Origin of the sequence: Actinomadura citrea, assembly GCF_013409045.1 — a bacterium.
GTDB lineage: Bacteria > Actinomycetota > Actinomycetes > Streptosporangiales > Streptosporangiaceae > Spirillospora > Spirillospora citrea.
In genome coordinates this window covers 6037921-6093963 of record NZ_JACCBT010000001.1, presented here as the reverse complement: position 1 = coordinate 6093963, position 56043 = coordinate 6037921, and the positions used below count along the sequence as shown (strand labels likewise).

Below are 56043 nucleotides of genomic sequence, written 5' to 3'. Positions count from 1 at the left end.
TTGGGCGCCCACGGCGACGGCGGGGGCTTCGGCGCGGCGACGGGCGCCGGAGCCGGCGGTGCGACGGCGGGCAGGGAAGGCGCCTGCGCGGTCGGTGCCGGCGCGGGCACCGGCGGAGCGGAGGTGTCGGGGAACGTGAGGCGCGGGCCGGCGTCGGGCGCCGCCAGCGCGCCGCGGCTGCTGTGCGCGACGTCCGTCACCGGCAGCCCCAGCTCGGCCTGCACGCGCTGGAGCGCCTGCGCGAACTCCACGGCGCTCGCGAACCGCTCGCCGGGCGTCTTGGCCATCGAGCGCACGATGACGTCGGTGACCTGCCGCGGGACGTCGGGGCGCGGGATCGGCGGCGGCGGGTCGTTCAGGATCCGCAGCATCAGCGGCGCGATGCCCTCGCGGGGCGGACCCTTGAACGCGGGCCGCCCGGACAGCAGCTGGTAGAGCGTCGAGCCGAGCGAGTAGAGGTCGGACCCGATGCCCGGCGGCCTGCCCTCCAGCACCTCGGGGGCGGCGTGGTGCGGGGTGAAGGCCTGCGTGTGGGTGGCGTCGAAGCTGTCGACCAGGCGGGCGATGCCGAAGTCGGCGAGCGCGGGCTCCCCGTACCGCGACAGCAGCACGTTCTGCGGCTTGACGTCCCGGTGCAGGACGTCGGTCTCATGCGTGGCGGCGAGCGCGCCCGCCATCTTCACCCCGATCCGCAGCACCTCGGCGAACGCCAGAGGCCCCTCCCGCGCGAGCCGGTCGGTGAGCGCGCCGTGCTCGAAGTACTCCATCACGATGTAGGGGCGCCCGGACCGGGTGGTGCCGGTGTCCAGCACGGTCACGATGTTCGGGTGTCCGGAGAGCCGCCCGGTGATCTTGCACTCGCGCTGGAACCGCCGCATCGCCGCGTCGTCGACCGCGCTGATCGACAGGACCTTCAGCGCGACCATCCGGTCCAGGCGCTCCTGGTGGGCGCGGTAGACGACGCTGAAGCCGCCCTCGCCGACCTGCTCCAGCACCCGGTAGCCCGGAACGTCCTCGGTCATGGGTCGGGGGTTCCCTCTCGGTCGCTCGTCTCGTCCGGGGCGCGGCGGGGCGCGGTCATTCGATGCGGCGCGGCCCGGGGCGGTTCCCCGAGGGCAACAGCGTAGTACGGGGAGGAAACGGGCGTGGCTGCTCTCGCCGGGAAGGCCCGGCCCGACCGCCCCCGGCGTCTCGTATGGAAATGAGATGACATTTCCCTACGGCCGGTTAATCGTTGTGCCAATTGCGCTCCGGTGCCGCCCCTCTCCGTCCTAACCTCGGTGTTCGCGACGAAGGAACTGCCCCAGAGGGAGTGGCCCGCCGTGACGGACGATGTCATGACGAATCCGTACAAGGAAACACCGCCGGCAGAATCGGCTTATGGCGACCTTGTGCGGATGGCGTATTTCGTTCTACCGGGACGGGGAAAGCGCGTCTACCGGCTGGCGATCGCCCGCCGGATCGTGGACTCCACCGCGCGCGGCGCCCGCGACCGCTCCGCCGCCGGGCACGCCCGGCGCCGCACCCGCGTGCTGCGCCGGTCGCTGCGCCCGTCCCGCCGCCTGCAGATCGGCCTCGGCCCGTGGCTGCGCGCGCTCCCCGCCCGGCTGCCCGACCCGGCGCTGACCGCGGCGCTGTCCAGGCTCGACCCCCACGTCCGCGTCGCCTACGTCCTGCGGAACGTGGAGGGGATGCCCCGCTACGCCGTCCGCGACCAGCTGATCGAGCTGCGGGTGCGCGACCCCTGGCCGGTGATCCGCGCCGCCGAGGCCGTCGAGGTGCCCGTGCCCCGCCGCGCCGACCGGTTCGAGCCGGAGCTGCTGCGCCCCGTCCGCACCCGCTCGATGCTGCCGCTCGCGGCCGCGGCCTTCCTCACCGCCGCGCTGGTCGGCGCGCTCCTGGTGACCGAACGGGAGGGCCCGCGCGAGGCGTCCGCCCGCGGTCTCGGCCTCGTCGCGGCGGCGCCGGACGCCTGGACGCGCGGCGCCCGCTCCCTCGACGTCTGGCCCGCCCGCGGCGACCTCGCCGGCGACCGGGCGTTCGGCCGGCGCGCCGCCGCCGCGTGGGCGGCCGCCCCCGGCGGCCGCCGCCCCGACAGCGGCGTCGCGCAGCTCCTGTACGCCGGCCGGGTGGACGGCGCGCCGCTCGCCGTGATGCGCAGCGGCGCACGCCTGGCCCGCTACGTCTCCGGCCGCGTGGACGTCGCCGCGATCGGCGCCGACCCGTCCGCGCCGATCGCCCTCGGCGGCGGCCGCTACCTCCTCGCGCCCTGGGACGCCCGGCCGGAGACCCTCGCCGGGGGGCGGCTCGCCACGTACGGCGGCGTGACGGCGCCCGTCCGCCCCGGCACCGACTGCGGCCGCGGCCCGCTCTTCCACCTCGGCCCGCGGACGGTCGGCGACCTCGGCGGCTCGCGGGCCGCCGTCCTCGGCTACCGCGCCCCGGACCGCAGGCCGGGCGGCCCCGACCGTCCGGCCGCGCTCGGCCGCACCGCCCGGTCGTTCTGGAAGAGGCTGGCCTGCGCCATCCCCGCGCCCTCGCGGCCCGTCTCCGCGGCGATGGCGTTCGACTTCTGGTCGGGGACGCTGCCGCACGGCGGGAAGAGCGCCGACTGGACCTGCACCCGGCTGGCGTACGCCGACGGCGGCGCCGCCGCCTTCGCGACCCTGCTCGGGGCGGAGAACCGCGCCACGGGCGCCTGCGACGTCCGGCGCCCGGTCAGCGGGACGTGGTGGCGCGCCCCGTCGGACCGCTGGTACTACCTGGCCGCGGCGGGACGCGGTCTCGTCCCGCACGCCGAGGGGGTTCAGGACCCGGCGACGCGCGACCGCCTCCTCACCGCCAGGGGCGCCCCCGGAACGCCTGTGATCCTCACCGCCCGTTAGGGCGGGTCTGGTCAGCACCCGCTTACCTCGATCGGGCACACTGGAGGGGGAACCGAACGAGATTCAGGGAGTCGCAGATGGGCAACGGGCCGCTCTCCGGAGTACGGGTGATCGAGCTGGCCGGAATCGGGCCGGGGCCGTTCGCGGCGATGCTGCTGGCCGACCTCGGCGCCGACGTGATCCGCGTCGACCGCGCCTCCGCCGTCCGCGACGGCGAGACCGCCGGCGGCACCGACTTCACCAACCGCGGCAAGCGGTCGATCGCCATCGACCTCAAGAGCGAGCGCGGGAAGGAGGTCGTCCTCCGCCTGGTGGAGAAGTCCGACGTCCTGCTCGAAGGTTTCCGCCCCGGCGTCACCGAGCGCCTCGGCATCGGCCCCGACGACTGCCTGGCCCGCAACCCCCGCCTGGTCTACGGGCGGATGACCGGCTGGGGGCAGCAGGGGCCACTGGCGCAGACCGCGGGCCACGACGTCGGGTACATCGCGATCACCGGCGCCCTGCACGCCATCGGCCGCGCGGGCGGGCCGCCCCAGGTCCCGATGAACCTGCTCGGCGACTTCGCGGGCGGCAGCATGTACCTCGTCACCGGCGTCCTCGCGGCGCTGCTCGAAACGCGGGCGAACGGGCGGGGCCAGGTCGTCGACGCCGCCATCGTGGACGGCACCGCCCACCTGTCCACCTTCATCCACGGCTTCCTCGCGGGCGGCATCTGGGAGGACCGCCGCGGCGTCAACATGCTCGACACCGGCGCCCCCTGGTACGACGTCTACGAGACCTCCGACGGCCGCCACATGGCCGTCGGCGCCATCGAGCCGCAGTTCTACGCCGAGTTCCTCCGCCGTCTCGGCCTCGACGGGGAGGACCTCCCCGCCCAGTACGACCGCGACCGGTGGCCGGCCATGCGCGAGCGCTTCGCCGCCGCCTTCCGCACGAGGACCCGCGACGAGTGGACGGAGGTCTTCGTCCCCAGCGACGCCTGCGTGGCCCCCGTCCTGTCGATGACCGAGGCCGCCGAGCATCCCTTCAACACATCCCGCGAGGTCTTCCCCGACCTCGCCGGCCACCGCCAGCCCGCCCCGGCCCCCCGCTTCTCCCGGACCCCGGCCGAGACCGACGGCGTCCCCGTCCTTCCCGGCGGCCAGACCAGGGCCGTCCTGGAGGACCTGGGCTTCGACGACGCCGAGACCCTCCTCAAGGAAGGCGCCGTGGCCCAGGCCTGACCGGGACGGGTGGCCGTGCCCGCCGCGGGCACGGCCACCGGAGCGCCTCAGACGGCGCGCTTCTCATGGCGGGTGCCGCGGCGGAGGGTGACGGACATGATGTCGCTCGGGGCGTCCAGTTCCAGCCGGTGCCAGCGGCCTCGGGGGACGACGACGGCGGTACCGGCGGGCAGCGGCACCATCTCCTCCTCGCCGCCGGGCTCCTCGGCACGGAAGTAGATCCGCAGAGCGCCGGACAGGCAGCACACCGCCTCCTCCGCGGCCGGGTGCGCCTCCCAGTGGTCGGCGTGGACGTCCTCGTCGGTCTCGACGTGGAACGCCGCGATCTGCCAGCCGCCGTCATCGCTGGTCATGCGGCGCTCGGCCGCGCGGACCGCGCCGTCCGGGTGGAAGGTGAGGGCGGAGGCGAACATGTCGATCGGGTTCATGAGGGTGTTCCTTCCAGTCGGTTTTCCCTGGGTGCGGGGGAGGGCGCTGCGGCCGTCCCGCGGCGGGGGAGGGCCACCGCGACCGCGGCCGCGATGAGGAAGAGGGCGGCGGAGACGGCGAGGCTCAAGGCGTAGCCGTCGTTCAGCGCGGGCCCGGTCGCGGCGCCGCCGGTGCGGTGGGCGGCGACGGTCGCCAGGGCCGCCAGGCCGATGCAGCCGCCGAGCTGGCGGGAGCTGTTGAGCAGGCCCGAGGCCGTGCCCGCCTCGCGGGGGGCGACGCCGGTGGTGGCGGCGACCGCGACCGGGGCGAGGACGAGGCCGGTGCCGACGCTGCAGAGCAGGGACGGTCCGAGGACGTCGGTGAGGAAGCCCCCGCCGGGGCTGATGAGGGCGAACCAGCCGAGCCCCGCGGCGGCGAGCAGGCCGCCCGGGATGAGCGCCGCGCGCGGCGAGCGGGCCGAGGTGATCCGGGTGGCGGCCACGGTCCCGGCCACCAGCCCCGCGGAGAACGGCAGGAACGCGGCGCCCGTCTCGGCCGCCCCCATGTGCAGGACCTGCTGCATGTAGAGGGACACGAAGTAGAAGGCGGAGAACTGGCCCGCGGCGGCGAAGAACACGATCAGGTTCGCCCCGGCCACCCAGCGTCCGCGCAGCAGGCCGAGCCGGATGAGCGGGGCCGGCGACCTGGACTCGGCGAACGCGAACGCCGCGAGGAGGACCGCCGCCGATGCCAGGGTGGCGAGGGTCGCCGTGGAGGTCCAGCCGCGGGTGTCGGTGCGGACGACGCCGAACACCAGGAGCCCGATGCCGCCGGTGGCGAGCACCGCGCCGAGCACGTCCGCCCGCTCCCGCAGGGCGGCCCGCGCCGCGGGGACCCCCGCCGGGACGAGGGCCAGGGCGGCCGCGACGATCGGCAGGTTGACCAGCATCACCCAGCGCCAGCCCGCGTACTCGGTCAGGAGGCCGCCGGCGAGGACGCCGAGCGCGCCGCCCGCGGCGTTCACCGCGCTCCACACGCCGAGCGCCCGGACGCGGGCACGGCCCTCGAACGTGGTCGTCAGCAGCGCGAGCGCCGCCGGGGCGACGGCCGCGGCGCCGACGCCCTGCCCGGCCCGGGCGGCGACGAGCTGCCAGGGCGCCTGGGCCAGGCCGCCGCCGAGCGAGCAGAGGCCGAAGACCGCGAGCCCGAGGACGAACAGCCGGCGCCGGCCGTACAGGTCGCCGGCCCGGCCGCCGAGCAGCAGGAAGCCGCCGAAGGTGAGCGCGTAGACGTGCACGACCCAGGCCAGGTCGACCGGGGCGAAGCCGAGGGACGTGCGGATCGCGGGCAGCGCGACGTTGACCACCGCCATGTCCAGGGCGACGACGAACTGGGCGACGCACGCGGCCGCCAGCACCACCCCTGGTCTGGATTTTCTGTACATGTATAAAAACCTACTCGGAGTCGCGTCCGCCTGTCCAGCCGGGGGTGCGCGCATGCGCGATGATGGGGGGATGGCGTCCCCAGAGCGGCGGGGCGGCGGCAGGCCGCCCCGCATCTCCCGCGCGGAGATCATCGAGACCGCCCGCCGGATCGTGGACGAGGAGGGGGCCGGGAGGCTGACCATGCGGCGGCTGGCCAAGGAGGTCGGAAGCACGCCGATGGCGCTCTACCATCACGTGCGCGACAAGGAGGAACTCCTGCTCCTGCTGCTGGAGGACTTCGCCGCCCGGACGCTGCGCAGGCCCGAACTGCCCCGCGATCCCCGCGAGCGCGTCGTCGTGCTGGCCGCGACCCTCCGCGAGACGCTGGCCGCCTGCCCGTGGATCGTGGAGGTGCTCACCGCCGACGACCTGATGGCGGAGGAGGCGCTCTGGTACAACGAGCGGATCGTGGACGCCCTGATGGAATGCGGCCTCACCATCGAGCAGGCCGTCCACGGCTACCGGGCGGTCTGGTACTACACGGCGGGGGAGATGCTCGTGCGGGCCGCGTCCGCCCGCAGGCGCGCCGACGACGACCGGCCCACCTACCGCGACCGGGTCTTCGCCGACCTCGACCCGGCGGAGCTGCCGCGGCTGGCGTCCCTGTCGGGCCGCTGGGCGACGCTGACCGCGCAGGACACCTACCTCGACGGCCTGCGCGCGCTCGTCGACGGACTCACCCGCGCATGAGGCCGCAGGCCACGCGCCCGCGCGCCGGGCCGATTGTGAATCGGCTGACAATTCGTTCGCGGTAACCGGCGGTCATTCCACAAGACTGCGCCGGAAAGCGGTCGTACCTTGTGGGCACTCCACCCCGATCAACACGACGACCAGAAAGGCCGGACACCGGCCCTGTTCGGCGTGCCCGCATTAGGGAGATGCCCATGCGTTCCAAACGACTCCGCTCCTGGGCGGTCATCGCCGCGGCGGTCCCCGTCGCTCTCGGCCTGGCCGGGACGGTCGCGCCCGCCGCGCACGCCGAGACGAGCCCGGATGGGGCGAACGACTGGAACTGCAAGCCCTCGTTCTTCCACCCCCGCCCCGTGGTCCTCGTGCACGGGACGTTCGAGAACATGGCGTTCAACTGGCAGAAGCTCTCCCCGGCGCTGAAGAAGGCCGGGTACTGCGTCTACGCCCTCAACTACGGCGGACCGAAGGACGGCCCCATTCAGGGGATCAACGACATTCCCACGTCGGCCGGTGAGCTGTCGGCCTTCGTCGACAAGGTCACGGCCTCCACCGGGGCGTCCAAGGTCGACATCGTCGGGCACTCGCAGGGCGGCATGATGCCCCGGTACTACATGAAGTTCCTCGGCGGGGCCGCGAAGGTCAACAAGCTGGTCGGCATCGTGCCGTCCAACCACGGCACCAACATGTCCGGGCTGGTGGAGTTGGGCAGCCTGCTCGGCATCACGCAGGCGGTCGTGAAGGCCGCGCCGTCGGCGGGCCAGCAGATCGTCGGCTCGGACTTCCTGAAGAAGCTGAACGAGGGCGGCGACACCGTGCCCGGCCCGACCTACATCGTGCTGTCCACCAAGTACGACGAGGTCGTCACGCCCTACACCTCGGAGTTCCTCAACGGCTCCAACGCGCAGAACGTCCTGCTGCAGGACAAGTGCGCGAACGACGCCAACGCGCACGTCGGCATCGCCTTCGACCCGGTGATGATCAAGTTCGTGCTGAACTCGCTCGACGTCTGGGGCCCGTACTGGCCCATCGACTGCGCGAAGCCCCTCGGCTGACCCGGAGACGGCGGCGCCCGGCGGCCTCCCCTTTCACCGCCGGGCGCCGCCGCGTGGCGGCCGGTCTCACAGCCCGAGTCGCTTGGCGGCGATCTCGTTCATGATCTCGTTGGTGCCGCCGCCGATGCCGAGGATGCGGGCGTCGCGGTAGTGGCGCTCCACCTCCGACTCGCGCATGTAGCCCATCCCGCCGTGCAGCTGGACGGCCTCGTGCACGACGTGCTCGCAGGCGAGGACGGCGGTGTTCTTGGCGTAGGCGGTCTCGGTGAGGACGTCCTCCCCGGCGGCGTGCCGTTCGGCGACCGCGCGGGTGTAGGTGCGGGCGACGTCGGTCCGCCGCGCCATCTCGGCGATCTTGTGCCGGACGAGCTGCCGGGAGGCCAGCGGGCGCCCGAACGTCTCCCGGTCCCGGACCCAGGCCAGGGTGAGGTCCAGGCAGCGCTGCGCCGTCGCGTAGGCCTGGACGGCCAGGGAGAGCCGCTCGGTCACGAAGTTCTGGACGATCTGCAGGAACCCGCTGTTCTCCGCGCCGACCAGGTTCTGCGCGGGGACGCGGACGCCGTCGAACGACAGCTCGGCGGTGTCGGAGCAGAGCCAGCCCATCTTGCGCAGCGGCTTCGAGACGGTGAACCCGGGGGCGCCCTTCTCCACGACCAGCAGGGAGATGCCGTCGAAGCCGGGTCCGCCCGTCCGCACCGCCGTGGTGACGAAGTCGGCCCGCACGCCCGAGGTGACGAACATCTTGGCGCCGTCGACGACGTAGTGCCCGCCGTCGCGGACGGCGGTCGTGCGGAGGCCCGCGACGTCCGACCCGGTGCCGGGCTCGGTGACGCCGAGCGCGCCGATCAGCTCCCCGGCGAGCGCCGGCCGCGCGAACCGGTCGATCAGCGCCTCGTCCCCGGAGGCGATGATGTGGGGGAGCGCGATCCCGTGCGTGAACAGGGAGGCGACCACGCCGCCCGACCCGCCGGACTGAATGATCTCCTCGGCGACGATCAGCGCGTCGAACAGCTCCCCGCCGGACCCGCCCGCCTCCTCCGGGAACCCGGCCCCGAGCAGTCCCGCCTCGGCGGCCCGGGCGTGCAGGGAGCGGGGCAGCTCGCCCGCGTCCTCCCAGCCGGCGAGGAACGGCACGATCTCCCGCGCGGTGAAGTCGCGGACCAGGGCGCGCAGCGCCGCGCGCTCCGGGGTCTGCCAGGGGTTCACCGCGCCTCCTCGTACAGAACGAGGTTCGGAATCTAGCAGGCCGCGCGTCACCCCCCGGCGCGCGGGTCCTCCAGGCCGGGCGGTGCGGGCAGGTCGCCCGCGGGTACGCCGGACAGTTCGCTGACGTGCCGGCGCAGCACGGCCCGCAGCCCGGCCGGGTCGGTGCCTTCGGGCTGCAGGACGGCGTGCGAGGACAGGCCGTCCACCAGCGCGTGCACCCGCGCGGCCTCCACCTCGACGTCCAGATCGGGGCGCAGGGCGCCGGCAAGGCGGGCCGCCCGCAGGACCCGCGCCGCGATGGAGCGCAGGTCGTCGTGCATCTCCCGGGCCAGCGGACGCAGCTCGGGCCGGGTGCGGGCGCCGACCACGAAGGCCAGCCACACCTCGGCCTCCTCGCGCCGCTCGGCGTCCAGCGGCAGCAGTTCGGCGAACAGCGACTCCATGGCCGCCGCATGCTCGGCGGGCGGTGCGGCGGGGTCGGGGACCGCGAGCCGGCCCGCGCGCTGCCGCAGCCGCTCGCCGGCCCGCTCGGCGAACGTGCGCATCGCGAAGATCATGATGTCGGCCTGACCGCCGAAGTAGTGCCGGACCGATCCGATCGCCAGGCCCGCCTCGGCGGCGACGGAGCGCAGCGACGCCTGCTCCAGGCCGTCCCGGTGCACGACGCGGAACACGGCCTCGGCCACCTCGCGGCGGCGGGCCTCGGGATCGACGATCTTCGGCACCGTCCTTTTATAGCACGCTCGTGCTACAGTCTTTTTTGGCACGACCGTGCTAAAGAAACCCGACGGAGGGGAAGGTCGACATGGACGAGGTGATGAACATCCTGCTGATCCGCTTCGCGATCATCGTCGCCGGGATCGCGCTGCTGGTCGTCGCGGTGTTCAGCGTGGCGATCATGCTCAGGCGCCACGGCCGGCTCGGCCGGGCCCGCGGCCTGGTCGAGCCGGCCCTGCGCGCCTGGGCCGACCGGCCGGCGGCCGGACCGGGGGCGGGCCGCGGCGGCCTCGGCGCGCGGCGGGGCGGCGGCCGGTCCGAACTCGGCCGGCTCGCCGCCCGCGGCGCACTGCACTACCTCGACCAGGCCGAGACCCGCGGGACCGGAGGGGACCGGTGACCCTCGCCGCCGACGACGGCGATGTGGTCATCGACCTGCTGGTGGACCGGCTGATCAAGGGCGGGATCGTCCTGGCGGCCCTGGTCGTGGTCGTGGTCGCCCTCACGATCGTCTACCGCAGGACCGGCCCGAAGGACCCGCGCTGAGGCGCGGGCCCTAGCCGAGGGCGTCGGCGACGGCGTCCGCCCACAGGGCGAGCCCGTCGTCGATCTGCTCCCCGGTGACGATCAGCGGCGGGATCATCCGGACGACGTTGCCGTACGCGCCGCAGGTCAGCAGGAGGAGCCCGCGCTCGGCGGCGGCCCCGTGCGCCCGCGCCGCCGCGGCGGCGTCGGGTTCGCCGTCCGGCGTGGTGAACTCGCTGGCCTGCATCAGCCCGAGCCCGCGCACGTCGCCGATCGCCGGATGGTCGGCGGCGACCTTGCGGAGCCCGTCGTTCAGCCGCGCGCCCTGCACGGCGGCGTTGCCGACCAGGTCCTCGTCGGCGATGACCTGCAGGGTGGCGAGCGCGGCGGCGCACGCGACCGCGTTGCCCCCGTACGTGCCGCCCTGCGACCCCGGGCGGGCCTTCTCCATCAGCGCCGCCGGCGCCGCGATGGCCGACAGCGGGAACCCGCTCGCCAGGCCCTTGGCCGTGATCAGGACGTCGGGGCGCGCGGCCGCGTGCTCGTGGCCCCAGAACCGGCCGGTCCGCCCGAACCCGGTCTGCACCTCGTCCACGATCAGCAGGATGCCGTGCCGGTCGGCGCGCTCGCGCAGTCCCTCCAGGAAGGCGGGCGGCGCGGGGATGTAGCCGCCCTCGCCGAGAACGGGCTCGACCACGAACGCGGCCGTGTCGGACGCGGGGCTCGCGGTGACGAGCAGGTAGTCGAGTTCGCGCAGCGCGAACCGCGTCGCCTCCTCCTCCGACCACCCGTACCGGTAGGCCTGCGGGAACGGCGCGATCGCGGCCCCCGGCATCAGCGGGCCGATCCCGGCGCGGAACTTCGTGCCCGCCGTGGTGAGCGCGGCGGCGCCCATCGTCCGGCCGTGGAAGGAGCCGTGGAAGACGACGATGTTCTGCCGGCCGGTGGCGTGCCGGGCCAGCCGGATGGACGCCTCGACCGCCTCGCTGCCGCTGTTGAGGAAGAACAGCGAGTCCAGGCCCTCCGGCAGCACCTCGCCGAGCGCCTCGGTCAGCCGCAGCAGCGGCCGGTGCATGACGGTCGTGTACTGGCCGTGGATGAGCGTGCCCACCTGCCGCTGCGCGGCCTCGACCACGCGCGGGTGGCAGTGGCCGGTGTTGGTGACGCCGATGCCCGCGGTGAAGTCCAGGTGCCGGCGGCCCTCGGCGTCGTAGAGGTAGACGCCCTCGCCGCGCTCGGCGAGGACGGGGGTGGCCTGCTTGAGCAGGGGAGACAGCGTCGCCATGGACGTCCCTCCGGTAGATTGTCGACAATCTGCAATCTAGGTGACCCCGGGTCCGTTGTCCAGGGCCGGTGCCCCTGTGTGGCGGGGGCGGAAGCTAGGACTCGCGGAGCCGGTGGATGGAGTCGGTCATGTGCTCCTCGATGAGGGTGAGCAGGTGCTCCTCCTCCCCGTCGCCGATCGCGTCGACGAGCCTCCGGTGCTCCTCGACGAGGTCGGCGGGCTCGGGATAGGTGTCCTGCAGCGCGTTCAGGCACATGCGCGTCTCCACCAGGAGCGTGTGCGCCATCCGCTCCAGCCGCGGGCTGCCCGACGAGCTGACCAGCACCTCGTGGAACGCCTGGTCGGCGTCGCTCATCGCGACCCGGTCGCGCTCGCGGGCGGCGGCCACGAGCGCCTCCAGGGCCTCGGTGAGCCGGACCACCGCCTCGCCCCGGTTCCGGTCCATGATCAGCCGGCAGGCCTCGCGTTCGATCGCGAGCCGGGCGAGGTAGACGTCCTCGACGTCCCCCTCGTCCAGCGTGATCACGAAAAGCCCGCGGTGCGGCTCGCTGACCAGCAGCCCCTCCTGGACGAGGCGCTGCATGGCCTCGCGCAGCGGTCCGCGGCTGATGCCGAGGCGCGCGGCGAGCTCGGCCTCGCCGAGCTGCGCGCCGGGCTCCAGCGACCCGTACATGATCGCCGAACGCAGCTCGTCCGAGACGATCTCCACCGTCGACCTGCGGGGAACAGGCTCCAGCTCACCCAGTCGGCCCATGCGCGGTTCCCTTTCGGCTTCTCATATCTGCCAGGTATCTCGCCCCTGCAGGGGCACGGCGGCGGGGACGGCGAACAGCCGGCCCAGCCCGGTGCGCGGCGGGAGCCCCTCGGGGCCGGACGCGAGCCGCAGCCCCTCCCAGACGCTCACCTGGTTGGCGGTCAGCACGGGCTTGCCGACCCGCGCCTCCAGCTCGTCGAGCCAGGACACGGTGTGCAGCGCGGTGTCGGGCACCAGCACCGCCTCGGCGTCCGGATGGTCGTTGGCCGCGACGAACTCCAGCACCTCGTCGCGGCCGAGGGTGCCGACCTCGGCGGCGGTGACGATGCCCCGGCAGGACAGCGCCACCACCTCGATGCCGGCGTGGGCGAGGAACGCGACGAACCGCTCGGCGACGTCGGCCGGATAGGTCGCGGCGACCGCGACCCGGGTCACGCCGAGGGCCCGCGCCGCGTGCACGAACGCGAACGACGTGCTGGAGGCGGGCACGCCCGCCGCCTCGCGGACGCCCGCGACCTGCTGCGCGGCGCCGTCCCAGCCGAACACGAAGCTCCCGCTGGTGCAGGCCCACACGGCGGCCTTCACGCCGAGGTCGCGCAGCGTGCGGGCGCCCTCGCCGAGCACGTCGGCGCCGCCGATGTCCAGCAGTGCGTCGACGCGGTGGGCGTCCTCGCGCATCAGGGTGTGCACGACCGGGAGGCTGACCTCTCCCAGGGCGCGCTCGATGGCGGGGTAGTCGTCCTCGGCGCTGTAGCCGGGGTAGAGGAACCCCGCGCGCAACCCGTTCTGTCGCATGTGGTCGACAATCCTACCTTTGGTGATCATGGCGGCTAGGCCGCCGTGAAGGGAGCGAGACTGACCAGGGACTGCCCGGGACCGGACGCCGCTCGGCCCATGGCGCGCAGGGCCGAGCACATCGTCACCTGGTTGGCGGTCAGCACCGGCTTTCCGATCATCTGCTCCAGCGGGGCGATGATGTCGTAGGTCGGGACGTTCGTGCAGCTGATGAAGACGGCCTCGGCCTCGGGGCAGTCCACCGCCGACACCGCCGACACGATCTCGCCGTAGCCGACCTTCCAGATGTGGCTGAGCAGCCCCAGCCCGACCGAGGTGACCACCTCGATGCCGTGCTCGCCGAGGAACGACACGAGCCGCTCGGTGACGGCGTCGATGTAGGGCGTGACGACCGCGATGCGCCGGGCGCCGAGCAGCCCCAGCGACTCCACCAGCGCGCCCGAGGTCGTCGTCGAGACCGGCGCGCCGGCCTGCAGCATCGACTGGTGCAGCTGGAGCTCGCCCGCCCTGCCGCGGATGAAGCTGCCCGACGCGCACGCGTAGGCGACCGCCAGCGGCTCGGGGGCCAGGACGTCGCGGGTCGCCTGCCGGACGATCGACTGGTCCGACAGCGCGGAGGCCATCTCCACCGTGACCGGGACCGGCACGTACGGCAGCCGGGTCATGAACAGCGACACGTCGTCGGGCGTCCAGCGCCACAGTTCCCGGTCGAGGGCGAAGTCGAACGGAGCGACCACCCCGATGCCGTGCTGGGCGAGCAGCTCTGGTCCGACGACCAGCGAGGGGTCGAATGTCATCTGCGCGGCCGCCACTCTAGGACTCTGCGCGTGCGTAGAGGAGGCGCTCGCCGACGCCGCCGGACCGCCACACGTCGTTGCACGCCTCGGCCATCCGGTCCAGGCCGTCGACGATCGTCGCGTAGACGTTGCCGGGGACCCAGCCGACGTCCCCGTTCAGCAGCAGGTTGTTGCGGCCGTAGAAGATCGCGAGGTCGATGACGCCGGGCAGCGCGTGGATGTTCTTCTCCTCCTTGAACTTCCGGTCGAGCATCCCGCCCGGGAAGGAGAAGTAGACGACGTCACCCGGGATGGGGGTGACGGTGGGGTTCTCCAGACCGACCTCATCGTCGGAGAACCGCTCGACCATCGTGTACACCTCGTTTCGGGCGTACTTGGCGTGGTACGCCTCGCCTCCGAGCGGTAGAGCGTTCCAGACCGCTTCGCAGGTCCTCGGCGCGTCCTTCTCGAGAAGCTCCGCGACGCAGGTCACGCCGCGGCGCTCCAGAGTGATGGTCATGAGCTTGGGCATGCTGACCTCCCCGTGAACAGGGGTGGGCGAGAGCGTCGCCACCCGAAGGACTCTCCATGTTCGTGGGAGGACGTCCCCCCACACCCCCGACGGGGGCTGTTAGAGCGCTCTGGGATCCGTCCTGGCCCTGCTGGGCACGGGTTGCGACGGTCTTGCAGCACATATCCCATCGCGGTGGCCGGGGCCGCGGTCCACCGCGTTGATTGTTGACAATCCTACGAACGGTTCCTAGCGTGTCAATGCCTCCCGCCGTTGCCTTCTCGTAAACTCCGCACCCCGGAAGTGACGCCGATGCACCCTGCTCAGCACGCATCCGCTGGCCCGCCTGACGTGGTGGTCCTGCTGGGCGACGTCGATCCGCGCGGTATGGAGGCGGCGGAGGGCCTCGCGCGCGTCCGTTACGTACGTGAAACAGAGCTGGCGCAGGCGCTTCCCGGCGCCGACGTCCTGTTCATGTGGGACTTCCTGTCGGACGCCCTGGCCGGCGCGTGGCCGGAGTCCGGCGGCCCCCGCTGGGTCCACATCGCCAGTGCCGGCGTCGACCGGCTCATGTTCCCCGGGCTCATCCACAGTGACACGGTTGTCACCAACTCGCGCGGCGTCTTCGACGAGCCGATCGCAGAATACGTCCTCGGGCTCGTGCTGGCCTTCGCCAAGGACCTGCACACCACCCTCCGGCTCCAGGGCGAGCGGCGCTGGCGGCACCGCGAGACCGAGCGGATCACCGGCGCCCGCGCGCTGGTCGTCGGCACCGGTCCGATCGGCCGCGCGATCGGCCGGCGGCTGTCGGCGGCGGGCCTGGCCGTCTCCGGCGCCGGGCGCACCGCCCGCGAGGCCGACCCCGACCTCGGCGTCGTCCACCCGATGGAGCGGCTGGGCGAGGCGCTCGCCGCCGCCGACTACGTCGTGCTGGCCGCGCCCCTCACCCCGCAGACCCGGGGCATGATCGACGCCGCTGCGCTGCAGCGGATGCGGCCGTCCGCGCGGCTGGTCAACGTCGGGCGCGGCGGACTGGTGGCCGAGGACGATCTCGTCGAGGCGCTGCGCGCGGGCCGGATCGCGGGCGCAGCGCTCGACGTCTTCGAGGACGAGCCGCTGAAGGCGTCCTCGCCGCTGTGGGAGATGCCGGGCGTCATCGTCTCCCCGCACATGTCCGGCGACGTGATCGGCTGGCGGGACGAGCTGGTCCGGCTGTTCGCCGACAACCTCGGCCGCTACGTGTCCGGCCGCCCCCTGCGCAACGTCGTGGACAAGCGCCTCGGGTACGTGGGCTCGGAGCGGGCGGCATCACACCAGAGGGGGTAGCCATGGCCGATGCGGCCGATCTGACCGCGACCGAACTGCTCGCGGAGTACCGGGCCGGGGCGCTGTCCCCGGTCGAGGCCGCCGGGGCCGTCCTCGCCCGGATCGAGCGGGACGACCCGGAGCTCAACGCGTTCTGCCTCCTCGACGAGGAGACCACCCTCGACATGGCGCGCGCCGCGACCGAGCGGTGGCGGCGCGGCGCGACGCTCGGGCCGCTGGACGGCGTGCCGGTCTCCATCAAGGACGTCCTGCTCACCCGCGGCTGGCCGACGCTGCGCGGCTCCAGGACGATCGACCCCGCCCGCCCCTGGGACGAGGACGCGCCGTCCGTCGCCCGCCTGCGCGAGCAGGGCGCGGTGTTCGTCGGCAAGACGACGACGCCGGAGTTCGCGTGGAAGGGCGTGACCGACAACCCGCTGACCGGCGTCACCCGCAACCCGTGGGACCCCTCCCGCACGCCGGGCGGGTCGAGCGGCGGCGCGGCGGCGGCGGTGGCGGCGGGCATGGCGCCGCTCGCCCTCGGCACCGACGGCGGCGGCTCGGTGCGCATCCCCGCCGCGTTCACCGGCACCTTCACGATCAAGCCGACGTACGGCCGCATCCCGCACTACCCGGCGAGCCCGTTCGGGACGCTCGCGCACACCGGCCCCATGACCAACACCGTGGCGGACGCGGCCCTGCTGCTCGACGCCGTCTGCGGGGCCGACGGCCGCGACTGGTCGGCGCTGCCGCCGCCGGACGTCGCGTTCGCCGAGGCCGGGGCCGCCGGCGCCGGGCGGGACGACCTGACCGGCCTGCGCGTCGCGTTCAGCCCCGACCTCGGGTTCGCGAAGGTCGATCCGGAGGTCGCGGCGCCGGTCGCGGCCGCCGTCGAGGTCTTCGCCGAGCTCGGCGCGAAGGTCGAGCGGGTCGACCCCGGCTTCGGGGACCCGGTCGAGGCGTTCGAGGTCCTGTGGTTCGCGGGCGCCGCCAAGGTCGTCGAGCACCTGTCGCCCGAGGAGCGCGGCCTGCTCGACCCGGGCCTGCGGGAGATCTGCGAGCAGGGCGCGCGGTACTCGGCGCTGGACTATCTGACGGCCACGGCCCGCCGCATGGAGCTCGGCCGGGTGATGGGCCTGTTCCACGAGCGCTACGACCTGCTGCTCACCCCGACGATGCCGATCGCCGCGTTCGAGGCCGGCCCGGAGGTCCCGCCGGGCTCGCCCTCCCCGCGCTGGACGGGCTGGACCCCGTTCACCTACCCGTTCAACATGACCCAGCAGCCCGCGGCGAGCCTGCCGTGCGGCTTCACCTCCCGCGGCCTGCCCGTCGGTCTCCAGGTCGTCGGCGCCCGGCACGCCGACGCCCTGGTGATGGCCGCGTGCGCCGCCTACGAGCGGGCGCGGCCGTGGAGGCGGTTCACACGAAGGTGATGACCGCGCGGCCCCGGTGGGCGCCCTCGTCCATCGCCGCGAGGACGCCCGGGGCCTCGTCCAGCGTGACGGGGGTGACCTCGGGGACGATCCCGTGCGCCACCGCGAACGCGAGGGTGTCGCGCAGGTCGTGCGGGGAGCCCGACGGCACGCCCATCACGCGCAGCCGGCCGGCGACCAGGGCCATCGGCGGCACGCTCACGTTCTCGGCGCCCATGCCGAGGTAGAGCAGGGTCCCGTCCGGGCGCAGGCCGCCGAACGCGGCGAGCCCCGTCGCGGTGTCGGGCGCGGTGTTGACCACCAGGTCGGCGCCGCCCCATGCCCGCAGCGCCTCGGCCGGGTCCTGCTCGTCGGTCGCGACGAACAGGTCGGCGCCGAGGCCGAGGGCCTCCTTCTCGGCACGGCGCGACCGCGACACCACGGCGACGCGGGCGCCCATCGCGGCGGCGAACCGCTGGGCCATCGTGCCGACGCCGCCGGTGCCGAGCACGGCCACCTTCGACCCGGCGGCGGCCCCGGCCTGCCGGAGCCCGTTGAACGCGGTGAGGCCGGCGCACATCAGCGGCGCGCCGGCGACCGGGTCCAGGCCGTCCGGCAGCGGCGTGACGAACCCGGCGCGGCCGACGAAGTACTCGGTGTACCCGCCGTCGCGGTTGACGCCGGTGACCTGCTTCGGCGCGCCCGTGCACAGGATCTGGTCGCCGCGGGCGCACTGGTCGCAGTGGCCGCAGGACCCGTGCAGCCAGGCGGCGCCGACCGCGGTGCCGACCTCCGGCCAGTCGACGCCCTCGCCGAGCGCCGCGACGACGCCGCTGATCTCGTGTCCGGGGACGACGGGGAACGTTCCGAACGGGTAGTGGCCCCGCAGGTGGTTGACCTCGGAGAAGCACATCCCGCAGGCGGTGACCCGCACCAGGATCTCGCCGGGGCCGGGCCGGGGCTCCTCGCGCTCGACGATCTCCAGCGGCCCGCCCGGGGCGGTGAGCACGGCGCTGCGCATGGCGGCGCCCCCTCTCGTGTCGTGACGGCCGCACGGCCGTCCATAGCGTTGATATAAGAAGGATTGTAGTCACGCTACAGAGCTCATCCTTAGCAACGATTCGGAAATATCTGTAACATCGTTGTTGTGACTGCTCAGAAGGACCGCGCCACGCGGGACCGGATCGTGCGCGCGGCGGCACGGCTGCTCACCGAGTCGGACGGCGAGCCCGTCTCGACGCGGGCCGTCTGCACCGCCGCCGGGGTCGGGGCGCCGACCCTCTACCACCACTTCGGCGACAAGCAGGGCCTGTTCGACGCCGTCGCGGCGCACGGGTTCGAGGAGTACCTGGCGAGCAAGCGCGCGCAGGGCAGCACCGGCGACCCCATCGAGGACCTGCGCCGCGGATGGGACCTGCACGTCGAGTACGGCGTCACCCACCCGGCGTTCTACACCCTGATGTACGGGACGTCCCGCACCCCCGCCGCCGCGGACGAGGCGCATCGCATCCTGCTCGGCCTGATCGAGGCCATCGCGCGCGCGGGACGGCTCCGGGTCCCCGTCGAGACCGCCGCGCGCGTCATCCACTCCGCCGGCGTCGGGGTGACCCTCACACTGATCGCGAGCCCCGCCGGCGAGGACGCGGACCGGGACACGTCCGTCCGGACGCGCGAGGCGGTCCTGGCGGCCGTCACCGTCGAGGACGCCGCCCAGGCCGACGCGGCACCGCCCTCCCACGCGGTGGCCCTGAAGGCGGTGGCCTTGAAGGCCGCGCTGGCCGCCGCCCCGCCGCCCGCCCTGACCCCCTCGGAGGCGGCCCTGCTCAGCGAATGGCTGGACCGCGTCGCGGGCTAGCCGTGGCTCTGCGAGCGTCCTGCGGCGCGGTTCCGGCAGCGGTCGTCCGGTCGTACTCGGGGTGGTGGAAGGTCCAGGGACCTAGTCGGTTTCGAGTTCCCGCCGGCGCTTCTTCTTCTGCCGGTCGGACTTGCGGCGCTTGACGCCGACGCCGCCCCAGAACGCCAGGCCCTTGACGACGACCGTGGGGGAGCCGGGCACGCCGGGGCCGCTCGCCCGCTGGTCGAAGCCGCCCATGATGCCGAGGCCCTTGACGTGCACGGTGATGTCGTCCGGCACGATGATCTCGAACCCGCCCATGATCGCCAGGGCCCGGATCGTCACGGTGCCCTCGTCGAACCGGGCCTCGCGCAGGTCGATCTTGCCGCCGCCCCAGAACGCGAACGCGGTGAACGTGCGCGGGACGTTCCACACGCCGGAGCGCAGGAACCCGCTCATGATCCCGATGCCGATCTTCCAGGTCGGCGCGCCCTCCACCGGCCGCCAGTCCGCCCCGGACAGCGGCAGCGGCGGCATGGCCCCGCCCGGCCCCGGCAGGTCACGGGTGATCGGCGCCAGTTCCCCGTACGTCTTGGCCGAGTAGACCGCGTCCAGCCGCTCCTCCAGCTCGTCGAGCGTCAGGCGCCCGTCGCCGGCCGCGTCGCGCAGCACCTGCGCGACCCGCTCGCGGTCGGCGTCGCCGGCCCGCATCTCCGGCGGCCCGGGCGTTCCGGCATGCTCGGGGAGGTTCGTCATGCGATGAGCCTAGACCAGCGTGCACGCCACGACCACGTCAGCGCGACGACGCCGCCAGGGGCGGCCGGAGCCTCGCGGCGCCGGACGTGAGCCCGCGCACGTGGTGGCCTAGGCGAGGGTGCCCTGGAGGCCGTAGGTCGCGTGGTTCACCGTGCCGTCGTGGCTGAGAGCGACTCGCTTGGCCCAAGCCCACTGGAAGGTGGCGTCCTCGGCATAGGTTCCCAGCAGGTCGGCACGCAGCTCCAGGTCCCCGACGCGGGCGACGCCGGTGCCGGCGTCGATCCGGACGGCCCCCTCCGGGAGGACGGAACAGAAGACGTCGAACTGTTCGATGGCCCAGCCCAGGTGCGGAGCGCACAGATCGAGCAGAGCGTCACTGAAGGCGTCCATCCGGCGACCCTAGGACATGTGCGGTCGGGCTACGTCGCGTTCAGGAGAAGCATGATCACGCGCCTGGGCCTCCGGACGCCGGCTCCAGGCGGACGACGACGGACTTGGACGTGGGGGTGTTGCTGATCTCGGCGGTGCTGTCGAGCGGGACCAGGACGTTCGTCTCCGGGAAGTAGGCCGCCGCGCAGCCCGGCGCGGTCGGGTAGGAGACGGCCCGGAAGGCGGGGGCGCGGCGCTCGGCGCGGTCCGGCCACTCCGAGACGAGGTCGACGATCGCGCCGTCGGCGATGCCGAGGCGGGCCAGGTCGGCGGGGTTGACGAGGACGACGCGGCGTCCCGCCTTGATGCCCCGGTAGCGGTCGTCCAGGCCGTAGACGGTGGTGTTGTACTGGTCGTGGCTCCGGATCGTCTGCAGCAGCAGCCGCCCCTCGGGGACCCGCAGGACCTCCAGTTCGTTCACCGTGAGGTTGGCCTTGCCGGTCGCCGTCGGGAACCTGCGCTCGTCGCGGGGCGCGTGGGGGAGGGTGAAGCCGCCGGGCTCGCGGAGGCGGGCGTTGAAGCCCTCGAAGCCGGGGACGACCCGGGAGACGTGGTCGCGGATCACGTCGTAGTCGCGCTCCATCGCCTCCCAGCCGATGCCCGAGCCGGGCAGCGCCGCCCTGGCGAGCCGGCAGACGATCGCCACCTCCGAGAGCAGGTGCCTCGACGCCGGGGCCAGGCGGCCGCGCGAGGCGTGCACCATGCCCATCGAGTCCTCGACGGAGACGATCTGCGGCCCCGTCTCCCGCACGTCGCGCTCGGTGCGGCCGAGCGTCGGGAGGATCAGCGCCACCTCGCCGGTCACCGCGTGCGAGCGGTTGAGCTTGGTCGACACCTGCGCGGTCAGCCGGCAGCCGCGCAGGGCCGCCTCCGTCACGGCCGAGTCGGGGGTGGCGCGGACGAAGTTGCCGCCCATGCCGAGGAACACCTTCGCCCTGCCGTCGCGCATGGCGCGGATCGCCTCGACGGTGTCCAGCCCGTGCTCGCGGGGCGGCTCGAACCCGAACTCGGCGGCGAGGGCGTCCAGGAAGGCGGGCTTCGGCCGCTCCCAGATGCCCATCGTCCGGTCGCCCTGCACGTTGGAGTGACCGCGCACCGGGCAGACGCCCGCGCCGGGCCGGCCGATGTTGCCGCGCAGCAGCAGGAAGTTGACGATCTCGCGGATCGTCGGCACGGAGTTGCGGTGCTGGGTGAGGCCCATCGCCCAGCAGACGACGATCCGCTCGGCGGTGAGGACGTCGCCCAGCGTCGCGGTGATCTCCTCGCGGGTGAGGCCGGTCGCCTCCAGCACGTCGTCCCAGTCCAGGCCGAGGGCGTGCTCGCGGAACGCCGCGAAGCCGTGCGCGTGAGCGTCGAGGAACTCCCGGTCGAGGGCGCCCGGCGCGTCCGACTCCAGCAGCATCCGGTTGAGGGCCTGGAACAGCGCGAGGTCGCCGTTCAGCCGGATCTGCAGGAACCGGTCGGCGAGCACCGTGCCCCGCCCGGCCATGCCGGAGGCGCGCTGCGGGTTCTTGAACCGCATCAGCCCCGCCTCGGGCAGCGGGTTGACGGCGATGACGCGGGCGCCCTCCTCCTTCGCCCGCTCCAGCGCCGACAGCATCCGCGGGTGGTTCGTCCCCGGGTTCTGGCCGACGACGAAGACGAGGTCGGCCCGGTAGAGGTCCTCCAGCAGGACCGAGCCCTTGCCGATGCCGATCGTCTCGCTCAGCGCGGACCCGGACGACTCGTGGCACATGTTGCTGCAGTCGGGCATGTTGTTCGTGCCGAACGCCCGCGCGAACAGCTGGTAGGCGAACGCGGCCTCGTTGCTCGTCCGCCCGGAGGTGTAGAAGACGGCCTCGTCCGGCGAGTCCAGGGCGTTCAGCTCGGACGCCAGCAGGCCGAACGCCTCATCCCACGACACCGGCTCGTAGTGCCCGGACCCGGCGCGCTTCACCATCGGCTCGGTCAGCCGCCCCTGCTGCCCGAGCCAGTGGTCGGACCGCCCGGCCAGTTCCTCGACGCCGTGCTCGGCGAAGAACTCCCGGGTGACGCGCCGCGCCGTCGCCTCCTCCGCGACGGCCTTCGCGCCGTTCTCGCAGAACTCGGCCGCGTGCCGGTGGTCGCCCTCCGGCCAGGCGCAGCCCGGGCAGTCGAACCCCTGCTTCTGGTTGACGCGCAGCAGCGTCAGCGCCGTCCGCCGCACGCCCATCTGCGCGTAGGAGTGGCGCAGCGCGGCCGTCACTCCGGGAACGCCCGCCGCCCAGGTCTTCGGCTTCGAGACCTCCAGATCGGCGTCGTCGGAGTCGTCGGCGGGCGCCTTGCGCGTCATAGGGCACATCCTCGTGGTCGGGCGGCGATCCCACTGTCGCACGCCGGCGCCGGTCCGGCGCGTTACTGGGGCGGGCCTTCCGTCAGGTGGACGGTGCCCGTCCTGCGGTCGCCCTGGCTCGTCGTCCACTCGATCCGGACGGCGTCGCCCGGATGGCGGGCCAGCATCAGGGTCGTGAGGGCGGACGGGGTGTCGACCGCGGCGTCGCCGAAGGCGACGATGACGCCGCCGACGGGGACCCCGGCGGCCTCGGCGGGGGAGCCGGGCACGAGCTCGGCGACCAGCGCGCCGGGGGAGCGGCCGTTCGGGCGGACCTTGACGCCGAGCATGGCGGTGCGGCCGATGTGCACGGTCGAGGACGCCTCGCCGCGCTGGATCTGCCGCGCGGTCTCCAGCGCCCGGTCGGACGGGATGGCGTAGCCCCGGTGGTCCCTGCGCTTCTCGGCGCCCTTCACCGAGAAACCGGAGGACGCCGCGGTGTTGATGCCGATGACCTTGCCGGAGGTGTCGAGCAGCGGCCCGCCGGAGTCGCCCGGCCGGATCGGCGCGTTCGTCTCGAGCAGCCCGGTGAGCCGCTCGGAGGTGCCGTTGCTGTCGTCGCGCGCGGTGACGGACTGCCCCAGCGCGGTGACCTTGCCGGTGACGACCGACGGCATGCCGCCCTTGCCGCCCGCGTTGCCGACGGCGGTGACCGCGTCGCCGACCGCGACGCCGCCCGCGGAGGCGAACGCGGCGGTCTTCAGCCGGGTCGCGCCGGAGAGCCGGATCACCGCGATGTCGCCCGCCCGGTCGTAGCCCACGACCTCCGCGGTGTAGCCGCGGCGGTTGTCGACGTCCGTCCCCTTGATCGCGGTGGCGCCCTGGATGACGTGGTTGTTGGTCAGCACGAGGCCGGACGCGGTGAGCACGATGCCCGTCCCGGCGGCGCGGGTGCCGTTCAGCGTCTGCTCGGTCTCGATGTTGACCACGCCGGGCCGGCGCCCGCTGGGCTTGGCGTGCTTGTGGCGGCTCGCCGTGACGGACGGCGGGACGTCCTGCGGGGTGCCGCTCTCCACGACCCGGCAGCCGGGGGCGAGGAGGGCCAGGAGCGCCACCAGCAGCAACGGGATCGCGGCGCGGGCGCGGCGGCGCCCGGAGTCCTCGCTCACCTGGATGCCTCCTCCCGCAGGTTCCTCCCATGATTCCCGATTTCGGGGGATTAGTCCGACGTAAGGGGGGACATCGCGCCGGCGTCGGGCCGGCGCCGGCCGGGGCTCAGCGGGTGAAGTAGCGGCGGGGGTTCTCCACGAGCATCTGGTCGATCCGCGCGTCGGAGACGCCGGCGGCGCGCAGGGCGGGCAGGACGTCCTCGCTGATGTGCCGGTAGTGCCAGTTCGGCTGCATCGCGGGCACCGTCGCGGGGTCGGGGCCGAACCAGTCGATGAAGCAGGACGCGTCGTGGCTGAGGACCATCCGGTCGGCGTAGCCCCGCTCGCACAGGGCCGCCACGGTGGCGACCCGCTCCGCGGTCGGGTTGATGATGTCGAGGCCGAAGCGGTCCATGCCGAGGATCGCGCCGGTGTCGGCCAGTTCCATCAGGTAGTCCAGGTCGTTGCTGTCGCCCGCGTGCCCCACGACGACCTTGGCGAGGTCCACGCCCTCCTTGCCGAGCAGGTCCACGACCGTCCGGCCCGCGTGGATCGAGCTCTCGGTGTGCACGGTGACCGGCGCGCCCGTCTCCCGGTGCGTCGCGGCGACGGCCCGCAGCACCCGCTCGACGCCGGGGGTGAGGCCCGGGGCGTCCACGGCGCACTTGAGGAAGGCGGCCCTGACCCCCGTCCCGGCGACGCCCTCGGTCAGGTCCCGGGTGAAGTCGGCGATCATGGGGTCGGGGCCCTCGTCCACCAGCGTGCCGGGACCCCGGTGGTGGAACTGGAACGGCACGTCGTTGTAGGTGTAGATGCCCGTCGCCACGATGATGTTGAGCTCCGGCACCTGCTCGTTGACCCGCTGGATCCGCGGGAGGTAGCGGCCGAGCCCCCACACCGTGGGGTCGGCGATGGTGGTGACGCCGAGCCCGGCCAGCTCGCGCAGCTTGCCGACCGCATCGGCGACCTTCTCCTCCTCGTCCCACCAGTCGCCCGCGCCGTAGTTCTGGACGTTCTCGGTGCCGAGCACGAAGACGTGCTCGTGCATCAGCGTGCGCCCGAGGGCGGTGGCGTCGACGGGGCCGCGGACGGTCTCAACTGCGGGCATCGATTCTCCTGCGGTGCGCGGTGCTGCTGCGGGTGCGATACTGGCCCGTCGGGGGGGGCATACCGACCGGTCGGTTTCTGGCAAGCTAGAGCGCGGGGCACACCGGAGTCAATGCGGCGCGCGAAGGAGGTGCGCAGGTGACGCAGGCCGAGTCGATGCCCGGCCCGGTGCCGGAGTCCACGGCGCCCGTCCGGCAGAGCGAGGTCGAGCGGCGGATCCTGGACGCGGCGCTGCGGCTGTTCGCCGAGCGCGGCTTCGACGGGACGCCCGTGCAGAGCGTCGTGGAGGCCGCCGAGGTCACCAAGGGCGCGCTGTACCACTACTTCGACTCCAAGGACGACCTGCTCTACGAGATCTACCATTCGCTGATCGCCCGCCAGCTCGCCGACCTCGGCGCCGTGCTGGCGCGGGGGCTGCCGCCGCGCGAGGCCGTCCACGCGGTGCTGACCGGCCTGATCCGCAGCACCGCCGAGCACATCGACGAGGCGAAGGTGTTCGCACGCGAGATGCACCGGCTGGACCACGCCCGGATGCGCTCGGTCCGCGCCGACCGCCGCCGCTACCACGTGACGTTCCGGGGCCTCATCGAGCAGGGCCAGCGGGACGGCGTGTTCGGCACCGGGACCCCCGCCGAGACGATCACGATCGTCGCGCTCGGCATGGTCAACCAGATGCCGTCCTGGTACCGCGCGAACGGCCCCAAGCCCGCCGCCCGGCTCGCCGACGAGGTCGCCGGGTTCATCCTCGACGCCCTGGACCGGCCCACGGCCTGACGGTGCCGGCGGGACGCGGCGTCAGGGCCGCGCCACGCCCTCCGGGGTCCGGGCGGCGACCGCGGTGACGGCCGCGGCGAGGACCGCCAGTGCGGCGATGGTCACGGCCATCGGGACGGCGGTGCCCGGCCCCGCGACGCCGGCCAGCGGGGCGGCGGCGCCGCCCAGCGCGAACTGGGCCACCCCGAGCAGCGCCGACGCCGTCCCGGCCATCCGCGGCGGGCGTCCCGCCAGCGCCAGGGCGGTGGCGTTCGGGCCGATCAGCCCCTGCCCCGACGCGACCAGGAACAGGCCCGGCAGCACCCCGCCGAGCCCCCACCCGGCCAGGACCGCGGCCACCAGGACCGCCCCGCCCGCGGCGACGACGGCGAGCCCGGCGGCCAGCAGCCGGGTCAGCGCGACCCGCCCGGCGAGCGCCGCGCCCGCCTGCCCCGCCGCCACGATGCCGAGGGAGTTGACGCCGAAGGCGATGCCGAACCCCTGCGGCGACATCCCGTAGATGTCCTGCAGCACGAACGGCGATCCCGAGATGTAGGTGAACAGCGCCGCGAACGAGAAGCCGATCGCCAGTCCGTATCCGGTGAAGGCGCGGTCCCGGACGAGCGTCCGGCATGCGGCGGCCGTCGCCCGCAGCCCGCCCGTCTCGCGCCGTCCGGGCGGCAGCGTCTCCGCCAGCCCGAGCAGCGACCCGAGGAACAGCGCCACGCCGATCGCCGCGAGGACGGCGAACACGCCCGGCCACGGCACGACCCGCAGCAACTGGCCGCCGAGGACGGGCGCCAGGATCGGCGCCGACCCGTTCACCAGCATCAGCACCGAGAAGAACCGGGCCGCGGCGACGCCGTCGTACAGGTCCCGGACGATCGCCCGCGCGATCACGATCCCGGCCGCCCCCGCGGCGCCCTGCACCAGCCGCAGCGCGATGAGGGTCTCCACGCTCGGCGCCGCGACGCACAGCAGCGACGCCGCGGTGTAGGCGGCGAGACCGGCCAGCAGCGGGCGGCGGCGGCCGAGCCTGTCGCTCAGCGGCCCGGCGACCGCCTGCCCGACGGCGAGGCCGACGACGCACGCGGTCAGCGTGAGCTGCGCCTGCACGGCGCCCGTGGACAGGTCCGCCGACAACCGGGGCAGCGCCGGCAGGTACATGTCGATCGACAGCGGCGCCATCGCCGTCAGCGCGCCCAGCACGAGGACCAGCACCGGCCTGCGGCCGGCCGGAGGGGGCGCGCACAGCTCGGAGCCGGCGGAGGGGGCCGCCTCGGTCATGGGGGGACTCCAGCGGGGGCGGGGAGGCTCAGACGGTGGTGATGACCTGCGCGGGGTCGAGGCGCGGGTTGCGGGGCCGGAAGGCGTCCGGGGCGGGCCGGCCCGCGTTGATCACGGCGATGGGGCGGACGTTGCCCTCCGGGAAGAACTCCTTCTCGACGGCGTCCGCGTCGAAGCCGCTCATGGGTCCCGCGGCGAGACCGGCGGCGCGGATCCCGAGGATCAGGTAGCCGAGCTGGAGGGAGGCGTTGAACCGGGCCATCTGCGGCCTGGCGGGGCTGTCCCGCAGGGACTCGCGGGCGCCCTCCCGGTGCGGGAACGTGACCGGCAGGTGCTCGTGGAAGTCCTCGTCGGCGGCGGCTATGAGGGTGAGCGGGGCCGTCGCGGTCTTGGCGCGGTTGCCCTCGCTCATCAGCGGGACCAGCCGCTCGCGCGCCCCCCGGCTGCGCACGTCCACGATCCGCAGCGGCTGGGCGTTCATGGCGGTCGGGGCCCACCTGACCAGGTCGTAGATCGCTCGGACCTGCTCCTCGCCGACCGGCTCGCCGGTGAAGGCGTTGGCGGTGCGGGCCTCGCGGAACAACAGCTCCTGGGCGGCGGGGTCCAGGACCAGTGGGCTCTGGGTCGTGGTCGTCGTCATGGGGCGCCTCTCGGACGGGGAAGCTTTCCGAAGAGGTCAATGCGATGACGGTCCGTTATCTTCCACGTCAGATAGTGGCCTGCCTCACACCCTTGGGAGCGGCGTCCGGGCGGCCGATCAGAACGGGAGGCGTTCGGCCGCCGCGACGACTGCGCCCGCGATCGTGACGACGGTCAGGACCGACACACCGGCGAGCACGGCCCAGCGTCCCACCTGGTAACCGGCGGGCACACGGCCGGCGTCCCGGCCGCGCACCGGCCACGGGGCGCGCAGCGGCGCCGTCCCCGGCGGCTCCGGGGGGACGTCTGCGGGCGCGCGTTCGCCGTCCGGCGCGCCCGCGGCGGGCAGTCCGGTCACCCAGCCGAGCAGGTCGGCGACGGCGGCGGGCTCGGTGCCGAGGCCGGAGGCGAAGTACCGCACCTGGGCGGCGACCTGGTCGAGGGTGCGCACGGTGTTGCCCAGCCCGACGCGGTCGAGCCACTCGCGCGGGTCGGCGCCCGGGTCCAGGCTGCGGCCGATCTCCGTGCGCAGCAGCAGGTCCGTCTTGGTGACGACGACGGCGACGCGCTTCTGCCGCCCCTGGTCGGGGCGCGAGCGCAGCTCGTTCAGCACCCGCTGGAGGGTGTCGGCCGGGTCCTCCTCCGACGAGGCGGCGGCCTCGTCGACGAACTCCCTCTCGTCCCCGGTCAGGGACCGGCGTAGCTGGGGGAGCGCGAACGGGTCCACGACGAACAGCAGCGCCTCGCTGTGGTCCAGGTAGCGCAGCGACTCGACCTCCGTCGCGCCCGTGTAGTGCTCGCCCGCGGGGTCGAACAGGTAGAGGATGCGCCGCGCGCGGCCGGGCAGCTCCACGTCCACCATGGTGGCCAGGGGCAGCTCGGGGCCGGTCTTGGCGAGGCGCCCGCCGCGCTGGAACTCGCGTATCGCGCCCGCGTACGCCTGCGCGTGCCGCTGCTCGACGAACGACAGCCGCCCGTGCACGGCTCGGGCCCGCGCGTGCAGGGCCCGGATGCCGAGGACCATGAAGGTGGTCTTGCCGGCGGCCGGTCCGCCCACGAACGGCAGGGGCTCCACGCGGACGCGCCCGATGCGCTCGGGCAGCCGCCCGCCGCAGTGCGGGCAGTACGCGGCCAGGCGGAACCGCCCGAGCGGGACGGTCGTGGGAAGCCGCGCCCCGCAGCGGCACACGTGCCGGAACGCGCCGCCCGCCCCCGGCGACAGGCGCCGGTGCCGCGCGCCGCAGCTCGGGCACGCGTACTCCGGCAGCCCGATCCGCTCGTAGCAGAAGGGGTGCGGGCACGTCTGCAGGATGCGGCCGTACCCCATGAAGACGCGCTCGACCGCCGCCAGGACGAGCACGCACGCCAGCCACGCCGCGAGCCCGACCGAGGCGACCAGCCCGTACAGGACCGTCAGCGCGAGGACGAACACCGACGCGGGAACGGCGGCGGCGACGATGCCCGCGCACAGCGCCAGCCAGACCGGGAAGACGAAGAACCCCCACGGGCCGCCGAGAAGCGTCCGCGTCAGGCTCAGCACCACGCTCCGGGCCGTCCGGTACACCTGCGGGACGACCGTGCGGCTGATCGTCCACCAGTCGCGCCACACCTGGCCGAGCAGGTAGTGCCGGTAGGCGACGGCGGGCTCGGCGACCGGCGAGGGCCCCTCCAGCGTGGACGGCGCGAGCGTCCGGCACGCGTGCAGGTAGTACACGCCGAGCGCGGCGGCCCCGGCGACGACCAGCGTCGCGGCGAACAGCACGGGGAACACGTACATGAACCCGAGCCACATGGCGCCCAGCCACACGGCGATCAGCAGCAGCACGATCACGGGGTTCACGGGGCGCCCTCCGCGAGAAGGGCCCGCAGCTCGGCCCGCAGCTCGGGGCGGCGCGCCAGATGGGAGTCGAGCTGTTTGGCCGCGAGCCACCGCCGGGCCGCCGCCCGCGCCCACGCCTCCAGGGACGGTTCGGCCGCGCCGCGACCGCGCAGCCGAAGCACGACCTCGACCAGTTCGTTGCGCCGCTCGACCTCGCCGCCGCGCAGCGGCGCGCGGCCGGCGCGGACGCGGCCGGGCAGCTCGGCCGTCCACCGCTCCGCGAGCCGCGCCCTGACGGGGGCGGGCACGGCCGCCAGCAGCTCCGCCCGGAACCCGGGCGGCCGGGGGGACAGCCGCCGCGCCGCGTCGGCGAACGCCTCGCGGGCGAGGCGCTCGGTGGCGCCGCCGGGTTCGGCGAGGCGCTCCAGCGCCCGCGCGGCCCGCGGCGCGCCCGCGGTGATGGCCATCCCGTATGCCTGGACGAGGGCGGCGTCGCGCCCGGCGCGCCCGTCCGGCATGAGCTCGCGGACCCGCTCGGCGAGCCGCAGGGTCGCCGGGTCCGTGAGGCCGTCGCCGCCGGTGGACGCGACCCGCGCGAAGGTCCGGGACGGCAGTTCGGCCAGCGCCGGGGGCGGCGGCGCCGGCCCGCAGGCGTCCAGGAGGTCGAGGCATGCGGAGGCGGACGGGGGCGTCGCCCAGATCTCCCGGAGCGCCCCGCCGATGTCGAGGGAGCCGCCGCCGTCCAGGCGCAGCAGTTCGCCCGTCACCGCGACCCGGCGGCCGGGATGCCTCCGCCCGACCGACGCCAGCACGGCGGCCGCGACCCCGGGCGCGGCGCGCAGCCGTCCGACGTGCTCGTGGAGCAGGTCGCAGGTCTCGGGGGTGAGGACGGACGCCCGGTCGCCGGATCCGGCGAGCCCGGCGACGACCCCGTCCAGCAGCGCGTCCCGCAGTCCCACCGGGCAGCCGGCGAGCGCGTCCTTCAGCTCGGCGAGGCCGCGCCGGACGCAACGCGCCGCCGACGCCGTCACCTCGCGAGGATCGGCCGGGACGCCGGTCCGCTCCGCCACACCGGCCGCCTCCGCGACCTCCGCCAGGCGGGACGCACCGGAGAGCCTCTCGGAGACCAGCTCGCCGACGCGGCGCGCGCAGCGGGGGGCGAGGTCGGCCGCTCCCGCCGCCCGCGCCCGCTCGTGCACGGTGAGCGCGAGATCGAGGCCCATGGACGGGACGCCGTGCGCGAGGTCGCGCCACACCCAGGCGGGGATGGCGGTCCCGCGCCGGGCCAGCAGCTCCGCCGCCGCGCCCTCCTCGTCCGGCGTGACGCTCCCGTCGCCCCTGCACAGCGCCAGCAGCGCGGCGGCGCCCTCCCGTGCGGGGTCGTCCGGCGGCGCCAGCTCGGCGAGGGCGTCCAGGCCGCCGAAGTCGCGGGCGCGCCAGCAGCCGGCGACGGTCCTGGCGAAGCGGCCGGCCCGGCCGTCCGGGACGGCGTCGCGGAGGTCGAAGGCGGACGCGTGCGAGGCGTGGTTCTGGGCGGTCGCCCAGACGGCGGGCGTCGTGCCGACCACGCGCTGCGCGGCGCCTTCCGGGTCGGCGGTGTAGGTGACGAACGACAGCCGGGCCGCGGCCGCGACCGGCAGCGAGTACGACACGACCGCGATCCAGCGTGCGATCGCCTCCACGTCGTCGGCGACGAGGACGACCCGCCCGTGACCCCGCCCCAGCACGCCCGCGACGGCGTCCACCAGCCGGGCGAGCAGCGCGTACGGGTCGCCCGGCCCGGCGGCGGCGAGCCACCCGGCGAGGGCCTCCGGGTCGAGCGCGGAGCCCGGGGTCAGCTCCTCCAGCGGGTCGAGGACGGCCCCGGGCGCGGGCAGCGGCGTCCAGTGCGCGGCCTGCCACAGCTCGGCGGGCCGCAGCCCTTCCAGCTCCTCGGGCTCGGCCACCACGGCGTGCGCGAAGAAGTTGCCGTAGCGGCCCGAGTAGTCGCGGCCGAGGTAGCGGCAGCGCAGCAGCAGGGGCCGGCCGTCCACCTCGTCGTACAGCAGCGAGACGGGGAACAGGTCCAGCTCGGCGTCGCCAGGCGACAGCGGCGCGTCCGGCGGCGGGCGGTACGACAGGTACGGCGTGACCGCGGCCCGCGTCCCGTCCGGCAGGCCGGGCGTCTCGGCGACGAACTGGAACCCGGCCCGGCCGGTGGGCCCGCTCCGGGCGGAGGTGTAGTGCAGCTGCCAGGCCACCTCTACGCCCCTTCCGGGCGGACGCCGTCGAGCATCCCGAACCGGTACAGCAGCCACAGCAGCGGATCCTCCGCCCGGTACGGCCGGACGCCGCCCGCGCCGACGCGCCCCTCCTCCGGGACGCCGCCGAGCGCCGACAGGCCGAACAGCGCGTGGTCGGCGTACTGCTGCCCGAGGTAGGTGTCGAGCCGCCCGGCCTGCCAGTCGTGCAGGAGCGCGCGGACCTGCTCGTTCACCGCGTCCCTGTCGTCGAGGTCGAGGACGCCCTGCCCGGACCGCGACCGGTGCAGCGCCGACTGGCGCAGCAGCCCCGGCCGCAGCACGTCGATCTTGGTGAGCGCGACCGCGACCGGGACGGGCAGCGGCTCGCCCGGACGGGTGCCGTGCCGCAGCCGCAGGGCCTCGGTGACGCGCGCGATGACGTCCAGCGGCTCCCCGCCCGGATCGTCCCCGCCCGCACGCGGGCCCGGCACCGCGTCCAGCACGCCCGGCCGCGCGCCGGGCAGCTCCAGCGGGTCGACCAGGAAGATGATCGCGTCGGCGGCCTCCAGGTACCGCAGGTGCAGGTCGGTGGCCTCGCGGCTGCGCAGGTCCTCGCCCGCGGTGTCGAACAGCACCAGCGCGAGCGAGTCGTTGCGGGGGCGGGAGAAGCGGCCCTTGCGAGCCCGGGTCCGGGTGAGCAGGTACACCAGCGGCTCGCGCGGGCCGGTCGCGGCGCTCGGCGTCGTCGGCAGCAGCCGCCGCTCCTCCAGCAGGGGCCGGGCGAAGTCGCGCTTGTAGCGCTCGATGGTCCGGTCGTCGCACGCGACCAGCGACGCGTCCAGCTCCGTCCCGACCCGGTTCATCAACTCGTGCAGCAGGACGGCGATGTAGGTGCTCTTCCCGGCGTTCTTCGCCCCGACGAGCGCGACGATGCGGCCGGGGGAGTCGCAGTACGCCGACGGCAGCGGGTTGTGGCACTCGGGGCAGGCGCGGTTCCCGGTCGGCAGCCCGCACCCGGGGCAGTCGGCCCGGCCCTTGCGCCCGGGCGCGGCGAACGCCGGCGGCAGCGACGCCCCCGCCGTCGACCCGGTGTACTCGGCCAGCCGCTCGTCCAGGACGGGGACGCAGCCCTGCCGCCGCCCGGACTGCCCCCGGCACCGGAACAGGATCCGCTGCGGCGCGACGGAGGCGAAGCAGTAGGGGCAGGTGATGCCCTGCCGGGACGGCACGCCGGGGATTCCCACCCGGGCCAGGGGTCTCGTCATCAGGGGACCTGGAGTCGGCGGACGGGGGGATCGCTCAGCTCGACGGCGCCGTCGTCGGCGAAGCACCGCAGCCAGTACGGCCCGGACGCGGACGGCGCGCCGAGCGACAGCTCGCCCGGCACGGGCACCCCGTCCCACGCGCCGAGGACCTCGCCGTCGGCGGCGCGCTGCGGCATGACGCGCCCGGCGCGCAGCACCAGCGACAGCCGCGCCACCCGCAGCGGGCGGGACGAGGTGAGCCGGAGGGTCAGCGTCCGCCGCCACGGCGGGCCCGACCGCAGCACGTCGTAATGGACGATCGTGCGCGCCGCGACCTCGGCCGTCGCCGGCGGGCCGGTCATCCGCGCACCGCCCACCGTCCCGGCCGCGGCCACCGACAGCTCGACGGGCGCGTCCTCGGGGACGGGCAGCCGGATCCCGCCCTGGGTGTCGTAGGCGGCCCGGGTGACGCTCTGCGCGGCCTGGACCGGGACGTGCGCGGAGCCACCGGACCGCGCGGCCTCCGTTCCGGTGTCGCGCCCGATCCGGTAGGCGACGTCGACCTCCGCGACGTCCGGCGGCCAGTCGAACCCGACGTGCACGTACGCGCCCCGCCGCTCGGCGACCAGCCGGCGCGGCGGCGGCAGGTTCACGTGCCGGTGGTAGGCGCCGATCGCGGCCGTGCCCTCCGCGACCGTCACCGCGAGCAGCCACCCCCCGGTGCCCGGCCGCACCGCGAGCCCGCCCTCCGCCTGCGCGCACGCCAGCCGCCGCGTCTCCCGCCGCACCTCCTCCAGCGGGACGAGCGCGCTGCGCGGCCACGGCGGCGGGCCCTGGCAGAGCACCAGCTCCACCGTCCCGTGCGCGGGCGCCGCGAACCGGGCCCGCACCAGCCCGGGGTCGGACGCGTCGGTCTCGGCGGTCAGCTCGAACACCGGCTCGGGCGGCGCGCTCGGCGTCGCCGACGCCCGCACCCCGTCCGTCACGACCTCGTGCCCGGACGCGTCGAGGTAGACGGCGGCGATCCGGTAGTGGTGCGTCCGCCCGTTCGGGACGCGCTCCCGGAACCCGTCCCGGCCCGCCGCGACGGTCCGGCCCTCCCGCGCCACGACGATCCGCACCGCCTCCGCGGGGCACCGCCAGCGTCCCGTGACCTGCCCGTCGCCGGCGGTCAGCTCGACGTCGGCCGGCTCGGGCCGCACGACCACGGGCCCGGCCACCGCCGGCGCCGCGGCGGCCTCGCCGCGCACCGCGACCACCCCGTAGTACAGCGGCACGTTGACCGGGGGACGGGTGTCCAGCGCCCCGCCGACGGCCGTGCCGTCCCGCGCGTCGCGCGGCGCCCTGCCCTCCCGCCGCACGACGTGGTGGGCCACCTCGCCCCCGGTGGACGGCGAATCCTCCCAGGACAGCCGCACCGACGCGCCGTCGACGTCGAGGTGCACCGCCGGCACCGGGCGCGGCGGCAGGCGCCGCTGGCGGGCCGCGGCGTCCGGGAGGTCCCGGACGAGGCGCAGCGCGTCGGCGAGCAGGCGGTGGGCGCGGTCCGGGTCGGGCTCGCCGGACGCGGCCTCGCGCAGGCGCAGCGCGGTGCCGAGGCGGTGCCGGGCCTCGGCGGCGAGCACCTCCTCCTCGGGCGGCTCGGCGCCGGGGGAGGGGTGCGGGACCCGCGCGGCGTCGGCCAGCCCGGTCGCCGCGTGCACGTCGCCGGCGTCCAGCAGCGCCCGGAGCCGTCCCGCGAGGCCGCCGCCCGGGTCGGTCTCGCGCACGACGGCGAACACCAGGCGGCGGGCGTCGCCCTGCTCGACGCCCAGCTCCTCGGCGGCGTACCGGAGCAGGGCGCGCTCGGACGCCCGCTGCCGCAGGCGCTCGCGGAGCCGGTCGGCGATGTCGAACAGCAGCAGCCCGGGCAGGTCGGCGCCCGAGCGCAGCGCCGCCAGCACGGTGTCGGCGTGGGTGGTGGTGGTGTCGCGGCTGCGGCGGGCCCACTCGGCTCCGGCGGCCGCGACCGCGTCCGCGTCCGGGCGCGGCTCGCCGCCCGCAACGGCGAAGCCGTCCAGGACGCGGATCGGGCCGGTGAGGCGGGCGCCGAACAGGAAGTCGGTGAGGTGCCGGTTGCCGAGGATCTCCAGCGACTCGCGCACCTTCCGGTACGCGGGATAGGGCGCGGCGGACGGCAGCGGGTCGGGCTCGCGGATCTCGACGCCGTCGGCGGCGGCGAGATCCGTCAGCTCGGCGCCCCGCACCCCGGTGGTGCGGGCGATGGCCTCGACCTCCGCGGGCGTGGCCATCCGCAGCGTCCCGGCCGCGTCGGCGAGGCGGGCGCGGGCCTCGCCGAGGCGGCGCTCGGCGCGCTCGCGGCCGCCGCGCAGCCGCGCCTCCAGCGGGCGCGGGTCGCCGCGCTCGGCGGCGGAGAACAGCGGCGCCAGCTCGCGGTGCTCGGCCTCCAGCCGGTCGATGAGCTTGCGGTACTTCAGCTGCCCGCGCGCCCGCCGCCAGCACTGCCGGACCTGCCTGACCCGCGCCGCGACGGCCGCCCCAGTGAGTCCGTCGAATGGCGGTGGGTGGGAGTTGGAGGACGGTGGGCCCTCCAGCGCGTACCGGACGCGCAGGTCCTCGGGGGGCCGGTCGCCCGCGGCCCGCGCGGGTTCCAGCACCTCCCGCAGGTAGTCCTCGTCGAACGCCACGGGCGCCTCCAGGGGATCCGCGGCCCGTTCAGCTGACCTGGACCCGGGAGAGGGCCTTGCGGGAGCGCTCGACCTCCTCCTCCGACATGCCGCCGACGTCCACCTTCAGCTCCAGCCGCTCGCCGGTCTCCTTCTCCATGGCCGTGACGTTCAGCAGGCCGGAGGAGTCGAGCGCGAACGTCACCCCGATCGGCCAGCCCGCCTTCTTGCCCGGCGGGACGCGGATCTCCCCGGTCGCGATCTCGGTGTTGTCGATCAGGTCGGCGGACTCCACCACGCCGGCCTGCTCCATCACCCGGATGTCGGCCGAGGCCTGGTCGTCGTAGACGGTGAAGAAGTCCTCGGTCTTGGCGGCGGGCAGCTCGTCGTTGGCGTGCACGAGGTGCGCGACGCTCTCGGCGCCGGTGTCCCGGTCGACGACCACGATCCCGAACGCGTGCGAGGCGACCGTCCTGATCTGCCGCCCGGCGATCTGCCGCTGCTGCTCGGCCGACAGGCCCGCCCGGTTCGCCATCTCCTCGGCGCGCTCGGCGGCGCCCTCCCGGACGAGCCGCCGGTAGGTCTCCTCGAACGCGTACAGGGCGGCGCCCTTGGCGACCGCGAGGTCGGGGTCCTGGAGGCGGGGGGCGAGGCCGAGCTCGGTCTGCAGCCGCGCCGCGACGACCGGCATCTTCGTGGAGCCGCCGACGAGGACGAGGTCGTCGTAGTCCTCCACGCCCTTCTCGGCGGCGGTCGCCAGCGTCCGGCCGGTGATCTCCACGGTGCGGTCGAGGAGGTCCTTGGTCAGCTCCTCCAGCTTCTCCCGCGTCACCTCGACCGAGGCGACCCGCCCGCCGTGCATCACCCGGACGGTGTGGGACGTGCGGGTGGTGAGGGCCTTCTTGGCGTCCTCGGCGTCGCGGCGCAGCTGCTGCTCGGTCTGCCGGTCGTCCAGCGGGTCGCCGGCGCCCGGGTGCTCGGCGCGGAACCGCTCGGCCAGGTGCTCCACGAGCCGGGCGTCCCAGTCGGCGCCGCCGAGCTCGTGGTCGCCGTCGGTGCACACCACCTCGATGTGGCCCTCGCGCAGCGCGATGACCGTGGTGTCGAACGTCCCGCCGCCGAGGTCGTACACCAGGATCGTGCGGTCGCTCTCGGGGTTGAGGACGCCGTAGGTGATCGCGGCGGCGATCGGCTCGGACACGATGTCGATGACGTTCAGCCCCGCGATGCGGCCCGCCTTGCGGGTCGCGTCGCGCTCGGCCACGCCGAAGTAGGCCGGGACGGTGATGACCACGTCGCGGGCCTCCTCGCCCGTCGTGGTGCGCGCGTCAGTGGCCAGCTTCAGCAGGATGAACGCCGACACCTCCTCGGGAGTGAAGTCGATCCCGTGGACGGGGCGCGTGACGTCCCGGCCCATGTCCCGCTTGATCAGGCTGACGACCTTGTCGGGCTCCAGGACCGCGGTGTCCTTCGCGGTCTGGCCGACGACGACGTTCTCGCCGCTCTCGAAGAACACGACCGACGGGGTGGTGTCGGTGCCCTCCAGGTTCCGCTGGACGGCGGGCCGGCCCACATCGTCGATGGAGGCAATGCAGGAGTACGTCGTTCCCAGGTCGATCCCGTAGACGGCCATGTCCCTCACCCGCTGTTCGTCGTCTGTCCGTTGTGCGCCGCCTCGCCGGCGGGCGCCGGCTCGGCGAGCCTGCCGACGCTGACCGCCGCCTTGCGCAGCACCTTCCCGCTCTGCTCGAACCCGTCGGACTGCACGGTCGTGACGGTGCCGTCCGCCACGGGGTCGTCGACCGGCGTGACCGCGACCGGACGGTGCCGGGACGCGTCGTAGGGGGCGCCCGGCTCGACGGTGAACCGCTCGACGCCGAGCCGCGCGAGCGCGTCGGCGACGTCGTCGGCCACCGCGGCCAGCAGCACCGCCGTCCGCCGCGGGTCGGGCGCCTCGGTGAGATCGGGTGCGCGGAGCCGGTCGGACTCGCGGCGCGCCTGGTCGTGCAGCCGGTAAAGCGCCGCGCGGACGGGCTCCAGCATCGCCTGCAGCTCCCCGCGCCGCAGCCGCTGGTTCTCCTCGTGCAGCCGGTCGATGACCGCCTCGCGGTGCTCCGCGCGCTCCCGCTCGCGGTCGAGGCGGGCGGTGAGCCCGGCGAGGGCGTCCCGCACCTCGGCGTGCAGCACCGCGCCGGCGTCTCCCGCCCCGGCGTTCCCGGCGTTCCCGGCGCGCCCCGGCTCGGGCCCGGCACCGGAGGCTTCGCTGACTGGGGGTTCCCCGTCCCTCGACACGTAGAGTCACCTTAATGCTGGGCGGCAGGAGACGTCAGGCCAACCGATGACCTCCACCGGACTCTAGTTTGACCCGTGCCCGCCGTTCCAGCACCGAGTTTGCGTGCCGCTTTTCTTGGGACGACACGTCTGGGTAACACGGGGGAAACGGGTGTCGCCGAAGCTGGGGACCTCGCACGGAGACTGGAGGTGGCGATGTTGCTGCGGATAAGGGTGCGGCTGCCGGACCGTCCCGGTTCGCTGGGACAGGTCGCGCGCACCCTGGGCGCGGCGGGCGCGGACGTCGTCCAGATGGCGGTGCTGGAGCGCGACAACGGCCGGGCGATGGACGACTTCACCGTCGCGTGGCCCGCGGGGGCCGACTCCGAGCGGCTGGCCGGGGGGCTCGGAACGGTGCCGGGGGTGGAGGTCGTCGGGATCTGGCCGACCGCCGAGCCGCAGGGCGCCTTCCCCGACGCGGCCGTGATCGGCCAGGTCGCCGCCGTCCCGGAGCGCGGCCTGGAGATCCTCGCCGACGCGGTCCCGGCCATCCTGAGCGCCGACTGGGCGGGCCTCGCCGAGCTGAAGGGGGAGGACGAGGCGGTCCTGGTGCACGCCAGCGCCGGCGGCGAGCCGGGCGCCGTCCTGCCGGAGCTGCGGCCGCTGCGGCCGCGCGCGTTCACGGCGCAGGACGGCACGCGGTTCGCGGTCTGCCCGCTCGCCGCGGGCGGGGTCGCGCTGGTGGTCGCCCGGACGGGCGCGCCGCCGTTCCACCGGACGGAGGTGTTCCGGCTGGAGCAGCTCGCCGGCGCCGCGAACGCCGTCCTGCACCGTGTCCGCGGCGCGGCCCCGCTCTGAGCGCCCGTGCCGCTTCGGCTCCGGGTCAGTCCAGCAGGGCGAGGACCGCGTCCAGGTCGGTGAGGCCGGCGTCGGAGCCGAGCCCTTGGGCGACGGTGGCCGCCGCCGCGGTGCCCCAGCGCGCGGCCTCCAGCACGTCCTTGCCGTGCGTGAGGCCGGTGATGAACCCCGCGCAGTACGCGTCGCCGCAGCCGGTCGTGTCGACCACCTCGACGGGCAGCGCCGGCAGCCGGTGCGCGCCCTCGGCGGTGGCGACGAGGCTGCCGTCCCCGCCGAGCGTGACGACGACCGTGCCCGGCCCCCGCGCGAGCAGCGCGGCGGCGGCCTTCTCCGGGTCGTCCTCGCCGGTCATGAGGGCGGCCTGCTCGCCGTTCGGCAGGAAGTGGTCGACGTGGGGGAGGAACGCGGCGGCGCCGTCCAGCAGGTCGGGCATGTTGGACAGCAGGTCCATCGTCACGACGGTGCCGGCCTCGCGGGCGGCGGCGAGCACGGCGAAGAAGGCCGGGTCGTTGAGGCCGAAGGTGACGTCGGGGCCGCCGAGGTGCACGGCGCTCGCCGCGGCCAGCAGGCCCGGCCCGACCGCGTCCGCGGTGAGGGTCAGGTTCGCGCCGGGGACGTGGAAGCTCGGCCGCCCGCCGTCCGGCCGGATCGGCAGGATCGACGCGCTGGTCTGGTCGGCCGACCGCCGGACGAGCCCGCGCACGTCCACGCCCTCGCGCGTCATGATCGTGACCAGCAGGTCGCCGAGGTCGTCGTCGCCGATCGCGCCGACCGAGACGACCTCGTTGCCGAGGCGGGCCAGGGCGACGGCGGTCCCGGCGGCGGCGCCCGCCGCGGTCACCCGGATCTGCTCGACGACGACGGTGTCCTGGCCGTCCGGGATGCCCTCGACCGGGCGGGCGAGCACGTCCAGGATGTGCGCGCCGAGAGTGACGACGGTCATGACGGGCCCCTTCGTGATCGCCAGGGCCGTAGCGTACGCCGTGCAGGCCACAAAATGTGAGAGGTATTCGCATGTTGCTGAGGGACGAGCGGGACGCGTTGTGCGGGATCGGGCGGCGGCTGGCGGGGACCGGGCTCGTGACGGGCGCGTCCGGCAACATCAGCGTCCGGTCGGGCGACCTGGTCGCGGTCACGCCGGGCGGGATGATGCTCGACCGGATGGAGCCGGCCGACTGCCCGGTCGTGAACATCGCGGGACACTGGGTCGACGGGGACAAGGCGCCGTCGTCCGAGACGCCCATGCACCTCGCCCTCTACGAGACGACCCCGGCCGCCGCCATCGTGCACACGCACTCCACCTACGGCGCCGTGGTGGCGACGACCATGTCCGAGCTGCCGCCGATCCACTACAACACGCTGCTGCTCGGCGGCGTGGTGAAGGTCGCCGAGTACGCCACCTACGGGACGCCCGAACTGGCGGAGAACGTCCGGGCGGCCATGGCGGGCGGCAAGCGCGCCGCGCTGATGGCCAACCACGGGGGCGTCACGATCGGCCGCGACCTGGAGGAGGCGTACGAGAACGCGCGTCTGCTGGAGTGGCTCTGCGGCGTGTACGTCCGCGCCAGGACGATCGGGGAGCCGCGCGTCCTGACGGAGGAGGAGCTGGCGAAGGTGGTCGAGCGGGGGCTCGCGCCGCCCGACTTCCCCCGCGTGTAACCTAACGCTTGTTAGGTCACTCTGGGAGGCCCGCCTTGCCCTTCGTCCTGGTCGACAGGCCGCGCCCGAACGTCGCCCTCATCACCCTCAACCGGCCCGAGCGCATGAACGCGATGGCGTTCGACGTGATGGTCCCCTTCCGGGAGGCCCTGGAGGAGGTCAGCCGCGACAACGGCACCCGCGTCGTCGTCATCACCGGCGCCGGGCGGGGATTCTGCTCCGGGGCCGACCTGGAGAACCCGGGGAACATCCCGGGCATCGACGGGCTGACGCTCCCGACGATCGCGCTGCGCTCGATGGAGCTGCTGGACGACGTGGTGCGGGCGATGCGGCGCGTCCACCAGCCGGTCATCGCGGCGGTCAACGGCCCGGCGATCGGCGGCGGCCTGTGCCTGTCGCTCGCCGCCGACATCCGGCTGGGCGCGGAGACGGCCCTGTTCCGCGCGGCCGGGATCAACAACGGGCTGACCGCGAGCGAGCTCGGCCTCAGCTACCTGCTGCCGCGCGCGATCGGCGCGTCCCGCGCGTTCGAGCTGATGCTGTCCGGACGCGACGTGGAGGCCGCCGAGGCCGAGCGGATCGGCCTGCTGTCCCGCGTCGTCCCCGGCGACAAGCTCCTCGACGCCTGCTACGAGCTGGCCGAGCGGATCGCCGGGTTCAGCCGCCCCGGCACCGAGCTGACGAAGCGGATGCTGTGGTCGAGCCTGGACGCCGCGAGCCTGGACGCCCACATGGGGCAGGAGGGCCTCGCCCAGCTGTACGTCCGCCTCACCACCCACAACTTCGAAGAGGCGATCAGGGCGCGGAGGGAGCACCGGCCGCCGGACTTCCAGGACTGACGCACACCGGCCGGGTCCGCCGCTGGTACGACCACGCCGCGGCGCCCAGCGCCACGCCGTAGGCGGCGAACGCGCCGATCCCGCACGCCGCCACCGTCCAGCCGGGCCATCCGCTGATGAGCCCGTCGTGAGGGAGGCCGCCCAGCCCGAGGACGGGCGGTAGCAGGTACGCGACGGACCCGACGACCCCGTAGGGGCCGAGCGTCAGGGCGCCGAGCCAGGCCGGCGTGAGCGGCAGCCAGCGCGGCACCCTGCGCCCGGCCAGCGGCGGCGCCCACCGGGGGAAGACCTGCCCCCATGTGTGTGTGAGCCCCATCAGCAGGAAGACGCCGGCGAGCGCCGAGAGGGTGGTGAAGTCCAGCCCGTACCTCTCCAGCGTGAGGACGAGCCCGGACGCGCCGTTGCGCTCGAACTCGGCGACGACCTGCTCGCCCTCGATCCCCGCGAAGGAACCCCCGAACGCCCACGTCGTCTTCATGGCGACGTAGGGCGCGAACCCGAGCGCCCCGCCATAGGCGGCCCACCGAACCGCACGCGGTGCGGGGGACACCGGCGCCGGGGCCTTGACCGTCCCCGCCTCGGCGTGCGCCCGGCCGCACCGCGCGCACGTCCCCGCCGTGCCGCGCTGGTAGGCAAGGGCCGTCCCCGCGAGCAGGGCCGCGCCCACCGCGCACAGGGCCTCGACGCCGAACCTCGGCCAGTCGTCGACCGTTCCGTCGAAGACGAGCTGCAGCGCGTTCATCACGAATCCGAAGGTTCCGGCCCCCGCCAGCGCGCACGCGGTCCAGAGCCCGGTGAGCGGCCACCACCGCGGCATCTGCCGCCCCACGCCGCGCACACTCGACACCGCCATGATCCCGCCGACGCCGAGGCAGGCGGCGATCACCCACGCCGCCGCCCGCGCTCCGGCCAGCGGTGACCCGGCGTCCCCGCCGCCCGCCCAGTAGAGGACCACCCCGACCGCGCCCAACGTCCACGCCCCGGCCGCGTATCCCGCCCAGCGCGGCCACAGCCTCCCGACCGATTCCATGGGACGAGCCTCTCCGCGCGGCAGCCGCCGGGCCTCCCGCCGCGGAGCGATCGCCCTACCCCGCGCGGGGGAGCGGCGTGGCAGGCTGAGGGGGTGCCCAAGCTTGCGCCGGACGAGGCGCGCCGCCTGCTGACCACCGTCCCGGTCGCGCGCCTCGCGACCGTGGGGGAGGACGCCCGCCCGCATCTCGTCCCCGTGACGTTCGCCGTCCACCGGGGCGCCGTCTACACGGCCGTCGACCACAAGCCCAAGAGCAGCCGGGATCTGCGGCGCCTCGCCAACATCCGGGCGAATCCCCGCGTCGCGCTCCTGGCCGACCACTACGAGGACGACTGGGACCGGCTCTGGTGGGTCCGCGTGGACGGCCACGCGACCGTCGTCGACGACCCCGCACGCATGGCCGACCCCGTCCGCCTCCTGGCGGACCGCTACCCCCAGTACCGCGAACACCCGCCCGAGGGCCCGGTCATCGCCATGACGATCGAGGCCTGGACCGGCTGGTCCGCGTCCTAGAGGGAGCGCTGGAAGGTCGTGACGGCCTCGGCGACCTTCTCGGGGAACTCCACGTGGGGGTGGTGGCCGGCGCCGTCCAGCAGGACGACCTGGCCGTCCAGCCTCTGGCCGACCCATGCGGCCTCGGCGGCCGGGTCGGGCCAGTCGATGTCGCCCGTGCCCATGATGACGAGCGTGGGCGCCTGCACCCGGTCGAGCCGCGCCTCGGACTCGGCGTGGGACATGCTCAGGTACTCGGCGATGACCTTGTCGCGGCCCGGCTCCTTGAAGTTCGCCTTCAGCTTCGCCTTGTGCTCGGCGAAGTCGGCCGGGGGCTTCGGCTCCCACTTGGGGTAGTAGGACAGGTAGAGCGGCAGGGCCAGGCCGGGGACCCGCATGAGGGCGACGGTCAGCTTCTGCGCGAACCCGGCCTCGCCGTCCCGGACGAACGGCGCCGCCAGCACGAGTCCCTTGACCAGCTCGGGCGCCTCGGCCGCGACCCACACCGCCGCGGCGGCGCCGTTGGAGCACCCGTAGACCAGCGCCGGCCCCGCGTCCAGGTGCTTGAGAAGGGCCAGCAGGTCGTGGGCCAGCGGCGTGCTCCCGTACTCGGGCCACCGCGCGCTGGTCTCGCCCATCCCGCGCTGGTCGACGGTCACGACGCGGTACCCGGCGTCCAGGAGCAGCGGCCGGAGGAACCGGTACTGCGACCGCAGGTCGAGCATCGAGGGCAGGCACACGATGAGCGGGCCGTCGCCGCTGTCGTCGTAGGCCAGCCGTCCGCCGGGAAGGTCGAGGAACCGGGTCTCGCTCATCGCGCGCTCCTTAAAACTCTGTAGCCCTATAGCTAAGAAGATTAGCTTTTGGGCGGAGGGAAGTCAAGAGCGGTGCTCTCGCCGGGTCAGTCCCAGGCCCCGCCGAGCCTCGCGAGGTCGGCGGCGTACTCGATGCGGGCGGACCACTCGCCCGGCCAGGCGTCCATGCCGAGGTGAGCGCCGGCGAACGCGCCGGCCAGGCACGCGATCGAGTCGGAGTCGCCCGAGCTGGCGGCGCCGCGCCGGATCGCCCCGACCGGCTCCTCCGGGAAGAGCAGGAAGCACAGCAGGCCGGTGGCGAGGGCCTCCTCGGCGACCCAGCCCGCGCCCGTGGCCGCGCAGGGGTCGGACGTCCGGTCTCCGCGCTCGACGGCCTCGTCCAGTCGGTCGAGGACGGCCAGGCACTCGTCCCAGCCCCGGGCGATGAACGTCTCGGGGGTGTCCATGCCGGGCTGCTGCCACAGGGTGCCGAGCCAGCGCTCGTGGTAGACGGCGCGCTGGTCGCGGCAGCGGGCCCGGAGCGCGGCGGGCAGGTCGGACGGGGCCATGCCGTCGGCCAGCCACCGGACGGCGAACGCCGTCAGCTCGCTCGCCGCGAGCCCGGTCGGATGCCCGTGCGTGAGAGCGGCCTGGAGCTGCGACGCCCCGGCGCGCGTCTCGTCCGACAAGCCCGGGGCCAGGCCGACCGGCGCGACGCGCATGTTCGCGCCGCAGCCCTTGGAGCCCGCCACGGTGGCCTCCACCCAGGATTCCCCGGCGGCCAGGTTCCGGCACGCGCGCAGGCAGGTGTTCCCCGGCGCGCGGTCGTTGTCGGGGCTGTTGAGCCAGTCGACGAAGCGCCGCCGCCACATGGGCGTGATCAGATCGGGGGTGAACGGAGGATTCGCCAGGGCGTCCAGCAGTCCGAGCCCGACCGCGATCGCCATCTGGGTGTCGTCGGTGACGAGCGCAGGGTCGCCGTCGAGCTGCGTGGGGCCGTGCTCACCGAACCGCCGGTGGATCTGCTCCATGGTGAGGAACTCGGTGGGCGCGCCCAGCGCGTCCCCGTACGCCAGCCCGAACATCGCCCCGCTCGCCCGTCTCATGGGCGGCATTCTTCCCTAACCCGTGCAAGCGTCGCGGTAACCACCAGGGGTCACGCCGTAGCAGCGCACGAACCAGCGCGTCAGATGGCTCTGGTCGGCGAAACCGGTGCGGGCCGCCACGTCCCCGATCGCGTCGCCACAGGCGAGCAGGCGGCGCGCCGCGCGGAGGCGGAGCTGGCGCTGGTAGTCGCTCGGCGCCATCCCGTACTCCCGCCGGAACCCCCGGTACAGCGCGAACCGGCTGCACCCCGCCGCCTCCGCCAGCGCGTCGGCGCCGATGTCGTCGGTGTAGGACTCCTCAAGGCGCCGCCGGGCCCGCTCGACGAAGCCGCCGGCGGGCGTCGCGCGCAGCCGCCGCGTGGCGGCCCGGTCGACCAGCGTCCCGACGGCCGCGGTCAGCAGCTCGTCGCGGCGCAGGGCCGGGGCGCCGCCGAGCAGCGCCGCGTGCAGCCCGCGCAGGGCCCCGGCCAGGGCGGGGTCCGGCACGACGGGCGAGTCGAACAGCGGCAGCCCGACCGGGCGCGCCGCGATGTCGGCGAGCACGTCCGAGATCAGCCCGGCGCCGATGTGGACGATGCGGTAGGTGAAGCCGAGCTCGTCGGCGGCGTGGCCGTCGTGCGGGTCGTCGGGGTTGAACGCGATGACCATCCCGGCCGCGCTCGTGTGGGCCCCGCCCCGGCACCGGAACGCCTGGAAGCCGTCCTCGGTGACGCCGAACGAGTACGTCTCGTGGCTGTGCCGGTGGTAGGCGTGCCGCTCGAAGTGGGCGTGCATCGCCTCCAGGGGACGGTCGGGCGACCGCCAGTACCTGCTCCAGTCCACGCCTCCCAGTCTGGCGCACGAGCGTTCAAGACGTCGGGGCCGGGCCGGGGCAGGCTGGACCGCATGCGTTTCGACACCAAGATCGGGATCGTGGTCCGCGACGACCTGGCCGCCTGGCAGCGCCTCAACGTCACCGCGTTCCTCGCCGGCGCCGTCGCGGGCGGCGTTCCCGGCATCCTCGGCGAGCCCTACGAGGACGCGTCCGGCAACACCTACCTGGCGATGTTCCGGCAGCCCGTCCTGGTCTACGAGGCGGGGACCGAGGCGATCTCAACGGCCCACGCGCGCGCCCTCGCCCGGGAGATGGACACCGCCGTCTACATCGAGGACATGTTCAAGACGGGCCACGACGAGGCGAACCGCGCGACCGTCCGGGCCGTCGCCGCCGAGGAGATGCCCCTGGTCGGGTTCGCCGTCCACGGCCCGAAGAACGGCGTGGACAAGGTCCTCAAGGGGTTGCGGCTGCACCCGTGAGCCCGGCGAGGGCGGCCAGGCGCTCGCGGTGCCGGTCCGGCGAACCGAACAGCTCCCGGGACGACTGCGCCCGCTTGAAGTACAGGTGCGCGTCGTGCTCCCAGGTGAACCCGATGCCGCCGTGCAGCTGGATCGCCTCGCCCGCCGTGTGGAAGAAGGACTCCGAGCAGTACGCCTGGGCCAACGCGGCGGCGGCGGGCAGCTCGTCCGGGCTCTCGTCCGCGGCGGCCGCCGCGTTCAGCACGGCCGACCGCGCCGACTCCACCAGCACGAACATGTCGGCGCACCGGTGCTTGACCGCCTGGAACGACCCGATCGGCCGCCCGAACTGGTGCCGCACCTTCGCGTACTCGACCGTCATGTCCAGGGTCCGCTGCGCCCCGCCGAGCTGCTCGGCCGCCAGCGCCACGGCCGCGACGTCCAGGGCCCGCGCCAGCGCCTCCGGGCCGCCGACCCTGCGCGCCGGAACCCCGTCCAGCTCGATCCGCGCCAGCCTCCGCGTCTGGTCGAGCGTCGGGAGGGCCTGCCGGACGAGGCCCGCCGCGTCCTCGACGGCGTAGACCCCGACCCCGTCCTCGCCTTGGGCGGCCACGAGGACCAGGTCGGCGACGTGCCCGTCCAGGACGAAGTTCTTCGTCCCCCGCAGCACGCCGCCCTCGAACGCTGCCCGCACCGAACCGGGGTCCCAGGACCCGTCGTCCTCGGCCACCGCGAGCGTCGCGATCACTGACCCGTCCGCGAGGCCGGGCAGCAGGTCGTGCCCGCCCTCCCCGGCCTCCAGCGCCGCCGCGGCCGTGATCGTCGCGAGGAAGGGGGCGCACACGACGGCCCGCCCCATCTCCTCGAACACCACGGCCAGCTCCCGCACCCCGAACCCGGCGCCGCCGTGGTCCTCGGCGATCGCGAGGCCCTGCAGCCCGAGCTGCTCGGCCATCTGGCGCCACACCTTGGGGTCGTAGCCCTCGGCCGTCTCCATGAGCCGCCGCACCTCAGCGCCGGGGGACCGGTCGGCGAAGAAGCGCCGCAGCGCGTCCCGCAGCTCCCGCTGTTCCTCGGTGACGACGAGCTTCATCGGGCGTCCTCCCACACGTGTCCCAGGCCTACCGGATCATCGTGCCGCGCGCCCGCCGCCGCCTCCGGGCCTTTCCCATCCACCGGGACCGTCAGGGCGCCCAGTCGTGCGGGCCGAGGACGTACCCCTTGCTCGTCGAGTGCAGATGGTTGATCGACACGAGGTGGCCGAGCGCGGCCCACAGATCCTCCTCGGGCGCGTCCACGAGAGCCCCGATCGTCTCGAAGTCCGCCGCGCCGCGCTCCTTGTCGATCTCCGCCACCGTCTCGTACACGACCAACTCGAAGTCCGACAGCTCCTGCACGTCCCCACGCGGAACATCTCGCTCATCCATAGACAGACCGTGCCCACTCACGGTCGTTCTCAGTCCCGCACGAGGCCCGGCGCCCTACGCCGGAACCGGCGAGCCGTCCGCACCGGAGGCGATGGCGGTCCGGTCGGGTGGGGCGGAAACCGGGGCCGTTCGTGCGATCCGGAATTAGAGTGATCACGGATCTGGAGGCACGAGCGAAGGCGGGTACCGGATATGCCGGACGTTCCACAGGGCCGGCCCGCCGAAGCGGACCTGCAGACCGACAGGCCGCACTCGGCGAGGGTCTACGACTACATCATCGGCGGCAAGGACAACTACGCCGCCGACCGGGAGACCGCGGCCACGGTGCTGGCGAACTGGCCGGGGCTGCGCACCTCGATGATCGCCAACCGGGCCTGCATGCAGCGGATGGGTCGCCACCTCGCCGAGCTGGGCGTGCGGCAGTTCATCGACGTCGGGACCGGCATCCCCTCCTCGCCGAACCTGCACGAGGTGGTCCAGGAGGTGGCGCCGGACGCGCGGATCGTCTATGTCGACAATGACCCGATCGTCCTGGCCCACGCGCGTGCGCTGCTGACCAGCACGCCCGAGGGCCGCACGGCGTACATCGAGGCCGACATGCGGTCCCCTGAAACGCTCCACAACGATCCGGCGCTGCGCGACGTCCTCGACCTCTCCCGGCCGGTCGCGCTGACCGTGATCGCCATGCTCCAGTTCGTGGAGGACGCCGCGGGCCTGGTGGAGGCGCTCGTCGCCCCCCTCGCCCCCGGCAGCTGCCTCGCCGTCACCATCCCCACCGGCGACCTCGCCCCCGAGTCGCGGCGGCTCGCCGATGACTACACCAGCAGCGGCATCCCCATGTACCTGCGGGACCACGCCGAAGTGGAGCGCCTCTTCGCCGGGCTGGAGCTCCTCGACCCGGGCGTCGTCCCGATGCCGCGCTGGCGCCCCGCACCCGGTGCCCCGGTCCTCCCCGACACCGCCACCAACATGTACGCCGCCGTCGGCCGCAAGCCCTAGCCGGGCTCGCGGATCACTGGGCGGTCCAGCCGCCGTCGACGGGGACGAGGGCGCCGACCGCGGCGCTCGACTCCAGCCGCACGGCCGGCGCCTAACCTCCCTGCAGGGCCGCCGACACCAGGCGGCGGATCGCGGGAAGGTCCACGGCTGCGGGCAGGGCCTCCTCGCCGGGCTCGTCCCTGCTCGGGCCTTCGACGTTGAGGAGCGTGCGGAACAGGCGGGGGAGCACCGTCCGGGCGAGCAGGTCCTCGGCGAGGGCCGCGGCGTCCAGGACGTGGTGCTCGGCCAGGTAGCCGGTGAGGCGCTCCTGGGTGCTGGCGAAGATGGCGTCGAAGTACGCGCTCGAACTGCCGGGCAGGCGCTCGGCTTCGGCGATGCAGAGCCGGCAGGTCCGCACCTGGGGTTCCCACGCCATCAGCTGCAGGAAGCGCCCGCAGAACAGCGTGACCGCCTCAGCCGGGTCTTCGGCGTACGCGTCCGGGGTCTTCAGCCTGCCCAGATACAGCTCGCGGACCCAGTCCATGACGGCGAGGAACAGCTTGTCCTTGCTCTCGAAATGCGCGTACAGCGACCGCTTGGACGTCCCGGCGCGCGTGGCGACGGTGTCCATCGACGCCCGTTCGTAGCCGGTCTCCAGGAACACGTCCTTGGCCACCAGCAGGATGTGGCGCCGCAGCTCCTCACCGCGTCGCTGCCGGCCCCGCGTGGGGGATGCGCCTGCTGCACTCATCGGTTGCGTCCTCGAAAATAAACGGTACGGTTGAGTTTACTTAATGCCGTGGCAGCCGTTGGAGGGAAGCCATGATCGTCATTACCGCCCCCACCGGGAACATCGGGCATCAGGTCGTCGACCACGTGCTCGCGGCCGGCGAGCCGGTCCGCGTCATCGCGCGCGATCCGGCGAGGCTGCCCGCCGACGTGCGGGAACGTGTCGAGGTCGTCCAAGGGTCGCACGGCGACGCCCGGGTCGTCGCCCAGGCCTTCGACGGAGCCGACGCCGTGTTCTGGCTGCTGCCCTCCGATCCCCGCGCCGCCGACGTGGACGAGTCGTTCGTGGGCTTCACCAGGCCGGCGGCGGAGGCGATGCGCGGCCTCGGGGTCGAGCGCGTCGTGGACGTCAGTGCCCTCGGCCGCGGCACCCCCCAGGCGGGCAGGGCCGGGCACGTGACCGCGTCGCTGGCCATGGACGACCTGATCGCCGGCACCGGGGTCGCCTTTCGCGCGCTGACCGCGGCCGGTTTCATGGACAACGTGCTCCGGCAGCTCCGGACGATCAAGGAGCAGGGCCTGTTCTTCGACGTGATCCCTCCGGACCGCGAGCTGCGCGTCGTCGCCACGCGGGACATCGCGGCCGTCGCCGCCCGCCTGCTGCTCGACACCACGTGGACCGGCCAGGAAGAGATCCCCCTGCTGGGCCCCGAGAACCTGTCCTACAACGACATCGCCGCCGTCATCTCCGACGTTCTCGGGACCTCGGTCCAGTACGAGCAGATCCCCGCCCAGGCCCTCACGGAGCGGCTCACCGCCCGAGGCATGTCCGGCGCCATGGTCCAGAGCATGCTCGACATGCTGGCGGCCAAGGAGAGCGGCCTGGACGACGCGATCGTCCGCACACCCCGGCACGTGATCGACACTCCGACCACCTTCCGGCAGTGGTGCGAGGAAGTCCTCAAGCCCGCGGTGCACGCGACCGGGCGTCAGCCGTAGCGCTTCATCTCGTGGAAGAAGCCGGGGACGGTGTTCAGCGCGCCCGACGACGCGACCCGGTCGTAGACGTACTTCGCCACGGCCAGGTCCAGGACGCCGAGGCCGAACGGCGAGAAGACGACCGGCTTGTCGGCGGGCGGGGCCGTCGTGCCCGACAGGACGTCGTACAGGGTCCCGGCGACGAAGTCGCGGTGGCCGACCCGCTGCTCGGCCAGGTGCGGGGACGTGTTGGCCTTCAGGCAGTGCTCGACGTCGTCCACGACGTTGTACGACGACAGGATGATCTCGGGGGAGAGGTCGCGCAGCGACACGTGCAGGACGAGGGGGTTGTGCGCGAACCAGCCCGGGTCGGTGACGTGCGGTTCGCCCGCGACGGTCGCGAAGACGACCAGGTCGGACGAGCGGATCAGCGACTCGGCCGAGTCGTGGATCGTGATCGCGCCCTTCTCGGTGCGCTCCAGGTAGCCCTGGAAGCCCTCGGCGTGCTCGCGTGACAGGTCGTGGACGCCGAGCTCGTCGAAGGTGAAGCCGTTGCCCGCCAGGTAGGTGTGGATGTAGCGGGCGATGAGGCCGACGCCCACGAAGCCGATCCGGCGGGGGCGCCCGCCGCGGCGGTCGGCGAGGGCCGCGGCGGCCAGCGCGGCGGACGCGGCGGTGCGGGCGGCGGAGATGATGGAGCTCTCCAGGCACGCGAACGGGTAGCCCGTCTCGGCGTCGTTGAGGATCAGCACGGCCGACGCGCGCGGGACGCCGCTCGCCACGTTGCCCGGGAAGCTGGAGATCCACTTGATGCCGTGCACGCCGACGCCGCCCTTGACCGAGGCGGGCAGGGCGATGATCCGGTCGGACGGGCGGTCGGGGAAGCGCAGGAAGTAGGAGTCGGGGTTGACCGTCAGGCCCTCGCCGTGCAGCCGGTAGGCCGCCTCGACCATCCGGGTGACCTCCGCCTCGCGCCCGGCGACCGCCTCGTGGACCTGGGCGCCGGAGACCACGGCGAACGTTGGGGCCTGCGTCATGTGCGGAACTCCGTATTCCTGTAGATGATCAGTCGCCGAGGATAGCGGCCGGGTCGCCGAAGTGTTCGCGCAGCCAGTTCTCCTCGTAGAGGGAATCGAGGTAGCGTTCGCCGAGGTCGGGGGCGATGGCGACGGCCACGGGGTCCTCGCCGGGGTACTTGGCCTCCAGCCAGCGGGAGGCGCCCGACACCACGGTGCCGGTGGAGCCGCCGAACAGGAACCCGCGCGAGGCCAGCGCGTGCACGGTCCGGATCGTGTCGGTCTCGGGGACGTGCACCACGTCGTCGATGAACGACTCGTCCACCAGCGCCGGCTTGCTGCTGGTGCCGAGGCCCGGGACCATCCGGCGCTCGGGGAGGCCGCCGAAGGTCACCGAGCCGACCGCGTCCACCGCCACGATCGTGACGGGCCGGCGGTGCTCGCGGAAGTAGCGGGCGCAGCCCATCAGCGTCCCCGTCGTCCCCGCGCCGACGAACAGGACCTCCAGGTCGGGGAACTCGCGGTCGATCGCCGGGGCGGTCCCGCGGTAGTGCGCCAGCCAGTTGTTGCGGTTGGCGTACTGGTTCAGCCACACGTACCCGCCGCCGGACGCGCACAGGTTCCGGACGTAGTCGATGCGCCCGCCGAGGTAGCCGCCGTTGGCGTCCCGGTCGGACACCACGCGCACCTCCGCGCCGAGGGCCCGCATGACCCGCATCGACGCCGGGTTGCAGCGCGGGTCGGTGACGCACACGAACCGCAGGCCGCGGCTCGCGGCGATCAGGCTGAGCGCGATCCCGAGGTTGCCCGACGACGACTCCACGATGATCGAGTCAGGGGTGAGCGCGCCGTCCCGCTCGGCCGCCTCGACCATCGCCGCGGCCGCCTTCAGTTTCACCGAACCGGCAAAGTTGAAGCCCTCGCATTTGAGGTATAGCGGGCGTTCGATGACATGCCGAAGATCGACGTAAAGGTCGTCGACATTGAATTCCTGCGGCGAGGTTATTATCGGCACGCTGCCACCCTGAAATGAAGAAGCAATTCCCTCGTCTTCCCCCGAAGTTCGCCGCGGGCTTCACGCCAGAGCCATGGCGAGGCATCACGGTACCTTCGGGCATCTTGCTGCCGCAACCCCCTGATTACCCGCCGGTAGGGCAGAATGCGTGGTGCTTCTGCCGGGCCGGACTTAGGCTATGGCGGCCGCTTGTTTTGCTGTTACAGCGGAGAAGTTCTACAACACGGAGAGTAAAGATGAGTGCTCGCGGACCCGCCGTGGACCGGCTGCTCCCCCTGGCCGGGCTGCCCGCCCTGGACGTGCCCGCGGCGCAGGCGGAGCGCGCCCGCGAGCTGGCCGCGCGGCTCGGGATGCTCCGCGAGCGGGACGTCGACCTCGCCGGCCCGGTCATCGCGCGGGTGGAGCGGATCGCCGCCGAGCGCGACCGCCCCGCCGTCGCCGACGAGCACCGGACGCTCTCCTACGCCGAACTGGCCGCCGAGGCGCGCCGGCTCGCCGCGCTGCTGGAGGACGAGGGCGTCCGCCCCGGCACGGTCGTCGGGGTGGGCGGCGGCCGGTGCGCGGGCGTCATCGCCGCGTTCCTCGCGATCGAGCTGGTCGGCGCCCTGTACGTCCCGGCCGACGAGACCTGGCCCGCCGCCCGCGTCCGCGACGTCCTCGGCCAGGCGGGCGCGTCCGTGCTGATCACCGTTGACGCTCAGGACCGCGGAGCGGCCGGGGAGCGTGGTGGGCGGTCCTCCCGCGACGACGCGCGGGAGGTCGCGCCGGCCCTGCTGGAGGGGGCGGCGGAGGCGGGGTGCCGCGTCGTCGGCGCCGCGCGGGCGGACGGCCTCGCCCCGTGGGCGGGGGAGCCGCGCCTGAGCGCGCTCGACCAGCCCCGCTACGTGCTGTTCACCTCGGGGTCGACGGGCCGCCCCAAGGGCGCGGTCGTCGAGCACCAGGGCATGCTCAACCACCTCTGGGCGAAGATCATCGACCTGGAGCTGACCGGCGACGACGTGGTCGCGTTCACCGCCCCGCTGGGGTTCGACATCTCGATCTGGCAGATGCTCTGCCCGCTGCTGCTGGGCGGCCGGGTGGACGTGATCGGCGACGAGGTGGGCCACGACCCGGTCGCGTTCGCCCGCGCGGTGGACGGGCAGGGCATCACGGTCGTCGAGCTCGTCCCGACCATGGTCAGGCACCTGCTGGACGACCTGGCGCCCGGCGCCTCACCGGCCCGGGACGGCGGGCCCCGCCCGCTGGCGGGCCTGCGCTGGATGATCGCCACCGGCGAGGAGCTGCCGGCCGAGCTGTCCCGCCGCTGGCTGGAGACGATGCCGCACGCCCGGCTGCTGAACGCCTACGGCCCCACCGAGTGCTCCGACGACGTCACCCACCACACCGTGACGGCCGGTGACCTGGACCTTCTCCGCCTGCCGATCGGGACGCCGGTCGTCAACGCGCGCCTGTACGTGCTGCGGTCGGAGGCGGACGGCGCCACGGCCGAGGGCACCTGGTCGGCGTGCGACGTCGGCGAGACCGGGGAGCTGTTCGTCGGCGGCGTGGTGGTCGGCCGCGGCTACCTCGGCGACGACGAGCGGACCCGCGAGGCGTTCTACCGGGACCCCTTCGGCGCGTCCCCGACCGGGCGCCTCTACCGGACGGGCGACGCGGTGCGGCTGCTGCCGCCCGGCGCGGGCGGCGAGGACCGTCCCACCCTCCAGTACCTGGGGCGCGTCGACCGCCAGGTCAAGATCGCCGGAGTGCGGATGGAACTGGGCGAGATCGAGGCGGTGCTGCAGCGCCACCCGGCGGTGCGGGCCGCCGCGGTCGTGGTGCACGAGTACCCGGGCAGGTAGCGGGCCCGCCGTTCACCGAGCGTGACCGGACTGGCCGGATTCGGTTGTCAACCTTTGTCACCCGGCGAGCGTCCGGCCGGTCCGGAACGGACCGGGCGGCCGATGATTTTGTCACTCCTGTTAGCAATGGGGTGGGGCAAGTTCTGCTTTTGAGGGGATTGCGAGGCATGTGACCGGCTGGTTGACTGTGACCCCGCTACTCCTGAGTAGATCGTGGGACGCGGGCGGAAGACGGGCGAGGGCGGAAAGCGGCGGCGCTCCGTATTGGCCGGAACACAGGGCGTTGACTCCGGGATCGTGCGGGCGATGTGCGTCCCCCGGAGGGAACTCGGGGTGAAAGGGGACGGGGAAACCCGATCAGTTCTGTGGTCATTCTCTTTGAATTTCTGCCCGTCGGCGTCTCGCCGGACCCGAATCCGGGCGTGAAGCAAACCCCCTGCGACCGGGAAAGCACCGCTTGATGTCCACCGAGTACGTTCCCCTTTCGGCCGCTCAGCAGAGCGTCTGGTACGCGCAGCAGCTGGCGCCGCGAACGCCGATCCACATCGCGCAGTACATCGAGATCGAGGGCGCGGTCGACCACGAGCTGTTCGACCGGGTGGCGCGCATCGCGGCCCATGAGGCGCTGGCGATGAACGCCCGGCTGGCCGAGCGGGACGGGCTTGCGCACCAGGTGCTCGACCCGGACGCGACCGCCACGATCCCGCTCGTGGACCTGTCCGGGGAGCCCGACCCGGACGCCGCCGCGCGGGCGTGGATGCGGCAGGCGATGGCGGAGCCGCTGCCGCTGGACGCCGAGCGCCTGTACTCCACGGCCCTCCTGCGGCTGGCCCCCGGCCTGCACCGCTGGTTCATCCGCGCGCACCACGTGATCCAGGACGCCTACAGCGGATCGATCATCAGCCGCCGCGCCGCCGAGATCTACACGGCGCTGGCGAACGGCGGGGAGTACGTCTCGGCGGAGGCGGGCGACTACCGCCGGGTCCTCGCCGAGGAGGAGGCGTACCGGGCGTCGGAGAAGTTCGAGCGGGACCGCGCCTACTGGACCGAGCGGTTCGCCGACCGGCCCGTCGCGGTGTCGCTGTCGGAGGAGATGGCCGAGCCGACCGCCGACTACCTGAGTCTCATCTCCGTCGTCCCGCCGGATCGGACCGCCGAGCTGGCGGTCGGCGCGCGCCGGCTCCGCACCGCGACGCAGGGCCTGGCGATCGCGGCGACGGCCGCGTACGTGGCGCGGATGACGGGCACCGAGGACGTCGTCCTCGGCCTCGCCGTCACCGGCCGCACGACGCAGATCGCGCTGGACACGCCGGCGATGCTGGCGACGATCCTGCCGCTGCGCGTCCATGTCCGGCCGGACATGACGGTGGACGAGCTGGTCCGCGCGGCGACGCGGGCGAGCGCGCGGGCGCTGCGCCACCAGCACTATCGGCGCGAGGACCTGCTGCGGGACCTGAAACTGCTCGGCGAGCGCCGCCGCCTCCACGGGCCGGTCATCAACATCATGGCGTTCGACTACCGGCTGGACTTCGCGGGCCTGCCGGCGCGGATGCACGCGATCACCACCGGGCCGATCGACGACCTGTCGATCAACATCTACGACAACTTCGACGGCGCCGGCATGCGCGTCGACTTCGAGGCGCACCCGGACCTGTACACCGAGGGCCAGGTCGCCACGCACCTGGACCGGTACATCCGGTTCCTGGGCGCGCTCGCCGACGTCGACCCGGCCACGCCGCTCCGCGAGGTCGAGCTGCTCGACGACGCGGAGCGTTCCCGCGTGCTCGAGGAGTGGAACGACACGGCGGCGCCGGTCGAGCCCGCCGTCGTCCCTGAGCTTTTCGAGGCGCAGGCCGCCCGCACGCCGGACGCCCCGGCCGTCACCCGCGGCGGCACGACCCTCACCTACCGGGAACTGGACGAGCGCGCGAACCGCCTCGCCCGCCACCTGATCGCGCGGGGTGTCGGCGCGGAGGACTTCGTCGCGCTGGCTCTGCCGCGTGACGAGAACCTGGTCGTCGCGGCGCTGGCGGTGCTGAAGGCGGGCGCGGCCTATCAGCCGATCGATCTGGCCTACCCGGCCGACCGTGTCGCCTACATGCTGGAGGACGCGGCTCCGGCCTGCGTCATCACGACGTCCGGCGCCGACCTGCCCGGCACCACCCCGCGCGTCCTGCTGGACGCCCTCGACCTGGCCGAGCACCCGGCGGTGAGCCCGTCCGACGCCGACCGTGTCCGGCCGCTCCGGCCGGGCAACGCCGCCTACGTCATCTACACGTCCGGGTCGACGGGACGCCCCAAGGGCGTCGTCGTCTCCCACGCCAACGCCGTCGACCTGTGCGCCTGGGCGGGGAAGGACTTCGGCCCGGAGCGGCTCGCCCGCGTGCTGTTCTCCACGTCGCTCAACTTCGACGTGTCGGTGTTCGAGTGGCTGACGCCGCTCACGGCGGGCGGCCACATCGAGGTCGTCCGCGACCTGCTGGAGGTCGCCGAGCGCGGCGGCTGGTCCGGGA

At 74.2% G+C, this 56043-nt stretch carries 53 protein-coding genes (2 of these 53 cut by a window edge); 19 read left to right on the top strand and 34 right to left on the bottom strand.

Features of this window, described 5'->3' with window-relative positions:
• A protein-coding gene (locus BJ999_RS28145) for a serine/threonine-protein kinase (RefSeq protein WP_179836056.1) crosses the window boundary here: on the bottom strand, positions 1 to 1022 show its 5' portion. 709 nt of this gene lie to the left of the window's left edge; the window shows 1022 of its 1731 coding nt (coding positions 1–1022); the start codon lies at positions 1020 to 1022; its stop codon lies off the left edge, out of view.
• A 375-nt stretch (positions 1023 to 1397) separates the two neighbouring features.
• Here BJ999_RS28145 and BJ999_RS28140 point away from each other — a divergent pair, with 375 nt between their 5' ends.
• Together BJ999_RS28140 and BJ999_RS28135 are read left to right on the top strand one after the other, a co-directional pair.
• Positions 1398 to 2885, top strand: coding sequence for a hypothetical protein (locus BJ999_RS28140; protein ID WP_179836055.1), 1488 nt, complete (start codon positions 1398 to 1400; stop codon positions 2883 to 2885).
• Positions 2886 to 2962: 77 nt separating this feature from the next.
• A complete protein-coding gene (locus tag BJ999_RS28135; protein ID WP_179836054.1) occupies positions 2963 to 4108 on the top strand; it encodes a CaiB/BaiF CoA transferase family protein in 1146 nt (381 codons plus the stop codon).
• Between the two features lie 47 nt (positions 4109 to 4155).
• Here the strand turns inward: BJ999_RS28135 and BJ999_RS28130 are convergent, their stop codons facing one another.
• Entirely contained in the window at positions 4156 to 4536 is a 381-nt protein-coding gene (locus tag BJ999_RS28130; protein ID WP_179836053.1) for a cupin domain-containing protein, read from the bottom strand.
• Complete coding sequence (locus BJ999_RS28125; RefSeq protein WP_179836052.1) at positions 4533 to 5960, bottom strand: MFS transporter; 1428 nt, start codon at positions 5958 to 5960, stop codon at positions 4533 to 4535. The genes BJ999_RS28130 and BJ999_RS28125 overlap by 4 nt, the downstream gene beginning before the upstream one ends.
• A 70-nt stretch (positions 5961 to 6030) precedes the next feature.
• Between BJ999_RS28125 and BJ999_RS28120 the strand changes: the two genes are divergently transcribed.
• Entirely contained in the window at positions 6031 to 6690 is a 660-nt protein-coding gene (locus tag BJ999_RS28120; protein ID WP_179836051.1) for a TetR/AcrR family transcriptional regulator, read from the top strand.
• A 194-nt stretch (positions 6691 to 6884) separates the two neighbouring features.
• Positions 6885 to 7742 carry an esterase/lipase family protein gene (locus tag BJ999_RS28115; protein WP_179836050.1) on the top strand — a complete coding sequence of 286 codons (858 nt, stop codon included), beginning with the start codon at positions 6885 to 6887 and terminating at the stop codon, positions 7740 to 7742.
• Between the two features lie 66 nt (positions 7743 to 7808).
• Here the strand turns inward: BJ999_RS28115 and BJ999_RS28110 are convergent, their stop codons facing one another.
• The gene (locus tag BJ999_RS28110; protein ID WP_179836049.1) at positions 7809 to 8948 is read right to left on the bottom strand and encodes an acyl-CoA dehydrogenase family protein; all 1140 of its coding nucleotides are present in this window, start codon (positions 8946 to 8948) and stop codon (positions 7809 to 7811) included.
• 47 nt (positions 8949 to 8995) lie between these two features.
• A complete protein-coding gene (locus BJ999_RS43750; RefSeq protein ID WP_179836048.1) occupies positions 8996 to 9673 on the bottom strand; it encodes a TetR/AcrR family transcriptional regulator in 678 nt (225 codons plus the stop codon).
• 80 nt (positions 9674 to 9753) lie between these two features.
• Between BJ999_RS43750 and BJ999_RS28100 the strand changes: the two genes are divergently transcribed.
• Positions 9754 to 10065, top strand: a complete 312-nt coding sequence (locus tag BJ999_RS28100) for a hypothetical protein (protein WP_179836047.1) — start codon at positions 9754 to 9756, stop codon at positions 10063 to 10065.
• Positions 10062 to 10211 carry a hypothetical protein gene (locus BJ999_RS28095; RefSeq protein WP_179836046.1) on the top strand — a complete coding sequence of 50 codons (150 nt, stop codon included), beginning with the start codon at positions 10062 to 10064 and terminating at the stop codon, positions 10209 to 10211. The genes BJ999_RS28100 and BJ999_RS28095 overlap by 4 nt, the downstream gene beginning before the upstream one ends.
• Positions 10212 to 10221: 10 nt before the next feature.
• Here the strand turns inward: BJ999_RS28095 and BJ999_RS28090 are convergent, their stop codons facing one another.
• The 5 genes from BJ999_RS28090 to BJ999_RS28070 form a co-directional block, all read right to left on the bottom strand.
• A complete protein-coding gene (locus BJ999_RS28090) occupies positions 10222 to 11475 on the bottom strand; it encodes an aspartate aminotransferase family protein (protein ID WP_179836045.1) in 1254 nt (417 codons plus the stop codon).
• A gap of 94 nt (positions 11476 to 11569) precedes the next feature.
• Positions 11570 to 12229, bottom strand: coding sequence for a GntR family transcriptional regulator (locus BJ999_RS28085; RefSeq protein WP_179836044.1), 660 nt, complete (start codon positions 12227 to 12229; stop codon positions 11570 to 11572).
• Between the two features lie 21 nt (positions 12230 to 12250).
• Entirely contained in the window at positions 12251 to 13024 is a 774-nt protein-coding gene (locus BJ999_RS28080) for a maleate cis-trans isomerase family protein (RefSeq protein ID WP_179836043.1), read from the bottom strand.
• Between the two features lie 35 nt (positions 13025 to 13059).
• Positions 13060 to 13821, bottom strand: coding sequence for a maleate cis-trans isomerase family protein (locus tag BJ999_RS28075; RefSeq protein WP_179836042.1), 762 nt, complete (start codon positions 13819 to 13821; stop codon positions 13060 to 13062).
• A 16-nt stretch (positions 13822 to 13837) separates the two neighbouring features.
• Entirely contained in the window at positions 13838 to 14320 is a 483-nt protein-coding gene (locus BJ999_RS28070) for a DUF3830 family protein (RefSeq protein WP_218936144.1), read from the bottom strand.
• Positions 14321 to 14623: 303 nt separating this feature from the next.
• Between BJ999_RS28070 and BJ999_RS28065 the strand changes: the two genes are divergently transcribed.
• Entirely contained in the window at positions 14624 to 15637 is a 1014-nt protein-coding gene (locus tag BJ999_RS28065) for a D-2-hydroxyacid dehydrogenase (protein ID WP_179836040.1), read from the top strand.
• 2 nt (positions 15638 to 15639) lie between these two features.
• Entirely contained in the window at positions 15640 to 17049 is a 1410-nt protein-coding gene (locus BJ999_RS28060; RefSeq protein ID WP_179836039.1) for an amidase, read from the top strand.
• On the opposite strand, the gene BJ999_RS28055 is transcribed toward BJ999_RS28060, so the two are convergent.
• Entirely contained in the window at positions 17036 to 18049 is a 1014-nt protein-coding gene (locus BJ999_RS28055) for an alcohol dehydrogenase catalytic domain-containing protein (protein ID WP_179836038.1), read from the bottom strand. The genes BJ999_RS28060 and BJ999_RS28055 overlap by 14 nt on opposite strands.
• Positions 18050 to 18175: 126 nt before the next feature.
• Between BJ999_RS28055 and BJ999_RS28050 the strand changes: the two genes are divergently transcribed.
• Positions 18176 to 18883: a TetR/AcrR family transcriptional regulator gene (locus BJ999_RS28050; protein WP_179836037.1), complete on the top strand. Its 708-nt coding sequence runs from the start codon at positions 18176 to 18178 to the stop codon at positions 18881 to 18883.
• An 81-nt stretch (positions 18884 to 18964) separates the two neighbouring features.
• Here BJ999_RS28050 and BJ999_RS28045 read toward each other — a convergent pair whose 3' ends face one another.
• The 5 genes from BJ999_RS28045 to BJ999_RS28025 all read right to left on the bottom strand — a co-directional run bounded on the left by BJ999_RS28045 (position 18965) and on the right by BJ999_RS28025 (position 24593).
• Positions 18965 to 19618, bottom strand: coding sequence for a DUF1707 SHOCT-like domain-containing protein (locus tag BJ999_RS28045; RefSeq protein WP_229810597.1), 654 nt, complete (start codon positions 19616 to 19618; stop codon positions 18965 to 18967).
• 108 nt (positions 19619 to 19726) lie between these two features.
• On the bottom strand, positions 19727 to 20008 hold the full coding sequence (locus BJ999_RS28040; RefSeq protein ID WP_179836036.1) for a DUF6882 domain-containing protein: 282 nt from the start codon (positions 20006 to 20008) through the stop codon (positions 19727 to 19729).
• 55 nt (positions 20009 to 20063) lie between these two features.
• A complete protein-coding gene (locus BJ999_RS28035) occupies positions 20064 to 22358 on the bottom strand; it encodes an FdhF/YdeP family oxidoreductase (RefSeq protein WP_179836035.1) in 2295 nt (764 codons plus the stop codon).
• A 62-nt stretch (positions 22359 to 22420) separates the two neighbouring features.
• Positions 22421 to 23506 (bottom strand): S1C family serine protease, encoded by a 1086-nt coding sequence (locus tag BJ999_RS28030; RefSeq protein WP_229810598.1) that lies wholly within the window; start codon positions 23504 to 23506, stop codon positions 22421 to 22423.
• 106 nt (positions 23507 to 23612) lie between these two features.
• A complete protein-coding gene (locus BJ999_RS28025) occupies positions 23613 to 24593 on the bottom strand; it encodes a phosphotriesterase family protein (protein ID WP_179836034.1) in 981 nt (326 codons plus the stop codon).
• Positions 24594 to 24730: 137 nt separating this feature from the next.
• Between BJ999_RS28025 and BJ999_RS28020 the strand changes: the two genes are divergently transcribed.
• Positions 24731 to 25366 carry a TetR/AcrR family transcriptional regulator gene (locus BJ999_RS28020; RefSeq protein WP_229810599.1) on the top strand — a complete coding sequence of 212 codons (636 nt, stop codon included), beginning with the start codon at positions 24731 to 24733 and terminating at the stop codon, positions 25364 to 25366.
• Between the two features lie 21 nt (positions 25367 to 25387).
• Here BJ999_RS28020 and BJ999_RS28015 read toward each other — a convergent pair whose 3' ends face one another.
• The 8 genes from BJ999_RS28015 to grpE form a co-directional block, all read right to left on the bottom strand.
• On the bottom strand, positions 25388 to 26632 hold the full coding sequence (locus BJ999_RS28015; protein ID WP_179836033.1) for a multidrug effflux MFS transporter: 1245 nt from the start codon (positions 26630 to 26632) through the stop codon (positions 25388 to 25390).
• A 28-nt stretch (positions 26633 to 26660) separates the two neighbouring features.
• Positions 26661 to 27272, bottom strand: a complete 612-nt coding sequence (locus tag BJ999_RS28010) for a malonic semialdehyde reductase (protein ID WP_179836032.1) — start codon at positions 27270 to 27272, stop codon at positions 26661 to 26663.
• 117 nt (positions 27273 to 27389) lie between these two features.
• Positions 27390 to 29111, bottom strand: coding sequence for a TRAFAC clade GTPase domain-containing protein (locus tag BJ999_RS28005; protein ID WP_179836031.1), 1722 nt, complete (start codon positions 29109 to 29111; stop codon positions 27390 to 27392).
• On the bottom strand, positions 29108 to 31330 hold the full coding sequence (locus BJ999_RS28000) for a GAP1-N2 domain-containing protein (protein ID WP_179836030.1): 2223 nt from the start codon (positions 31328 to 31330) through the stop codon (positions 29108 to 29110). The genes BJ999_RS28005 and BJ999_RS28000 overlap by 4 nt, the downstream gene beginning before the upstream one ends.
• A gap of 2 nt (positions 31331 to 31332) precedes the next feature.
• Positions 31333 to 32577, bottom strand: coding sequence for a TRAFAC clade GTPase domain-containing protein (locus tag BJ999_RS27995; RefSeq protein ID WP_179836029.1), 1245 nt, complete (start codon positions 32575 to 32577; stop codon positions 31333 to 31335).
• Entirely contained in the window at positions 32577 to 35243 is a 2667-nt protein-coding gene (locus BJ999_RS27990; protein WP_179836028.1) for a SaeA-related protein, read from the bottom strand. Before BJ999_RS27990 ends, BJ999_RS27995 begins: the two co-directional genes overlap by 1 nt.
• Positions 35244 to 35271: 28 nt before the next feature.
• On the bottom strand, positions 35272 to 36855 hold the full coding sequence (locus tag BJ999_RS27985) for an Hsp70 family protein (protein ID WP_179836027.1): 1584 nt from the start codon (positions 36853 to 36855) through the stop codon (positions 35272 to 35274).
• 5 nt (positions 36856 to 36860) lie between these two features.
• A complete protein-coding gene (gene grpE, locus BJ999_RS43745; RefSeq protein ID WP_229810600.1) occupies positions 36861 to 37514 on the bottom strand; it encodes a nucleotide exchange factor GrpE in 654 nt (217 codons plus the stop codon).
• A gap of 195 nt (positions 37515 to 37709) precedes the next feature.
• Here grpE and BJ999_RS27975 point away from each other — a divergent pair, with 195 nt between their 5' ends.
• Positions 37710 to 38351 (top strand): ACT domain-containing protein, encoded by a 642-nt coding sequence (locus tag BJ999_RS27975; RefSeq protein WP_179838870.1) that lies wholly within the window; start codon positions 37710 to 37712, stop codon positions 38349 to 38351.
• Between the two features lie 25 nt (positions 38352 to 38376).
• Here the strand turns inward: BJ999_RS27975 and BJ999_RS27970 are convergent, their stop codons facing one another.
• Entirely contained in the window at positions 38377 to 39294 is a 918-nt protein-coding gene (locus tag BJ999_RS27970; RefSeq protein WP_179836026.1) for a carbohydrate kinase family protein, read from the bottom strand.
• A 71-nt stretch (positions 39295 to 39365) separates the two neighbouring features.
• On the opposite strand from BJ999_RS27970, the gene BJ999_RS27965 reads away from it, so the two are divergent.
• Both BJ999_RS27965 and BJ999_RS27960 read left to right on the top strand, forming a co-directional pair.
• Positions 39366 to 40010, top strand: coding sequence for a class II aldolase/adducin family protein (locus BJ999_RS27965; RefSeq protein WP_179836025.1), 645 nt, complete (start codon positions 39366 to 39368; stop codon positions 40008 to 40010).
• 35 nt (positions 40011 to 40045) lie between these two features.
• The gene (locus BJ999_RS27960) at positions 40046 to 40849 is read left to right on the top strand and encodes an enoyl-CoA hydratase (RefSeq protein WP_179836024.1); all 804 of its coding nucleotides are present in this window, start codon (positions 40046 to 40048) and stop codon (positions 40847 to 40849) included.
• On the opposite strand, the gene BJ999_RS41470 is transcribed toward BJ999_RS27960, so the two are convergent.
• A complete protein-coding gene (locus tag BJ999_RS41470; RefSeq protein ID WP_218935271.1) occupies positions 40806 to 41879 on the bottom strand; it encodes a hypothetical protein in 1074 nt (357 codons plus the stop codon). The genes BJ999_RS27960 and BJ999_RS41470 overlap by 44 nt on opposite strands.
• 93 nt (positions 41880 to 41972) lie before the next feature.
• Here BJ999_RS41470 and BJ999_RS27950 point away from each other — a divergent pair, with 93 nt between their 5' ends.
• On the top strand, positions 41973 to 42392 hold the full coding sequence (locus BJ999_RS27950; protein WP_179836023.1) for a TIGR03668 family PPOX class F420-dependent oxidoreductase: 420 nt from the start codon (positions 41973 to 41975) through the stop codon (positions 42390 to 42392).
• Here BJ999_RS27950 and BJ999_RS27945 read toward each other — a convergent pair.
• The 3 genes from BJ999_RS27945 to BJ999_RS27935 all read right to left on the bottom strand — a co-directional run bounded on the left by BJ999_RS27945 (position 42389) and on the right by BJ999_RS27935 (position 45093).
• On the bottom strand, positions 42389 to 43186 hold the full coding sequence (locus tag BJ999_RS27945; protein ID WP_179836022.1) for an alpha/beta fold hydrolase: 798 nt from the start codon (positions 43184 to 43186) through the stop codon (positions 42389 to 42391). The genes BJ999_RS27950 and BJ999_RS27945 overlap by 4 nt on opposite strands.
• Before the next feature lie 86 nt (positions 43187 to 43272).
• On the bottom strand, positions 43273 to 44271 hold the full coding sequence (locus BJ999_RS27940) for an ADP-ribosylglycohydrolase family protein (protein ID WP_229810601.1): 999 nt from the start codon (positions 44269 to 44271) through the stop codon (positions 43273 to 43275).
• 15 nt (positions 44272 to 44286) lie between these two features.
• The gene (locus tag BJ999_RS27935; RefSeq protein WP_229810602.1) at positions 44287 to 45093 is read right to left on the bottom strand and encodes an AraC family transcriptional regulator; all 807 of its coding nucleotides are present in this window, start codon (positions 45091 to 45093) and stop codon (positions 44287 to 44289) included.
• 63 nt (positions 45094 to 45156) lie between these two features.
• Between BJ999_RS27935 and BJ999_RS27930 the strand changes: the two genes are divergently transcribed.
• Positions 45157 to 45567, top strand: a complete 411-nt coding sequence (locus BJ999_RS27930; protein WP_179836021.1) for a DUF2000 domain-containing protein — start codon at positions 45157 to 45159, stop codon at positions 45565 to 45567.
• Here BJ999_RS27930 and BJ999_RS27925 read toward each other — a convergent pair.
• Both BJ999_RS27925 and BJ999_RS27920 read right to left on the bottom strand, forming a co-directional pair.
• Entirely contained in the window at positions 45542 to 46639 is a 1098-nt protein-coding gene (locus BJ999_RS27925; protein ID WP_179836020.1) for an acyl-CoA dehydrogenase family protein, read from the bottom strand. The genes BJ999_RS27930 and BJ999_RS27925 overlap by 26 nt on opposite strands.
• Before the next feature lie 91 nt (positions 46640 to 46730).
• Positions 46731 to 46973: a Rossmann-fold NAD(P)-binding domain-containing protein gene (locus BJ999_RS27920; RefSeq protein WP_179836019.1), complete on the bottom strand. Its 243-nt coding sequence runs from the start codon at positions 46971 to 46973 to the stop codon at positions 46731 to 46733.
• Positions 46974 to 47165: 192 nt separating this feature from the next.
• Between BJ999_RS27920 and BJ999_RS27915 the strand changes: the two genes are divergently transcribed.
• Positions 47166 to 47972 (top strand): SAM-dependent methyltransferase, encoded by an 807-nt coding sequence (locus BJ999_RS27915; RefSeq protein WP_179836018.1) that lies wholly within the window; start codon positions 47166 to 47168, stop codon positions 47970 to 47972.
• 91 nt (positions 47973 to 48063) lie between these two features.
• Here BJ999_RS27915 and BJ999_RS27910 read toward each other — a convergent pair whose 3' ends face one another.
• Entirely contained in the window at positions 48064 to 48702 is a 639-nt protein-coding gene (locus BJ999_RS27910; protein WP_179836017.1) for a TetR/AcrR family transcriptional regulator, read from the bottom strand.
• 71 nt (positions 48703 to 48773) lie between these two features.
• On the opposite strand from BJ999_RS27910, the gene BJ999_RS27905 reads away from it, so the two are divergent.
• On the top strand, positions 48774 to 49679 hold the full coding sequence (locus BJ999_RS27905) for an NAD(P)H-binding protein (protein WP_179836016.1): 906 nt from the start codon (positions 48774 to 48776) through the stop codon (positions 49677 to 49679).
• On the opposite strand, the gene sbnB is transcribed toward BJ999_RS27905, so the two are convergent.
• The gene (gene sbnB, locus BJ999_RS27900) at positions 49670 to 50695 is read right to left on the bottom strand and encodes a 2,3-diaminopropionate biosynthesis protein SbnB (protein ID WP_179836015.1); all 1026 of its coding nucleotides are present in this window, start codon (positions 50693 to 50695) and stop codon (positions 49670 to 49672) included. The genes BJ999_RS27905 and sbnB overlap by 10 nt on opposite strands.
• Positions 50696 to 50723: 28 nt before the next feature.
• On the bottom strand, positions 50724 to 51689 hold the full coding sequence (sbnA, locus tag BJ999_RS27895) for a 2,3-diaminopropionate biosynthesis protein SbnA (protein ID WP_179836014.1): 966 nt from the start codon (positions 51687 to 51689) through the stop codon (positions 50724 to 50726).
• A 236-nt stretch (positions 51690 to 51925) separates the two neighbouring features.
• Here sbnA and BJ999_RS27890 point away from each other — a divergent pair, with 236 nt between their 5' ends.
• Positions 51926 to 53530 carry an amino acid adenylation domain-containing protein gene (locus tag BJ999_RS27890; RefSeq protein WP_179836013.1) on the top strand — a complete coding sequence of 535 codons (1605 nt, stop codon included), beginning with the start codon at positions 51926 to 51928 and terminating at the stop codon, positions 53528 to 53530.
• Positions 53531 to 53990: 460 nt separating this feature from the next.
• On the top strand, positions 53991 to 56043 hold the beginning of the coding sequence (locus BJ999_RS27885; protein WP_179836012.1) for a non-ribosomal peptide synthetase. The gene runs 10631 nt beyond the window's last position; 2053 of the gene's 12684 nt are visible here — the first part of the coding sequence; the start codon lies at positions 53991 to 53993; the stop codon falls past the right edge of the window.

Coding starts and splice junctions, on each gene's coding strand:
- BJ999_RS28085 (WP_179836044.1), bottom strand. CDS start 12,229: ATGGGCCGACTGGGTGAGCTGGAGCCTGTTCCCCGCAGGTCGACGGTG.
- BJ999_RS27985 (WP_179836027.1), bottom strand. CDS start 36,855: ATGGCCGTCTACGGGATCGACCTGGGAACGACGTACTCCTGCATTGCC.
- BJ999_RS28065 (WP_179836040.1), top strand. CDS start 14,624: ATGCACCCTGCTCAGCACGCATCCGCTGGCCCGCCTGACGTGGTGGTC.
- BJ999_RS28080 (WP_179836043.1), bottom strand. CDS start 13,024: ATGCGACAGAACGGGTTGCGCGCGGGGTTCCTCTACCCCGGCTACAGC.
- BJ999_RS28015 (WP_179836033.1), bottom strand. CDS start 26,632: ATGACCGAGGCGGCCCCCTCCGCCGGCTCCGAGCTGTGCGCGCCCCCT.
- BJ999_RS28025 (WP_179836034.1), bottom strand. CDS start 24,593: ATGCCCGCAGTTGAGACCGTCCGCGGCCCCGTCGACGCCACCGCCCTC.
- BJ999_RS28090 (WP_179836045.1), bottom strand. CDS start 11,475: ATGGCGACGCTGTCTCCCCTGCTCAAGCAGGCCACCCCCGTCCTCGCC.
- BJ999_RS28035 (WP_179836035.1), bottom strand. CDS start 22,358: ATGACGCGCAAGGCGCCCGCCGACGACTCCGACGACGCCGATCTGGAG.
- BJ999_RS28075 (WP_179836042.1), bottom strand. CDS start 13,821: ATGACATTCGACCCCTCGCTGGTCGTCGGACCAGAGCTGCTCGCCCAG.
- BJ999_RS28045 (WP_229810597.1), bottom strand. CDS start 19,618: ATGACGAACCTCCCCGAGCATGCCGGAACGCCCGGGCCGCCGGAGATG.
- BJ999_RS27965 (WP_179836025.1), top strand. CDS start 39,366: ATGTTGCTGAGGGACGAGCGGGACGCGTTGTGCGGGATCGGGCGGCGG.
- BJ999_RS28135 (WP_179836054.1), top strand. CDS start 2,963: ATGGGCAACGGGCCGCTCTCCGGAGTACGGGTGATCGAGCTGGCCGGA.
- BJ999_RS28100 (WP_179836047.1), top strand. CDS start 9,754: ATGGACGAGGTGATGAACATCCTGCTGATCCGCTTCGCGATCATCGTC.
- BJ999_RS27945 (WP_179836022.1), bottom strand. CDS start 43,186: ATGAGCGAGACCCGGTTCCTCGACCTTCCCGGCGGACGGCTGGCCTAC.
- sbnB (WP_179836015.1), bottom strand. CDS start 50,695: ATGACGCAGGCCCCAACGTTCGCCGTGGTCTCCGGCGCCCAGGTCCAC.
- BJ999_RS27910 (WP_179836017.1), bottom strand. CDS start 48,702: ATGAGTGCAGCAGGCGCATCCCCCACGCGGGGCCGGCAGCGACGCGGT.
- BJ999_RS28055 (WP_179836038.1), bottom strand. CDS start 18,049: ATGCGCAGCGCCGTGCTCACCGCCCCGGGCGGGCCGCTGGAGATCGTC.
- BJ999_RS28120 (WP_179836051.1), top strand. CDS start 6,031: ATGGCGTCCCCAGAGCGGCGGGGCGGCGGCAGGCCGCCCCGCATCTCC.
- BJ999_RS27905 (WP_179836016.1), top strand. CDS start 48,774: ATGATCGTCATTACCGCCCCCACCGGGAACATCGGGCATCAGGTCGTC.
- BJ999_RS28040 (WP_179836036.1), bottom strand. CDS start 20,008: ATGGACGCCTTCAGTGACGCTCTGCTCGATCTGTGCGCTCCGCACCTG.
- BJ999_RS28140 (WP_179836055.1), top strand. CDS start 1,398: ATGGCGTATTTCGTTCTACCGGGACGGGGAAAGCGCGTCTACCGGCTG.
- BJ999_RS27930 (WP_179836021.1), top strand. CDS start 45,157: ATGCGTTTCGACACCAAGATCGGGATCGTGGTCCGCGACGACCTGGCC.
- BJ999_RS28130 (WP_179836053.1), bottom strand. CDS start 4,536: ATGAACCCGATCGACATGTTCGCCTCCGCCCTCACCTTCCACCCGGAC.
- BJ999_RS28125 (WP_179836052.1), bottom strand. CDS start 5,960: ATGTACAGAAAATCCAGACCAGGGGTGGTGCTGGCGGCCGCGTGCGTC.
- BJ999_RS28060 (WP_179836039.1), top strand. CDS start 15,640: ATGGCCGATGCGGCCGATCTGACCGCGACCGAACTGCTCGCGGAGTAC.
- BJ999_RS27940 (WP_229810601.1), bottom strand. CDS start 44,271: ATGAGACGGGCGAGCGGGGCGATGTTCGGGCTGGCGTACGGGGACGCG.
- BJ999_RS27995 (WP_179836029.1), bottom strand. CDS start 32,577: ATGACGAGACCCCTGGCCCGGGTGGGAATCCCCGGCGTGCCGTCCCGG.
- BJ999_RS27915 (WP_179836018.1), top strand. CDS start 47,166: ATGCCGGACGTTCCACAGGGCCGGCCCGCCGAAGCGGACCTGCAGACC.
- BJ999_RS27925 (WP_179836020.1), bottom strand. CDS start 46,639: ATGAAGCTCGTCGTCACCGAGGAACAGCGGGAGCTGCGGGACGCGCTG.
- BJ999_RS27920 (WP_179836019.1), bottom strand. CDS start 46,973: ATGGATGAGCGAGATGTTCCGCGTGGGGACGTGCAGGAGCTGTCGGAC.
- BJ999_RS28010 (WP_179836032.1), bottom strand. CDS start 27,272: ATGACGACGACCACGACCCAGAGCCCACTGGTCCTGGACCCCGCCGCC.
- BJ999_RS41470 (WP_218935271.1), bottom strand. CDS start 41,879: ATGGAATCGGTCGGGAGGCTGTGGCCGCGCTGGGCGGGATACGCGGCC.
- BJ999_RS28115 (WP_179836050.1), top strand. CDS start 6,885: ATGCGTTCCAAACGACTCCGCTCCTGGGCGGTCATCGCCGCGGCGGTC.
- BJ999_RS27970 (WP_179836026.1), bottom strand. CDS start 39,294: ATGACCGTCGTCACTCTCGGCGCGCACATCCTGGACGTGCTCGCCCGC.
- BJ999_RS27975 (WP_179838870.1), top strand. CDS start 37,710: ATGTTGCTGCGGATAAGGGTGCGGCTGCCGGACCGTCCCGGTTCGCTG.
- BJ999_RS27890 (WP_179836013.1), top strand. CDS start 51,926: ATGAGTGCTCGCGGACCCGCCGTGGACCGGCTGCTCCCCCTGGCCGGG.
- BJ999_RS28070 (WP_218936144.1), bottom strand. CDS start 14,320: ATGACCATCACTCTGGAGCGCCGCGGCGTGACCTGCGTCGCGGAGCTT.